Origin of the sequence: Billgrantia lactosivorans, from assembly GCF_003254665.1 — a bacterium.
GTDB classification, from domain to species: domain Bacteria; phylum Pseudomonadota; class Gammaproteobacteria; order Pseudomonadales; family Halomonadaceae; genus Halomonas; species Halomonas lactosivorans.
On the sequence record NZ_QHGY01000003.1, the window covers coordinates 389,511 to 445,422 of the forward strand.

Sequence of the window (55,912 nt, forward strand, 5' to 3'; positions counted from 1 at the left end):
TCGTTCCTGAGGGCGGGGATTCGCTGAGTCTTCCTCCACGGTGACCCTGGCACGGTCTTGGACCCGCATTATGCGGGATTCCAATGAGTCGACTCTAGGTGCCGTGAAGCGCCCAGCACTGGCCGGACTCCAACTTGCTGGGGTTGTGAATGTCCAAGTGCTTCTTGAAGATTAGTTCATGAGTCTCAGAAGAATTTGCAACCCTCATTTTGATCTCTAGTGATGTCAATTGATCATCAAAGATTTTGAGGCTATGGCGTATATTTGTAAGTGATATATTAGCTTTGTGTAAGATATTGCTTACAAGTTCTGGAGGTTTGATCGTACAAGAATTTTAGTGAATGTCTATTCGTTAATTAAAGTTTCTATGGCAAGCTTGAAAAGTTGAGAGGGTTGCAGGATTTATAAGGTTTTTTATTAGGTCTGCTGGGGTTGTTTTTTGGATGATTTATGGGAGGGGGTGTGGCTTACGTGGTCGGGAGGGAATGCGTCAATTGTAAACACACAGACTGCGTGGATGTTTGTCCTGTTGATGCATTCCGAGAGGCAAGGGAACTACTTGTTATCTGTCCGTATGTCTGTATAGATTGTGGGGTTTGCGAGCCTGAGTGTCCAGAAGATGCAATATTTTCTGAGTGTGAGGCTGGTGATCGACAAGAATACATCCAGTTAAATCGCCTCTTGGCGGAGGAGGCTCCTAAGATAACCAAAAGTATTTCCAAGGGAAGTTATGGTGCCGTTAAGGCTTCCTAGGTTTCTGAAAAATATATTTCACGAGCGTGGAGGTGATTGAGTGGCCAGGCATTGTTTGGATGTTTTAGATTGGATTGAGGAAAGTATATGTCTTTCGCCAGTTGATTGGGAGAGGTTTAACAAGGATTTTGGGCTAAGGGAAAAGCTGAATTTCAGTAGTAGGGAGTTGGTGTGTGCAGCCTTTGAAGATGGGGATAAGAAGGCGCAGGAGAAAGTTCATAAATGTCTTTCGTTGATTTATGATATTGACTTCTCGGTCGTTGCGATTGAGAAGATTGATGCAGAAATGCAGCCCATACTTAGGGATGTTGCCTCTGTTTTGGAAAAAGCTGCTCTTGACTACGAGATAGGCTTGGTTTCCGAGTCTATGCTTTCTGGGTACCCTTCTAGTGGTAAAGAGTATGTGAAATGGCTGAAGAAGCTTATTTCCAGTCATAAATCTAGTGTTCATCCTGTATACAATGACTACATATCAGAGCATGCAGATGCCAATGACCTGGCATTCTATCTGATTCAAGAGTCTAGCCTAGATCCTCGCTTCGACGACATTCTGGCGCTCATGCAGATCGGCCTGCCTGTCGATCAGAAACTCGAACTTGGTCAGAACTATTGGGACGAGATGGGGAATGGAGAGCCTGATAAAGTACACTCCCATCTGTTCCAGTCTGCTATTTATTCCTTGGGTATCAGTGCGCAGCGGATTAAAAGCGAGATGCTTCCTGAGGCTCTGGTTCAGGGAAATCTGTCGGCATGTCTCGCCTTGTCTCGGCGCCACTACTTCAAAGCAGTCGGCTATTTTGGCGTCACTGAGTACCTTGCGCCGAGGCGGTTCAAGCATGTCGTAAAAGCTTGGCGGCGTAATGAACTCCCTGAGGTCGGTATCGAATATCACGATCTGCACATTGTGATCGATGCGCAGCATGCCAATGGGTGGTTTAACCATGTTGTTGTGCCTCTCGTCGAGGAGAATCCGGCAATTGGCCGGGATATCGCCCTTGGTGCCGCCATTCGCTTGAGCACATCCTCGCGGTATCTGGATCAGCTGTTGAAGCACTTTGAGACGAATCGCGAAGCTGCATCCGTATAATAGAGTTTCGAGTTTCAGGGAGATGTGTTATGGCTCTAAATGAGAGCGGATACGCTATCATTGAGCTCCCCGAGATTGGGGAGGAGTTGATAGAAAGTTTCGACAGGCTTGTGGCGGATCCTTATATTGGGAATGGCAATCGGTATCGCCGGTTCTCTCAATATAAGATGAGTTTCTCTGGCGAGGCGTGGAAGTTCCATTTGCTGCCGCACCGTCCGTATATGACCTTTCCGAAGTACAACAAGGTGGCCGGTGGGATAAAGCGCTACTATGAGCCTCTGGAAGTGGACTTCACATCTTTTATCGACGCGGGCGCCAAGTCGATCCCACTCGATACGTCTGACGAGTGGCAGATCAACGTTCACCAGTACCGTGTGATCACGAATTCGGAGGTAGTCGGTGTCACGGTCCCCGAGGGACCCCATCAGGATGGACATGATTACGTCATGATAGCCGTCATCCGGCGGAACTGTGTGACAGGGGGCGAGATGAGCCTTCTCCCGGTGGGGGGGGAGGGGGAGGCTTTCTTCAAGACTACAGTGCTGGATGGCCAGGCAGCCCTGCTGGATGACCGGCGCATGTTCCACTATGTCTCCGAGATCGAGCCCATGGAAGAGGGTGGCCACCGAGACATTTTCGTCATTGCCTTTTCTCGCTGGGCTGATCGATGGCATGGCGATGACTTCGAGAAAAAAGTGATTGGTAAGAGTGAGCCGTCACCAGCGGCAGAAGGGCTATAACCCAAAATCAATAGGACAGGTGAACAGCAATGAACCAGTTTGATCGCAACATCCTCTTCAGCCGCATGATTGGTCTTGTGTCGCAGTCCGAGCTGGATGGCCTGGCGGGCAAGCGCGTGGCCGTTCCGGGCTGCGGGGGGACCGGCTTCACGTACGCTGAGTGTCTGGTGCGTATGGGGGTAGGGGCCATCAACATCGCGGATGCCGACACCTTCGGCCCCGAGAACATGAATCGCCAGTTCGGCTGCACCGTCGACACCATCGGCCTGAAGAAGTCGCAAGTGCTCTCTGAACGGCTGAAAGCGATCAATCCCGCGATGGATGTGCAGGTGGTCGACTTCCTCACAGAGGAAAACGTCGATGAGTACCTGGAGGGCGTCGACGTGGTATGCGATACCCTGGACTTTTTCGTCGCGGCGCCGCGCCGGCTCCTCTACAAGGCTGCACGCGCCAAGGGGATCACGGTCATCATCTGCTGTCCGGTCGCCTTCGGGGTGACGGCGCACGTCTTCGAGCCCGACGGTATCACTTTTGAGTCCTTCTTCGGGATCGATGAGTCTCAGTCCGAGACGGAGCAGCTGGTGCGGTTCGGCCAGGGCCTCACGCCGTCCAGCCTGTTCAAGGCCTACACAGAGTCTCCGAGCCTGGATTTCGAGGCCAAATCGGTCGCCTCCCTCAGCGCCTCCTGTCTGATGGCAACATCGTTTGGATCCATGCTGGCGCTTATGAAGCTCTTGAATATCGAGCCCGGGTTAAAGCCGGCGCCATACTCCTATGAATTCGATCTGCGCGCCGGCGCTTTCAAGGAAAATCTCACTGAGGCTAATGTTGGCGAGGCCGGGGCCACTGAATCATCGAAGTATGCGGCATCGGTTGGCAGTGCATGACCAGCCATTAGCAGAAGGGGCGGTAACGGTGGAAACCATAAGTATTCGTGACTGGGTGTTCCAGGAGGCTGAGGGTCGCTACGACATTGATCTGGGAGACAGCAATGCTCCCTGCTGGAGGGTCGGAGATCTCCCGGACACAAGCCAGGTCGTGCTGGATTACGGGGCCGATCAGGGTATCACTGTGCTCCGTGAGCTTGTCGCTGAGCTCTATGGCTGTAGCACGCGCGCTATCTGCATTACGCATGGAGGGCAGGAGGCCCTGTACCTCTTGTACCGGACACTGCTCAAGCCTGGCGATCATCTGATCACCTTCCGGCCTGGCTGGCAGCAGTCCTGGCTGGTGCCTGAGCGCAGTGGGTGTACCGTTACCGCTCTGCCGTATGGCGATGGCTTTCGGATTGATTTTGCCCAGCTTGTGGCGGCAATTCGCCCCACAACCCGGGCCATCGTGGTCAATACCCCATGCAACCCAACGGGGAAGGCTTTGACGGCCGCTGAGCGTGACATGCTGCTCCAACTGGCCAGGTCATGTGACCTGTACCTGATAGTGGACGAAGAGTATCTCTGCGATTTCTCGGAATCGCTGGTGCATGAAGACTCGAGGGTGATATCGGTCTCTGGGCTTTCCAAGGTCTATGGGGTGCCTGGGCTGCGCATCGGCTGGCTATGTGGCGATAAAACTGTCGTGGCTAACGCAATGGAGTACAAGCATCTGACTACGATATCCAATTCGGTACTCTGTGAGCATCTTGGATCCATGCTGCTTGCACGACGTTCCGATCTATTGGAAGGTTATAAGAAGCTCCTTAGGGAAGGGTATGTGACTCTCCAGCGCTGGGTAGCCTCAAGTGGCGGCCAGGTTTCGATTGTCGAACCGGAAGGCACTCCTTTCTGCTGGGTCAAGCTGCATGTCCCAGAGTCCTCTCTGGAGTTCTGTCGGAAGGTGCTGCATAACACGGGGGTACTGACGATGCCCGCTGAACTGTTCGGCGAGAAGCATGGCATGCGCTTGACCTTCGTGCGCCCCACGGCCGAACTCGAGGAAGGTCTTTCTAGGATCAAGTCGGTTCTCCTTGAGTCGGCAGGCCAGATAGCCTAGCTGACAGAGGTCGATTTTTCACTTTCAGGCTGTTGCGTCTCAGTGCCGGCCTGTTGTAACGCCGCGCTGGCGCTGAGGATAAGGTGACCAATATGAAGAGTGTATTTATCGATGGTGAGTCAGGGACTACGGGGCTTCAGGTTCGTGAGCGTCTGGCTCGCCACCCCCAGATCGAAGTCGTAAGTATCGATCCGGAACTCAAGCGCGATGCGAACGAAAAGCGTCGTCTGATGCGGGAAGTGGATGTCGCCGTGCTCTGCTTGCCGGATGCGGCAGCGAAAGAGGCGGCGGCGCTGGCGCAAGAGGTAGGCTGTCGCGTGCTCGACGCGAGCTCGGCTCACCGGACAGCCGAGGGGTGGGTCTTTGGATTACCGGAGCTCAACGACCAGCAGCGCGTCGCGATCGCTCGTGCGCAGTGTGTGGCCAATCCCGGGTGCTACGCCACAGGGGCTATTCTGATGCTGGCACCCTTGGTGTCTGCCGGGGTTCTGTCGGCAGATGACATCTACGCCATCAATGCCGTCTCGGGCTATTCCGGGGGGGGCAAGAAGCTCATCGAGCGCTATGAGAGCGGGGAGTCCCAGAACCCCGCTGTGGCGGCCTATGGCCTGAATTTTCAGCACAAGCATGTCCGGGAGATCCAGGTGCTCAGTGGCCTGCACCATGCCCCCATCTTCATTCCGAGTGTAGGGGACTACCGCCAAGGAATGCTGGTGAGCATCCCGCTGCAGGAGGTAAGCGGCAGACAGCTCGATCGCCTGCAGGGCACTCTCGAAACGTCTTATCGCGCGGAAGACTTCGTGAAGCTCCAGGACTTTAACAAGGTCGATCCGGATACGGCGCCGTTCCTAACGCCACATGGCTTGGATGGTAGCAACGAGGTACATATCCATCTCTTCGGATCCGAGGATGGTTCCCGGGGCCTGTTGGTGGCCAAGCTGGATAACCTCGGCAAGGGCGCTTCCGGTGCGGCAGTGCAAAACCTGAATCTGATGCTGGGGCTCGATGAGTTCCTCGGCGTCGACATTCGTTGAAGGAGCTGCCGTTGGAATTTATCAAATACGATGCCCTGGGAAATGACTACCTGGTTCTCGACCCTGCTTCTTGCGACCTTATCCTGGACCCGGCGGCCATCCGGCGTATCTGCGACCGCCACCACGGTCTTGGGAGCGACGGCATCTTGTACGGCCCCTTTCTTGATAATGGGCAGTACGGGCTGCGCATCTTCAATCCAGATGGCACAGAGTGCGAGAAGAGTGGAAACGGGCTGAGGATCTTTGCTCGGTACCTGCGCGATGCGGGCTATGTGACGGCAGAGGCTGCTCAAGTCCATCTAATGATGTCGGATACGGTGGTGGATGTGGCCTATCTGGGCGGCCAGGACGACTTGATCCAGGTGGCGATGGGGCACTATACCCTGAGGTCGAGTGAGATTCCGGTCCTGCTGGATGTTCCCGTTGTTCTGGGAGTGAAGATGCAGGTGGGGCAGCACTCGCTGACCGCCTCCTGCGTCAACTTGGGCAACCCGCACTGTGTCGTGCTGGATCTGCCTGTTACGGAGAACACGGCGCGTACGGTGGGGCCGACGCTCTGTGAATCCGATCTTTTCCCGGAAAGGGTCAATGTCCAGATCACGCGTGTCGTTGATCGCCAGACACTCGAAATCGAAATCTGGGAGCGTGGCGCAGGCTACACCCTTGCTTCTGGCAGCTCCAGCTGCGCGGCGGCCATTGCATGTCACCAGCTGGGCCTTGTCGATGCTGAGGTGGCGGTGCACATGCCGGGCGGGACTGTCAGCGTGCAGATCGATAGGGCAACTGGCGTTCACCTGACGGGCCCCGTGAAAGCGGTCTTTGCCGCCAATCTGTCGCAAGACCTGAACTCTTACCTCGCTAAGGATAAGTGAGACCTACAACATGAGCTTTACCCATCGCGAAGCAACCATTGATGACCTGCCCCGAATCGTCGAGATCTACAACCACGCCATCGAGACGCGGCAGAGTACCTGTGATGTGAAGCCTCTGACGGTTGAGTCCCGTGAGGCGTGGTTTCAAAGCCATAGCGGCAGCCGCCGGCCGATCTGGGTGGCAGAGGATTCCGCGGCGCCGGAGAAAGGGGTGATCGGGTACCTGAACTACTCCTACTTCATGAACGATCGGCCCGGGTACTTCATTACGTCCGACATGGGCCTGTACCTCCATCCGGACTATCAGGGGAAGGGGCTGGGGAGCTATATCCTGGGGCAGGCTATTGAATATGCGCCTGCCATGGGTATCGAGGTGCTGGCAACCACTATCTTCGCTTCCAATACGCCCAGTATCAGGTTGTTCGAGAAGTTCCAGTTCGAACGCTGGGGCTTCATGCCCAAGGTCGCCCGTATGGGAGATGTCGAGCATGACCTCGTGATGGTTGGGCGTCGTGTGACCCTTTAGCGAATGCCAGGGGATTAGGCATATATCCAGAGGCTTGACACAGCGAATCTCTCCTTGGGCCACCGTCAGCGCCGCCACGCTGCTCAGCATCGCCCCGCTGCTGGTCGCCTTCCTGCTGTTCCAGCGCCAGTTCGTGCAGTCGTTCCTGAGGGCGGGGATTCGCTGAAGTTCGCTCAAGCTGACGTTCGCTGCCCCACTCGATTTGACTACCCTTGGAGTGAATGCATGACCCAAGGAGAGATCTCATGGCTCAAGGACAGACGGCAGGGCAGAGCAATCATGCCCGGCTCTACCGCATGGTCATGGAGGAGCACCTGTGCCCCTTCGGTCTCAAGAGCAAGGACCTGCTGGAGCGCCAGGGCTACGAGGTCGAGGATCACCACCTGACCACGCGGGAGGAGACGGAGGCGTTCAAGCGCGAGCACGATGTCGATACGACGCCCCAGGCCTTCATCGACGGCCGGCGCATCGGCGGCTACGACGAGCTGCGCGAGTACTTCGGCAAGGACTCGCCGGGCGAGGACGAGACCACCTACCAGCCGGTGATCGCGCTGTTCGCCACGGCGCTGCTGATGGGGTTCGCCGTGAGCTGGACGGCGACCGGCTCGCTGCTGAGCGCGCGCATGCCTGAGTACTTCGTGGCCATCGCCATGACCCTGCTGGGGCTGCAGAAGCTCAAGGACGTGGAGAGCTTCAGCACCATGTTCCTCAACTACGATCTGCTGGCCCAGCGCCAGGTACGCTACGGCTACGTCTATCCCTACGCCGAGACGCTGGCGGGCATCCTGATGCTGGCCGGTGCCCTGGTGTGGCTGGCCGCGCCCGTCGCACTGTTCATCGGCACGGTGGGCGCCGTCTCGGTGTTCAAGGCGGTCTATATCGACAAGCGCGAGCTCAAGTGCGCCTGCGTGGGCGGCGACAGCCAGGTGCCGCTGGGCTTCGTCTCGCTGACCGAGAACCTGATCATGATCGGCATGGGGCTGTGGATGCCCCTGCGCATGTACCTGTTCTAGCGTTCAGCGCATGGCGTGGCAACGAGAGGACGTATCAACAGTCAGGGCAACCGTGTCACTCGCTCGGCCAACTCGAAGACGTGGGAATCCTCGGCCCCCAGGTCCTCGAGAGCGGCGGCCAGGTTGAGAAGATAGTCGCGGTTGGTGCCGCTGGGGCCTTCGGCAGTGGCGATCTGCCGTGCCATCTGGTCGAGCGGGGCGTGACCGAGGTAGGCGGCGTTGTCGGCTGACGCCAGATAGATCAAGCCTTCGGCATGGCTGCCATCTTGAAAATGCAACGTGACGCGTTCGCGCAGGTAGCCATTCTTCTCGCGCACGTCGAGTGGCGCCAGGGTATCGGCATCGATGCGGTAGGCCATGCCCTGGCAGCAAGCGCCGGAGGATTCGACCAGGGTGGCGACGCGACCCGGTGCCTCCGGCGTGCCGCGGTGATCGTGAGACCCCTGCCAGAAGCGTCGTGTCCAGCCCTCGATATGGGCGGGACGCCGCTCGTGAAAGGGGAATTCCGCCTTCCAGATCAGCGAGCCATATCCGAACAGCCAGAGCGTCTGGCCGGTATCGAAGAAGACCCTCTCGCGGTTGAGCTGGGTGGTGTCCAGTGTCATGAGAGATTGGGGCTCTTGCGTCCCAGGGGCTGGGTCAGGGTCTGGGCCATGATCACCCCGGCGAGTACCAGGGCGCCGCCGAGGAGGTGGAACGGGGCGATGCGCTCGCCGAGAAAGGCCATGGCGATCAGTGCGCTGAACAGCGGCATCAGATTGATGAAGATGCTGGCCTGGCTGGCGCCGATCTGGCGGATGGCGCGCATCCACAGGAAGGTCGTCACGATCGAGGCGGGAATGCCGGCGTAGAGGATCAGCCATGCGTTCTGGCCATCCACCGGTGTCATCGGGCCCATCAGGTACGGCGGCAACAGGAACAGCACGGCGAACACCACCTGGGCGTAGAGCACCACCCAGGGCGGCAGGCCAAGCGGCCAGCGCTTGAGCATCACGCCGTAGAGGGCGTAGCAGGTGGCGGCAATGACCATCAGCAGGTCGCCGAGGGCCACCTGCAGTTCGAGCAGCGAGAGCGGGTCGCCGCGCCCGAGCAGCACCAGCACGCCGCCCAGGGCGATCAGCCCGCCCAGGGTGCCGCCGAGGCTCGGCGCCTCACGCAGGATCAGGGCGCTGAGCAGCACCGTGAGCAGCGGCACCATGGCGGCGAGAATGCCCATGTTGGTGGCCGAGGTGGTTTCGGCGGCCACGTAGGCGAGCCCCTGCCACAGGCCCATGCCGAGCAGGCCGAGGGTGGCGAGCTTGACCCACTCGCGGCGAATCGCATGCCGATGGCGCCAGGCGGCCGGCAGCAGGAAGGGTGTGAGCACGGCCAGCGCCAGCACCCAGCGCAGGAAGGCGATGCTGCTGGGGGCGATCGTTCCCACGGTGAGCTGGTTGATGGTCATGTTGCCCGACCAGATCAGCACGGCGCCCAGGGGCGGCAGGAAGTAGAGCAGCGGCATGGCAGTCTCGTGTGCATGAAGACGCCCGCCGATAGCGGGCGAGCAAAGGCCCCATGATAGCGAGCCATGGTGGCGCTGAAAATGATGAGGAGACTAATAAATGCTACGGGACGATGCTCAGCGCAGCTGGCTGTCCTTGCTGCCGCGTCGGTTGTAGCCGCTGTAGACCGTACGCTGCCTGTCGCGCTCGCTCTGACAGGCGATGCACAGGCGTACGCCGGGCATGGCCTCGCGACGCGCCTGGGGGATCGGCTCACCGCACTCCTCGCAGTGCATCAGGCTCTCACCCCGGGGCAGCTCACTGCGCGCTCGCTGTAACGCATCCTCGACGGTGCTGTCGATCTGCTCTTGTACCGCTCCGTCTCGCGACCAGCCCCCTGCCATGCTCGACTCCTTCGGCGCTGCGCGCGCCGACTGTTTGGTCTTTCAGTTTGATGTATCCGGTGGGTCCTTGCCAAGCGGCGGGACCTTGCCATGAGAAGAGCCCCACCGCGGTGGGGCTCGTCGGGTCAGGCACTGGCGCCCGCGGACCGATCAGGGCGCCGGTTGCGGCTGTGGCTCGCTCTCTCCCTCCGAGGGGAGGTTGGGAATGGTGGCGAGGTAGCCCTGTTCGCTGGCGTGGGACAGGAAGCGCAGGTGGCGCTGGTACTCGTTGAGCACGTCGTGCACGACCTGCACGCGCGTGTAGCCGTTGAGGTCCTGGCCCAGGCCGCCTTCGGCGAGGTGGACGTCGAGACGCAAATAGTAGTCGTCGTCGGCGGGCAGGAAGCTCGGTGGCCGCATGCGCTGCGGGCGTATCGCGTAGATGAAGCTGGGGGCGCCGTCGAAGTCGACCTGCAGGGTGGGGCACAGCAGCGGGGTGCCGTCGACCTGCTGCTCGCTGACGCTGGCCTGCTGGCCGCGCTGCGCGAGTTCCTCGGCCAGTTCGACCAGCGCCGGGCGGATGGCGTGGCGCAGCGTGGCCTCGGCGCCGTTCTGGGTCGTGGCGTCGAGGGTGCGGTCGAGGCGCTCGCGCCAGTCGCTGCCGGCGGAGGTGCTGGCCACCACCTGATGGCGGGCATCGGCCTTGCCGGTCTCGACCTTCAGCGAGCGGTACATGCCGAACATGGTCAGGAAGATGATCGCCGAGAACGGCAGGGCGGTAATCACCACCGCGCTCTGCAGGGTGCGCAGCCCGCCGGCCATCAGCAGGGCGAGCGTGATCAGGCCGATGATCGCCGACCAGAAGATCCGCAGCCGGGCGGGGGCATCGTGGTTCACGTCGCGCAGCACGTAGGTGAAGTTGGACAGCACCAGCGCGCCCGAATCGGCCGAGGTGACGAAGAAGACGATGCTCAGCACCAGCACCAGGGTGGCGGTGACGCCGACCAGCGGCAGCTGTTCGAGGAAGGTGTAGATGGTGGCCGGCGGGCGGTCCACGGCCTGTTCGCCGAGCACCACCAGGCCCTGGTCGACCATGTCGATGCCGCTGTTGCCGAACACGGACATCATCACCATGACGAAGATCAGCGGGATGAACAGGGCGCCGGCGACGAATTCGCGGATGGTGCGGCCGCGGGAGATGCGCGCCAAGAACAGGCCGACAAAGGGCGCCCAGGCGATCCACCAGCCCCAGAAGAACACCGTCCAGCCGCTGAACCAGCCCTGCGCCTCGGGCGCGTAGGCATAGGTGTCGAAGCTCTTGCCGGTGAGCGCGACCAGGTAGTCGCCGGTGTTCATGACCAGCATGTTGAGCAGCCTGAGGGTATCGCCCTGGAGCAGCACGAACAGCACGAGGCCGGCGACCAGCAGCAGGTTGAGCTCGGATAGCCGACGGATGCCGCGCTTGACGCCGCTCACCACCGACAGGGTGGCCAGGGTCACCACCAGCAGGATCAGCATGATCTGGGCGGGGAGTCCCTCCGGTATGCCGAACAGGTAGGTCAGCCCGTAGTTCATCTGCATCACGCCGATCCCCAGTGCGGTGGCGATGCCGAACACGGTGGCCAGCACGGCGGCGATGTCCACGGCGTTGCCGATGGGGCCGTAGATGCGCTTGCCCAGCAGGGGATAGAGGGTCGAGCGGATCGCCAGCGGCAGCCGATGCCGGTAGCTGAAGTAGGCCAGCGCCATGCCCATCAGCACGTAGAGCCCCCAGCCCGAGATGCCCCAGTGCATGAAGGTCTGCACGATGGCGCGGCGCTGGGCGTCGGCGGTGCCGCCTTCGCCGAGCGGCGGGTTGAGGTAGTGGGTCAGCGGTTCGGAGACCACGAAGAACAGGATCGCACCGCCCAGACCGGCGGCGAACAGCATCGCCGACCACGACAGCAGCGAGAACTCGGGGCGCGAGTGATCGGGGCCCAGGCGGATCTTGCCGAAGCGCGAAAAGCCGATCATCACCACGAAGACCAGGTAGGCGACGACCGCCAGCATGTAGTACCAGCCGAAGTTGTTGCCGATCCAGTCCAGCCCGGCATTGAAGAACGCCGTGGCGTGTTCGGTGAAGGCGATGGCATAGATCAGGAAGAGCAGGATGCCGGCTACCGAGCCGTGGAAGACGGCCGGGTTGAGTCGATTGCTCGACTCGGCATCGGGGTTAGGGTTCGTCATGGGGAGCGCCTCTCGTATTGTTATGGTCATTGGCTTTTCATGGTGCCCGCATGACTGGGCACCTGGTCGTCGTCCGGCCCGGCAGGCTTTGCCGGCTCGGGGTGCCCGGCCGGGGCCAGGCACGTCCTCTTTGCTTCGCAGCGTTCAGCGCCGCCCGGCTATTCGACCGAGGCCGCGGGGAAGCGCGCGCGCCGCTCGAGATCGTCCAGGTCAATGGTGTTGCGCATGTACTGGGAACTGGCGTCGAAGAGCGGCTGGTGATCCCAGGGCGTGACCCTGCCCTGCATGAGCGCGCGCGAGACCAGCTTGCGGCGCCGCTGGCTGGCGATCACCTCGTCGTGCAGCCGCGCATAGTCCCAGCGGCTGGCGACCTCGTCGCGGAATTGCTTGCACAGGTCCAGAAAGGCGGGTCGCTGCGCCAGGTTGTCGAGCTCCAGCGGGTCGGCCTCGAGGTCGAACAGCTGGTCCGGGTCCGGCGCGCTGTGGACGAACTTGTAGCGCCCACGGCGGATCATCAGCAGCGGCGCGATGGCCCCCTCGCCGAGGTATTCGCCGATCACTTCGTCGTGGCCGCCGCTGCCGGTCAGGTGCGGCAGCAGGCTGCGGCCGTCCGGGGGCGCGGCGTATTCCGGCGCGATACCGTCGTTGGCGAGTTCGGCGAAGGTCGGCAACAGGTCCATGGTCGACACCGACTCGCGCACCCGCCCCGGGGCGAAGCGGCCCGGGGCGTGGACGATCATCGGCACCCGCGCCGAGTCCTCGAACCAGCTCATCTTGTACCAGAGCCCGCGCTCGCCGAGCATGTCGCCGTGGTCGCCGGAGAAGACGATGATGGTGTCGTCGGCCAGGCCGGTCTCCTCGAGGGTCTTCAGCACGGCGCCGATCTGGTCGTCGACGTAGCTGATCGCCCCATAGTAGGCATGCCGCGCGTTGCGGATCTGCGCGTCGCTGAGGGTCTCCTCGTCGAGCTGGTAGACGTGGCGCAGGCGCCTGGAGTGCGGGTCCATCAGCTCGCGCGCGTAGGGCACGCGAGGCAGGTCGATGGCGTCGTGGTCGTAGCGATCCCAGTACTCCTGCGGGATGGTGTAGGGGTCATGGGGGTGGGTCAGCGACACGGTCAGGCAGAAGGGGCGCTGCTCGCCGTTGCGAACGTAGTCGTAGAGAAAGCGCCTGGCGCGGAAGGTGACCTCGTCGTCGAAGTCGAGCTGGTTGGAGCGCACGCAGGGGCCTGCCTGGGTGACCGAGGACATGTTGTGGTAATAGCTCGGCCGCGCGTCGACATTCTCCCAGTCGACGAACCAGCCGAAGTCGGCCGGATAGATATCGGTGGTCAGGCGCTCCTCGAAGCCGTGTAGCTGGTCGGGGCCGCAGAAGTGCATCTTGCCCGATAGCGCGGTGAGGTAACCCGCATCACGCAGGTAGTGCGCGTAGGTAGGAATGTCGGCGGCAAAGTCGGCGGCGTTGTCGTAGGCGCCGATGCGCGACGGCAGCTGGCCGGCCATCAGGGTGAAGCGAGACGGCGCGCACAGCGGGCTGTTGCAGTAGGCCGAGTCGAACACCACGCCCTCGGCGGCCAGGCGCGACAGGTTCGGCGTCTTCACCAGCGGGTGGCCGTGGAAGGGCAGTGCCGAGGCGGCCATCTGGTCGGCCATCAGGAACAGGATATTGGGCTGCTTGTGCGTCATGGGGCCTCTCTCGTCGGTCATGGGGAGCGGTGGGCGGGCGCTCGGTGCCAGTCTTCGCTGGCCGTGCCGATAGTCTCCCTGCTAATCTCAAGGCCTGTAAACTCGCTGAATTTTTATGGGAGGCATTAGAAGAACTAATGTCGTGGATTGCCCGGGCGGCCTCGCCCAACGGCCTGCGCGTGTTCGAGGCGGCGGCCCGGCACCTGAGTTTCACCGCCGCGGCGCGCGAGCTGCGCTCGACCCAGTCGGCCGTTAGCCAGCAGGTGCGCGCGCTCGAGGAGCAGCTCGGCCTCGTGCTGTTCGAGCGCATCTATCGCGGGGTGAAGCTGACCGAGGCGGGGCATGCGCTGTTCCTCAGCGTGCAGGAGGGCTTCGCCACCATCGATCGCACCATCGAGCGCCTCCAGCACAAGCAGCGTCACCCGCACGTGAACATCCTCACCGACTTCTCGTTCGCGGCGTACTGGCTGATGCCGCGGCTGCCGCGCTTCCGCGAACGCCATCCGCACATCGACGTGCGCATCGTGACCAACCAAGGGGTGCTCGACTGGCGTTCCCAGGAGGTCGATGTGGCGATCGTGTTCTGTGACGAGAGAACTCTCGCTGGGGGCGTTCCCCTGTTGATTCGAGAAGAGGTCTTTCCGGTCTGCAACCCGGGTTTCCTGCGCCAGCATGGGCCGATCGCGAATCTCGGGGCGCTCAGCCGAGCGCCGCTGTTGACGCTGACCGCCGATCAGGGCCAGCGCTGGCTGGACTGGCCGAGCTACTTCGAGCAGCTGGGCGGCATCGCCTATCTCGAGTCGTCCGAGTTGACGTTCAACAACTACACTCTGCTGATCCAGGCGGCCATCGCCGGGCAGGGAGTCGCGATGGGCTGGCGCGGGCTGGTCGATGACCTGCTGGAGAGCGACATGCTGGTCGGCCTGCACGACCTGAGGCTCTGTTCACGGCGGGGCTATGGCTTGGTCGATGCACGGCCCGATGCCGCGGGTGAAGCCAAGCGCGTCTTCCAGGCGTGGGTGCTGGAGTGCGCGGCGCAGGGCGCCTGAGCGGGGAAAAGGGGCCGGGCGCAGCCTGGCTGCGCCCGGCAGGGGCGTCACAGGCCGAGAATCTCCTTGGCCTCGTTCAGCGCCTCCTCGGACTGGGCGTGGTCGCCGTCGTTGTGGTACTGCTCGCCCTGCTCGCGCAGCTCGCGCACCCGCTCGAGGTCCTCCTCACTGAGCTGGGAGACCTTGGCGTCGTCTGCCAGCGCCTCGTCGACCTCGGACATGAGCATGGGGCACTGGGCGGCCCAGGCCGGTGACATGAAGGCCATCAACACCAGTGCGACAAAGAGTTTCCTGATCATGGTGGGGTTCCTCCCGTGAGGCACACCCGGTCAAGGTCTTCCGGGACGGCCTGGATGATTGTTCTGTCGGGCTTCGCCATTGCCGGGCGCCGGGAAAAGTGGCTGGCGCGCAGTGCCATGGCTGGCGCTGTCAGTATAGATGGCCGTGGCGCTTCACACCGAAACGCCGGGGTCACCACGGCATGGGTCGTCCGGATGCCTGTTGGCAGGCACGGTCGGTGCCTTTAGGCTGGGCGGAAAAACAGCGAAGTCTTGAACTTATGAAGAGGAAAGGCCTCATGAAGACCCCGAACGATACGGCGTCGTCCTCCGTGGCGAGCGACATGCACACGGATTACACCGTGGGCCAGGACAACATCGAGGGGCGGCTGGGGCCTATCGGCTTCGACATACACAATCGGGTCTTCGCCGTCTCGGCGCTCGCCTCCGTCGTTTTCATCATCCTGACCCTGCTGTTCCCGGAAAGAGCGGGTGCCATCTTCCAGGCCATCGTCGGTTTCGCCACCGGCACCCTCGACTGGTACTTCATGCTGCTGGTGGATTTCTTCATCCTGTTCTGTATCGCGCTCGTCCTGCTGCCCTACGGCTCGGTGCGCCTGGGCGGGCCCGATGCCCGTCCGGATTACGGCTATCTCTCCTGGTTCGCGATGCTGTTTTCCGCCGGTATCGGGATTGGCCTGCTGTTCTTCGGCGTGCTGGAGCCGGTCTATCACGCCAACGTCTCCCTGCCGCTGGGTATCCCTTCCCCATTCGGCGCCGACGGCGAGCTCGACCCGGCGGCCATCCCTGAGGCGACAGCCCTGGGCCTGGCCGGCACCTACCTGCACTGGGGCATTCACGGCTGGGCGGTCTACGTGGTGATGGCGCTGGCCCTGGCGATATTCACCTACAACAAGGGCTTGCCGTTCTCCATCCGTTCGGCCTTCTTCCCGATCCTGGGTGAGCGCGTGTGGGGCTGGTGGGGGCATGTGATCGACATCCTGGCGGTGTTCTCCACCCTGTTCGGGCTGGCCACCTCGCTGGGGCTGGGGGCGCAGCAGGCCAATGCGGGGATGAATTTCGTCTTTGGCCTCGAGGTCGGCGCCACGGCCCAGGTGATCATCATCGTGCTGGTCACGGCGGTGGCCCTGGTGTCGGTATGGCGGGGGCTGGAGGGCGGTGTGAAGAAGCTCTCCGAGATCAACATGATCATGGCGGTGCTGTTCTTCTTCTTCGTGCTGCTGGCCGGGCCGACGCTGGTGGCCCTGAGCGGCTTCTGGACGGGGCTTGCGACCTACGTGACGGAGTTCGTGCCGCTGTCGGCTCCCTTCGGGCGCGAGGATGACGCCTATCGTCAGGACTGGACGATCTTCTACTGGGCCTGGTGGGTGAGCTGGGCGCCGTTCGTGGGCATGTTCATCGCCCGGGTGTCGCGAGGGCGCACGGTGCGTGAGTTCGTCATCTGCGTGCTGCTGATCCCCAGCCTGTTCATCTTCATCTGGATGGGGGTGTTCGGCAGCGTCGCTCTCGATCAGCTCTATGCCGCGCCGGAGATCAGCCTGGTCAAGGAGTACGTGATCGACAGCTACCGCCCCGAGCTGTCGCTGTTCGGCATGCTCAATGAGCTGCCGCTGACCGCGCTGATGTCGACCCTCGGCATCGTGCTGGCCTTGATCTTCTTCGTCACCTCGTCGGATTCCGGCTCGCTGGTGATCGACACCATCACCGCGGGGGGCAAGATCGATGCGCCCCGGCCGCAGCGCATGTTCTGGGCCACGGTGGAGGGGCTGATCGCCATCGTGCTGCTTCTGGGGGGCGGCCTGGCGGCATTGCAGGCCGGGGTGACGGCAACGGCGATTCCATTCTCCGTGGTGATGCTGCTGATGTGCTACTCGATCGTCAAGGCGCTCAACGGCGAGCTGCGCCGCAAGCGCGCCGGGTACCGCTGACCGCGCCCGCTCCAGCCCCGCGGCGCCGCAAAACGACAAACGCCCCGCTGGCGAGCCACGGGGCGCTTGTGGTTCAACGAGAAGAGATCAGCCGATGGCGGCGATGCCGGCCTTGGCGATCTGCACGTCCTGGTCGGGCTTGACGCCGGAGACGCCCACGGTGCCGGCCATCTCTCCCTCGACCATCACCGGCACGCCGCCGGAGAGCAGGCCCGAGAGCGGTGCGGAGAGAAAGGCGTTGCGCCCGCCGTTGATCATCTCCTCGAAGGCCTGGGTCTCGCGGGCGCCGAGCGCCGAGCTGCGCGCCTTCTGGGTGGCGATGTCGGGGGTCATGGCCGGGGCCCCATCGAGGCGGCGCAGGCCGAGCAGGTGGCCACCGTCGTCGGCCACCGCGATGGTCACCTTCCAGCCGTTGGCTTCGGCTTCTTTCTGGGCCGAGTCGAGGATGGCGTTGACGTCGGTCAGGGTGAGTACGGGTTTGGTCTTCATGGGGCTCTCCTTGAGTCGCAATGTTGCCGGTGATGAGCTTCCCGGCGACAAAGCCACGCGAGGGCGCTGTGAACCCGTCCCTGGGCGCTACTTTTGCCATCCATGGAAAAGACCCTCGCTTTGGCTTGTCCCCGGCGCTCATCGGATGCGGTGCTGAATGCTCTCTTATGCGCTGCCCGCCGAAGCTAGTTGTTTACGGGCGGTGGCAATGCGTCATCGACAATTTCAATCCAATGCCTGACCGGCGTGCGCCCCGCGCCGTTGAGGTGGGTCTGGCAGCCGATGTTGGCGGTCACGATGGTTTCCGGGTTGCCGGCCTCGAGGGCGTTGAGCTTGTTGTCGCGCAGCTGGGTGGCGAGCTCCGGCTGGGTGATCGAGTAGGTGCCCGCCGAGCCGCAGCAGAGGTGGGCATCGGCCACCGGCGTCAGGGTGAAGCCGAGCCTGACCAGCACGCCCTCCACCGCGCCGCCGAGCTTCTGGGCGTGCTGCAGGGTGCAGGGGCAGTGGAACGCCAGCCGGCGGCCCTGGTTGACCTCGAGGTTGGTCAGGTCCTCGTCGCGCAGCACCTCGACCAGGTCCCTGGCCAGCTCGCTCACGCGCCTGGCCTTGTCGGCGTAGGCGGGGTCGTCGGCGAGGATGTCGCGATACTCCTTGACGAAGGCGCCGCAGCCGCTGGCGGTCTGGACGATGGCTTCCGCCCCGGCCTCGATGTGCGGCCACCAGGCGTCGATGTTGGCCCGCGCGCGGGCGCGGCCGTCGTCCTGGGCATTGAGGTGGAAGTCGATGGCGCCGCAGCAGCCGGCCTCGCTCACCGGTGTGAGGCCGATGCCCAGGCGATCGAGCACCCGCGCCGTGGCGGCGTTGGTGTTGGGCGAAAGCCCCGGCTGCACGCAGCCCTCGAGGATCAGCATCTGCCGCTCATGGCGCTTGTGGTCGGGGCGCGTGCCGGCATCCACCGGCCTGGGGGGCAGCTTGTCCTTGAGCTTGCCGGGCACCAGCGGGCGGAAGGTCTGGCCCAGCTTGAGCAGCGCCTGGAAGCGCCTGGGTTCCACCAGTGCCTTGCGCAGGGCATAACGCTGGGCGCGGTCGGCGGTGCTGCGGGGCACCCGGCGCTCGATCTCGGCGCGGCCGATGTCGAGCAGCTTGTGATACTCGACGCCGGAGGGGCAGGTGGTCTCGCAGTTGCGGCAGGTCAGGCAGCGGTCCAGGTGCAGCCGGGTCTGCTCGGTGACATTGTCGCTGTCGTCGGGGTTCTCGAGCATCTGCTTCATCAGGTAGATGCGCCCGCGCGGCCCGTCGCGCTCGTCGCCCAGCAACTGGTAGGTGGGGCAGGTGGCGTTGCAGAAGCCGCAGTGCACGCAAGTGCGCAGGACGCGGTCGGCCTCCTGGATATGCGGCTGCTTGAGGGCTTCCTCGGTAAAGTGCGTCTGCATGTTTCGTGATCCTGTGCGTCTCAGAGCGCCGCATAGAGCCGGCCGGGGTTGAAGATCCCCTGGGGGTCGAGCTGCGCCTTGAGGTTGCGGTGGTACTTCAGCACCACCTCGGGCAGCGGCGTGAAGGGGTCCACGTCGGCCGGGCGCGGGCCATAGCAGGTGGCGTGGCCGCCGGCGTCGCGGCAGGCCTGGCGCACGCTGTCGGCGTCGAGCTCGGCACGCAGCCAGCGCTGGGCGCCGGCCCAGTCGTGGACCATCAGCCGCTCGTCGATGCCGGGCAGCGCGAGTGGTGGTGCGCGGTGGGGCAGCGAGAGCCGCCACAGCGGCGCCTGGCCGGCGCGGAAGAAGGGCAGGCGCTGGTCGCGCAGGGCGGCCCAGAAGCCGTTGTCGAGGTCGTCGCCGCCGATGCGCGCGCGGGTGGCGGCCACCGAGCTGGGGCCGCCCTCCAGGCGCAGGTGCAGGGCGCCGTCGAGCCAGGCGGCGGCGCTGATCGGCAGCGGCTCGCGGCCCCACTCGGCCAGGCGCCGGCGTGCCTCGTCGAGGGGCAGTTCGAGGTGCACGCTGTGGGTGGCTCCGGGGATCGGCAGCACCTTGAACGAGACCTCGGTGATCAGCCCCAGGCCGCCCTGAGCGCCGACCATCAGGCGCGACAGGTCGTAGCCGGCGACGTTCTTCATCACCTCGCCGCCGAAGCGCTGCTCGATGCCCTCGTGGTTGATCACCCGGGTGCCGAGCACGAAGTCGCGCACGCTGCCGGCCCAGGGGCGGCGCGGGCCGGAGAGGCCGGTGGCGACCATGCCGCCCACGGTGCTCGCCGCGCCGTAGCGCGGTGGCTCGAAGGGCAGCATCTGGCCGTGCTCGGCCAGCGCCGTCTCGAGCGCGGCCAGCGGCGTGCCGGCGCGTACCGAGACCACCAGCTCGACCGGATCGTAGAAGGGGATGCCGCAGTGCTCACGGGTCGACAGCTCGCTGCCTTCGACCTCGCGGCCGTAGAAGTAGCGCGTGTCGCCGCCGACGATGCGCAGCGGCGCGGCATCGGCGCCGGCCTGGCGGATGCGCTCGGCCAGGTCCGCGCTGGCGTCATGGTCAGGGAGAGGGGTCGCGTTTGCCATGGTCACTCCAGTCAGCCCTGCGTGGCGTCGGCGTTGGCCGCGCTCTTGATGGTGCGGAACTCCGAGCAGCGCGCCGGGGTGGGGATGTTCTTGCCCGGGTTGAGCAGGTCGCGCGGGTCGAAGGCGGCCTTGGCGGCGCGGAAGGTGGCCAGCTCGTCGGGGCGGAACTGGGCACACATCTGGTTGATCTTCTCGCGGCCGACGCCGTGCTCGCCGGTGATGGTGCCGCCGACCCGCACGCACAGCTCGAGGATCTCGCCACCCAGCGCCTCGGCCACGGCCAGTTCTCCCTCGCGGTTGGCATCGAACAGGATCAGCGGGTGCATGTTGCCGTCGCCGGCGTGGAAGACGTTGGCCACGCGCAGGCCGTAACGCTCGGAGAGCTCGGTGATGCCCTTGAGGACGCGGGCCAGCTCGCGCCGCGGAATGGTGCCGTCCATGCAGTAGTAGTCGGGCGACATGCGCCCCACGGCGGGGAAGGCGTTCTTGCGCCCGGCCCAGAACCGGGCACGCTCGGCGTCGTCGCGGGCCTGGCGGATGCCGGTGGCGCCGGCCTTCTCCAGCACCCGGCGCACGGTCTCGCAGTCGTCGTCGACGTCGGCCTCGACGCCGTCGAGCTCGCACAACAGGATCGCCTCGGCCTCCACCGGATAGCCGGCACCGATGAAGTCCTCGGCGGCGATGATGGCGAGCTTGTCCATCATCTCCAGCCCCCCCGGGATGATGCCGGCCTCGATGATCGCGCCCACCGCATTGCCGGCCTTCTCCACGTCGTCGAAGCTGGCCATCAGCACCTTGGCGACCTCGGGCTTTGGCAGCAGCTTGACGGTGATCTCGGTGACCACGCCGAGCATGCCCTCGGAGCCGTTGAACAGTGCCAGCAGGTCGAAGCCGGGGGGGTCCAGCGCCTCGCTGCCCAGCGTCATGCGCTCGCCTTCGATGGTCAGCACTTCGACCTTGACCACGTTGTGCACGGTGAGACCGTACTTGAGGCAGTGCACGCCGCCGGCGTTCTCGGCCACGTTGCCGCCGATCGAGCAGGCGATCTGCGACGAGGGATCCGGCGCGTAGTAGAGCCCGTAGGGCGAGGCCGCCTCGGAGATGGCCAGGTTGCGCACGCCGGGTTCGACCCGGGCGATGCGCGCCTCGGGGTCGATCTCGAGGATGCGCGCGAAGCGCGACATCACCAGCAGCACGCCGTGCCCGAGGGGCAGCGCGCCGGCGGAGAGGCCGGTGCCGGCGCCGCGGGTGACCACCGGCACGCCGAGGCGGTGGCACTCCACCAGCAGGCGCTGGACCTGGTCGAGGGAGTCGGGCAGCGCCACCAGCAGCGGCAGGGTGCGATAGACGGAGAGCCCGTCGCACTCGAAGGGACGCATGTCCTCCTCGCGGTCGAGCAGGGTCAGGCCCGGGATGGCCTGGGCGAGAGTGTCACGGATGGCCGCCCTGTCCAGCGTCGGGACCGGGCCGTCGAGTCGTTCGTCGTAGAGGATGTTCATCAAGCGCCTCATTGCCAGTCTTGGCGACAGGGTTATCCTTGTGCAGGGCCCCAATTTGCGCCCAGGCGGTCGTTCTGTCCAGCCTGCGGTCTACTGGTATGACCAGTTGTTTCCGGCTATCTTGGAAATGATTTTCATGTTACACCATGGCGCAATCGGGCGGCAGCCGCAAGCCGCTGCATCGCGCCACGGAGGAGCCCATGCTTGAGCATAGTGAATCGCTGTCACCGACGCGCACGCCGGATGCGGTGGCGGCCCGTCTCGAGCGGCTGATCCTCGACGGCGTGTTCCGCCCGGGCCAGCTGCTGCCTTCCGAGCGGCGCCTGTGCGAGCGCCTCGGCGTGTCGCGCTCTTCGCTGCGCGAGGGGCTGCGGATACTGCGCAGCAAGGGCATCATCGTCACCCGGCAGGGGCGCGGCTCGGCGGTGGCGGCGCTGGTCGCGGGGCGTGACGACAGCCCCCTGATGCACCTGTTCCGCGATCACCCGCGGACCCTGTTCGACCTGCTGGAGGTGCGCTCGCTGCTCGAGGGGGAATCGGCCAGGCTCGCCGCCGAGCGTGCCACGCCGGCTGACCGGGTGGCGATCCAGCGCCGCTACGAGGCGATGGCCGGGTACGTCGAGGACGGCGTGGCCATCGACGTCGAACAGCTGGCGCACCTGGATCATGCCTTCCACCTGGCGATCTGCCAGGCCTCGCACAATCCGGTGCTGGTGCATACGCTGCAGTCGCTCACCGATCTGCTGCTGAGTTCGGTGTTCGCCTCGGTGAAGAATCTCTATCACCGCGAGGCGCCGCGCCGCATGATCAACCGCCAGCATGCCCGGCTCTATCGCGCGGTGATGGAGGGCAAGCCGCAGGCGGCCCGGCGCGCGGCGCTGGACCACCTCGCCGGCATCGGCGCCCAGCTGCGCGAGATCGAGGCCGAGGAGCAGCGCCTGGAGCGTTCGGCGATGCGTCTGGGGGAGTGGGAGTCGTAGAGGTCTGTTGACCAAGATTATTTTTGAATTCATAATTCCAGGAAATGCTTTTATTGCGCTGTCCGATCGCCAGCAATTGCTGGTTGAATCGTGCCTCGCGTGACATCGGATGACTCCTCATGGATAAAATCAGGCAGAACACCTTGCATGGTGAGGTCGCCGAGCGGATTCGCAATATGATTGCTCAAGGGACATTGGCTCCTGGCAGTCGCGTGCCAGAGAAAACATTGTGTGAGCAGTTCGGAGTGTCCCGGACTCCCTTGAGAGAGGCTCTCAAGGTCCTAGCTCATGAAGGCTTTGTCGAGCTCTTGCCAAATCGTGGTGCACGGGTAGCCAAACTCACCAAGGAAACACTCAAGAATACTTTTGAGGTCATGCAAAGCCTCGAGGCGCTGGCTGGCGAACTGGCTGGGCAGCGAATCACCGGGGCGGAATTGACCAACATCGAGGCGCTCCATTATCAGATGCTGTCACACTACAAGAGTGGCAATATGTCGGAGTACCTGTTGGTAAATCAGCAGATCCATGAGGCTATCGTTATGGCATCTCAGAACGAGGTGCTCATAGACGTATACAAGAATCTTAACCATCGTGTGCGACGAGTGCGTTTCACCGCTGAGCTGAGCAATGACTACTGGTCCCAGGCAGTTAGTGAGCACGAATCCATGATCGAGGCGCTGCGGGCTCGCGACGGCGCTACCCTCGGGGGGATTCTCCGTCGCCACCTGCGAAACAAGGTAGAAATGTCGGCTCTGGAAGAAATGGCGGAATAATGCCCAGACCTGCCGGTCGCAACGCGATCGGCAGGTCTGCAGCGACAAGTGGGGAGCCCTGCACGTCGTTCCCCTTATACCATGGGCTCAGCCGGCTGCGGGAGATCGATGCGGTAGAAGTGTCGGGCATTGTCGTGAAATAGCTTGAGCCTTTCTGCTTCGCTGAACGACTCTGTGATGGTCATGAAACCATCGAAGATGGTAGAGAAGGAGGCGACCAAGCTATCGACCGGGAAGTTGCTGGCAAACATGCAGCGTTCCACGCCGAAACAGTCTATCGTCTCGAGCACCACGCGTCGGTTTAGTTCCACCGTCCAGGGGGAATCGGGAACGCCGATACCGGAAATTTTCACTGCCACATTGGATTGTCCGGCCACCGTCCTCATGGCCTTGCGCCATCCTTGCAACCCCGCCTCGCTACGATCCGCGGGAAGCCCGGTGTGATTGATGATGATCTGGGTGTCGGGGTGGCTCGCGGCGAGGTCTGCCGCCTCATGGAAGTGCCACCATGGGCTCTGCAGGTCGAAAGAGAGGCCATGGGCGGCAAGCCGGGCGAAACCGCGTCGCCAGGTCGGGTCACCCATGGATCCCGGAGCGCCGGTCTCCACCTCGTTGGGTGATGGCGCGGCGCGGGGCTTATGACGAATTCCTCTCACCCGTGGGTAGGCGCAGTGCGCCGCCAGAACATCTTCTACATCCGGTTGGTCGAGGCGTGCCTGGGCCACCATCACGCTGGGCAGCCCCTCCCGCTCGGCCAGTTCATGGACCCAGCGGGTTTCCTCCACTGGCGTGGCGGGGTCCCACTCGGTCTCGATGAAGACTGACCCGACCACTCTATAATCCCTTGTATCGCGCCGATAGTCCTCGGGCAAGTAGGTACGCCGGATGGCGCTGTAATCGCCGTAGCGAAACGGAATCATCGGTTCGTCACAGAGCCACGGGAGGTAGTTGCGTTCCAGGTCCCAGAAGTGCTGGTGCGCATCGATGATGGGGAGAGACGTCATGACGAGCGCTCCGGCGTGACACCTTCCAGGAGCGATACGATGGCGGCGCCATCCAGCTCTCCCTTGCCCTGGGAAACCAGCATGCTGTAGAGGGAGTTGGCGGTACCTGCCATGGGCATGGAAACATTCAAGGCATTGGCGGCGTCCTGCAACATATGCAAGTCCTTGAGTATCTGCCGAGCGTAGCCACGTGGCTCGAAGTCGTTTTCCACCATGCGGGGGAGAAGATCATTGAGCAGGTTGCTGCCGGCATAGCCTGAGGAAAGGGCATCGGGGATCTTGCTGACATCAATGCCGAATCGGTTACCGAGGTTGCAGGCTTCGGCGATCACGCAGTAGTTGGAGAGCACCAGCGCCTGGTTGATCAGCTTGGTGGCTTGCCCGGCGCCGACGTCGCCCATTCGGGTGAATTGCCCAAGGGTGGCCATCAGGGGCTGGATGGCCTCGATGGCTGCCTGGTCGCCACCGGCCATGATGGCCAGGCGTCCCTCGGCGGCAGCGCCGGGGCCACCGGATACCGGGGCGTCGATGAATTGCATGCCGCTACGCTCCCGCAGAGTCTGCGCCAGACGCTTGGTGGTCTCGAGCTCTGTCGTGGAGTGGTCGACCACGATCTTGCCCTGACCCTGGGTCACCTCGGCGATGCCACCTTCACCGAGGATCACCGCTTCCACGGCAGTCGTGGAGATCACGCACAGCTGGATGATCTCGGCACGCTCGGCGACCTTTGCAGGGGAATCGGCTATCTCTACGCCATTGTCCCTGGCGGCCTGGCAACAGGCCTCGTCGATATCATAGCCGATGACCGAATAGCCCTTTTCGACGAGGCGCGACGTGAAGCCGGCGCCCATCTTGCCGAGTCCAATGAAACCGATAGTAGGTTTGCTTGTCATTGTACTACTCCTTCCTGCCAGTGCAGTCATTGTGCTGGGCTCTGAGGCTTAGCGCAAAAAGCCCGGCAGCCACAGTACGAGATCAGTTGAGAAGGTAATGATGGCCAGCGTAATCAGTAGGGGGATGTAGAAAGGTATCAGCGCTTTCAGCAACTGACGCAGCGACACCTGGGCAATCGATGACACGAGGAACAACGACAGGCCCATGGGTGGGGTCAGTAACCCGATCATCAGGTTGAAGATGGCGACGATCCCCAGGTGCACCGGGTCGACACCTGCAAGCACCATGGGGGGCGCGACGATAGGCACGATCAACAGGGTCGCGGTGGTCGAGTCCAGAAAGATGCCGGCGATAAAGAAGATCAGGTTAGCGATGAGCAGCAGCATGAGAGGGTCTTGGGAAATCTGCAGTATGAATGCAGCAAACTGCTGGGGAATCTGCTCAACGGACAATATCCAGCCAAACATCGAGGCTGCGGCCACGATGATCAGGATCGCGCTCGTTGTCTTCAGCGTCGCCATCATCGAGGTTATCAAATGCGACCAGGTCAGTTCCCTGTAGAACAATGAGCTGACCAATAGCACATAGGCAGCAGTGACAGCTGCGGCCTCCGTTGGGGTAAACAAGCCCAACAACATGCCCGTAATCATCAAACCGGGGGCCATCAGCGCTGGCAAAGCGGGCAGGAACGACTGATACAGCTCCCTCGCGGTCGGCAGGGTCAGTGCACGCGGCATGTCGTGCTTGATCGCCAGAATAGCCGCCGTGATCATGAGCAGTGCCGTGCAGATCAGGGCCGGAACAATCCCGGCGAGGAGCAGCTGCACGATGGAGACGCTCGTGACAGAACCATAGATGATCAATGGAATGCTGGGTGGAAATATCGGACCTACAACGGCCGATGACGCCGTGACCGCCGCCGAGAAGGGCGCTCCATATCCGCGCTTCTTCATGGCCTCGATTTCTATCTTGCCAAGCCCACCCACATCCGCAAGAGAGGCGCCTGACATGCCCGAGAATATAAGGCTCGAGAAGATATTGACTTGAGCCAGCCCCCCTGGAGCACGGCCAACCAGTGTGTTGGCAAAGTGGAAAATTCTGTCCGTGATGCCGGACTGGTTCATCAAGTTGCCGACAAAGATGAAGATCGGTACGGCAACCAGTGGAAAACTATCGAGAGAATATGTGATGCGCTGACCAAGAAGCCCTACCGGTAAACCCTCGATGAGAACATAGACCACGGAAGGAATGAGGATGGCATAAACGACAGGGAATCCGAGCAAAAAGAAAGCTAAAAAAAGAGCCAGTATCATGAAGCCCATTATTTTATCCTATATACTGATGCTGTGTTTAGGGCGAGGAGAACTTAATCCCTGACGGAAATGCATGAAGGCGGCCCCAGTGAATCCTAGGAATGTAGTGCTGAAGAACACCCAGTATGGGATCTTCAAGACCGGTGTAGTCTTGTTGAGATTTGCCAGAACTGTGAAAAACGCAGCATAAGCGATGAACAGGCAGGCGATAATGGATAGTAGTGCGATGATTTTGTAGAGCGGTCTCTTCAGTTTGATGGGCAATGTTTCGCGTAGTTCAGCCATCTCGATGTTTTCACCACTCGATATGGCTAGCGGATAAGAAGAAAAAACGAGGCAGATAAGAAAGAAGCGCGTCAGCTCTCCCGCTCCAGGGATAGAGAAACCAAACACGGAGCGAGTGATAACCTGCATGATAGGTACCAATATCATCCCTGCCAGCAGGGCAAGGCAGAAAATTTCCAATAGTCTTTTTCCGGTTCTCATGCTTGCGACCCTATACAGTAGGTAGCGGCGGCAAGGGAAACTGCCCCTTGCCGCCAAATTATTACTCAATTTCCGAAATTTGCTCGATATAGGGCTCAAAATTGGGGTAATCTTCGTTGATTTGCGCAAGCACCTGCTCGCGGAAGGCGTCCAGCTCGAGGCCATCCTCCTCGGTGATGAAAGTCATGCCCTTTTCTTTCAGCTCGTCGACGAGGTCAGCCTCACGCTCTTGTGCCCACTGAAGGGACTCCTGGGCTTTCTCCTCAAGTATTCGTGTAATGGTTTCCTGATGGTCTTCGTCCAAGGACTGCCATGTATCCTCGTTGATGAACACGGCTAGTAGGGAGTGCATGTGTCCGGTCATCGAAACATGGGACTGAACTTCATAAAGGCTGTTGGACATGAGCATGGTGAGGGGGTTTTCCTGACCAACCACGAGCCCGGTCATGAGTGAAGTCGGTAGTTCCGAAACTTCAACGGGCGTCGGATCGGCGCCGAATCCCTTGACCATGGAAATCCAGATATCGAGCGGTACGGCGCGGAAGGGCTTGCCTTCCAAGTCGTCGGGTGAGTTAACGGGGAAATCAGCGGTAATATGCCGAGCACCGCGGTACATGCGTCCAATGATGCGCATATCACCCTCTTCAATGAGCTGCTCATTCATCTCGCTGATGACGGGTGACTGAGGGTCCGTGGCTTTCAATGCATGTTCCGCATCACGATAAATGAAAGGCGCATTGAAAACTGCTATGTCAGGGACAATTTCGGCGAGTGAGGCGAATTCGTGATGTGCCAGTGAAATTGATCCAAGTGATACGCCATCGACCATCTCAGCCACCCCCCCCAGCTGGCTTGATGGGAATAGCTTGAACGTGACCTCGCCCTCGGTCGCTTCCTCAATGGCTGCTGCTGCTTCTGAGGCATAGCGGGTCTGCGAATCGCCTTCCGAACCGACATGAGCATAGCGAAGTGTTTCGGCGGATACTGAGGCAGCGGTAAAGCTTACGGCTAAGGTGGCAATTGTCAGAGCGAGCTTTGTCTTGGGAAACATCTTGTACCTCTCTTTGTTGACGTGCCGTTTCGGCGATCTTGTTATCGTTCGTCTCTGAGCAATGTCATGCGCAGAGTGTGCTGCGGATAGGAGTTTGTATTTCCCATCGTCCTTGGTGATCATCCTAGTCCGACTGGAATGCTATTAGGCATCTACTATTGCACTATGTCATTATGAACACATAATTCATTTTTGTGTGTTGAACTTTCGTCTGACACCGATGGCCTAGCGAGCGGCTTGATTTCCGCCCATGCGACAGGCGATGTCGAAGGCGTGGCGCATGGCCTCGACGCTGGCTTCGCCCTGTCCGGCGATATCGAAGGCGGTGCCATGGGCCGGGGTGGTGATAGGGATCGGCAGCCCGCCCTGTACGGTGACGCCCCGCTCGAATCCCATCAGCTTCAAGGCGATCTGTCCCTGGTCGTGATACATGGTAACGATGCCATCGAACTCGCCGTCCCGGGCGCGCCGGAAGATGGTGTCGGCGGGGAAGGGGCCCCGGGCCGGGTAGCCGGCGTCGCGACATGCCTCGATGGCAGGTGCAATGATATCGATCTCTTCGCGGCCGCAGGTTCCCCCTTCGCCGGCGTGAGGGTTCAGCGCCGCTACCCCGATACGCGGCTGCTCGATGCCCGCGGCCACCAAGGCATCATGAATCAACCGGGTGGCGCTGAGGATACGTTCGAACGTCACATGGGATGCCGCCTCGGCAAGCGGGATATGCGAGGAGATGCGCGATGTCCAGAGGTTGCCCAAGGTGTTGAATTCACACACGGGGGTTTCAACCTTCAGATGGTCGACGAAGAAGTGGAGTTCGTCCTCGTGCTTCAGTCCGCCCTGTTTCATGGAGAGCTTGTTGAGCGGGGCGAAGCAGATCGCATCGACATGTCCATCACTGGCGCCCTCCATGCATAGTGCCAATACCTCGAGGACCGAGGCGCCACACAGGCCATTGACCCGGGCGTATTCGACCTCCTCCGGCTTGATGGTCGATGTCGGCAGCAGCACCGGTCCTGCCTGATGGCGTGCCTCGGCCAGGTTTGAGATTTCCGGTAATACATGGTGTACACCGGCCACTCGCTGACCCTCTTCCCACAGCCAGCGGTCGCCTACGACCACGATGCCGGCTTGATCCACCGCATCGCTCTGGGCTAATAGCCTGGCGACCAGTTCAGGGCCGATGCCGGCCGGGTCACCTAGGGTCAAGGCGATACAAGGCTGTGCTTGGTACATATGACGAACCTCTTCGGTAGCTGAGTGCATGTTTCCTGCCAGGCCTGAATGACGCTGCTCATGGACCCCTGGCGTTGTCGGGAACTCATTTACACTCTTGGCCTGTCAGGATGCTGACCAGCTCAGGCACCGTCGACTGGGCATGACCAGCGGAGTCCGCATCATCCAGGACCTGGTAAATTCCTGCGGCGGCGACTTGTGTCGCGCTGGTATCCTTGGCCATGGCCAGGTAGTAGCCGATGTCCTTGTGTGCATTGGCGATGCTGAAGCGAAAGCCACTGTCGTCCCGCGAGAGAATGTAGGGACGCAAGCGCTCCAGGACGGTCCCCGCGCCACCGCCCTGGGCCAGTACGTCGACCAGCACGTCGGCCTCGATACCGCCTTGTTCGGCACAGGCCGCCGCTTCCGCCAGCACCGTGGAAAAGCCGATCGAGACGAAGTTGTGCAGCAGCTTCATCTTATGGCCCGAGCCCACCGGCCCGGCATGGGTGATGTTCTCCGCATAACTCTGCAGCAGGGGGAACTGGGACTCGAAGAGCTCGCGGTCCCCGCCTACGATCAGGTTGAGTCGTCCCTCCGCGGCCTCCTTGGGGGTGCGGGTCATGGGAGCGTCCAGGAACTGGCCACCCGCCGCTTCCACGGCCTCGGCGATTCGCAGGGTGGAGCTGGGTATCGCCGTGGAACAGTCGATCACCACCATCCCCGCGCGAAGCCCCTCCAGGATGCCGCCATCACTGAACAAGACGTCTTCTACCTGGGGGGTGCCGGTCACGCAGAGGATGATGACGTCGGAGTGGGCGGCGAGTGCCGCCCCGTTGGAGTATGCGGTCGCGCCGTTGGCGACCAGGTCCTCGACCGGCTGATTGCCGGGATGCTCCAGAAAGTTCAAGGTCCAGCCGTGGCGCTGTAGGCTGCTGGCGATGCCATGCCCCATCAGCCCGACGCCCACCAGGCCGATCCGTTGTTGCTTGCTGCTCATATGTCATGTCCTGTGTGATTTGCCCGGCCGGAATTCAGAGGCCACCCATGCAGAGATACTTGATCTCGATATAGTCGTCGATGCCGTACTTGGAGCCTTCGCGGCCGATGCCGGACTCCTTGACCCCGCCGAAAGGCGCCAGCTCGCTGGAGATGATGCCCTCGTTGATGCCCACGATGCCGCACTCCAGGGCCTCCGCCACGCGCCAGACGCGCCCCACGTCTCGGGTATAGAAGTAGCTGGCCAATCCCAGCGTGGTGTCGTTGGCCTGGCGGATCACGTCATCCTCATCGCTGAAGCGCAAAAGCGGGGCGACCGGGCCGAAGGTTTCATCGTGCATGAGCATCGAGTCGGGGGAAACATTCGTCAGGATCGTCGGCTGGAAGAAATTCCCCTTCAACTCGTGGCGTTCACCACCCAAGTAAATGCTGGCGCCCTTGGCTTTCGCATCCTCGATATGTTGTTCCACCTTTTCGACGGCCGCCGGGTTGATCAGGGGGCCCAGCGCGACGCCCTCCTCAAGGCCATTACCAACCTTCTGCGCTCTGACGGCAGTGGCCAGGCGGTCGGCAAAGTCGTCGTAGATCTTGTCGTGAACGAAAATACGGTTCGCGCAGACACAGGTCTGGCCGGTGTTGCGAAACTTGGAAGCCATCACCCCGGCAACCGCTTGGTCGAGGTCGGCATCCTCGAAGATGATAAAGGGCGCATTGCCACCCAGCTCCATGGAGACCTTCTTGACGGTCTTGGCGCACTCGCCGAGCAGCAGCTTGCCGACCTCGGTGGAGCCGGTGAAGGAGAGCTTGCGAACGCGTGGGTTGGCGGTCAGCTCGCTACCCACGACACCTGCGCTCCCCGTCACCACGTTCAGCACGCCCCGGGGAACACCGGCCCTCTCGGCGAGTTCGGCCAACGCCAAGGCCGAGTATGGGGTGCTGGAAGCGGGTTTGACGACCACGCTGCAGCCTGCCGCCATGGCAGCGGCCGCCTTTCGAGTGATCATGGCGTTGGGGAAGTTCCAGGGAGTGATGGCCGCCACCACGCCGACCGGCTCCTTGGTGACGACGATGCGGCGGTCATTGGCGTGGGCCGGGATGACATCGCCATAGACCCGCTTTGCCTCTTCGCCGAACCATTCGATGAAGGAGGCACCGTAGGCGATCTCCCCGCGCGCCTCCTGAAGCGGCTTGCCCTGCTCCAGGGTCAGGATGTGGGCCAGATCCTCCTGGTGCTCCATGCATAGATCGAACCAGCGCCGCAGGATCGAGGCACGCTGCTTGGCCGTCTTGGCCTTCCATAAGGGAAAGGCACGATCGGCGGCATCGATGGCTGCGCTGACCTCGCCCCTGTTCAGCTTGGGTACGGTACCTAATCGGTCATTGGTGGCCGGATTGGTGATCTCGATGGTGGCCTTTCCATCGGCATCTACCCAGTGGCCATCGATATAGCAGTGTTGCTTGAAAAGGGTGGGGTCATTTAGGTTCATTTATTTCCCTAATAAATTGATTTTATGAGATTTAAAGTTGTTAGAGGATCACGCCGGGATGCGATATCAGCCGCCAGAGGTGCGTCCCTGGCACCTTGTTAAGTAACCTTTCCTGCAGCGCTGACATGGCCAAGCAGAATCGGTAATATTCTCGCGCAATATGAATTATGAATTCATTGTTATGTATTATACTTTTGTCGCAGTCACTAGGAGGGGCATCCGCCTGGAGCAAGGCAGGGGGGGTGGAAGGTTACTCGCTCAGCGGCTTCAGTTCGGCCAGGAAGCGCGTCTTGCGTGCCACATAGCTCTGGCTGCTCTCGGTCAGGCCGGCCACTTCTTCTGGGCTCAGGCTGCGGACCACCTTGGCCGGCGTTCCCATAATGAGCGAATTAGGCGGAAACTCCTTGTTCGAGGTGATCAGCGACCCAGCGCCGATCAGGCAATTCTCACCGATACGCGCGCCATTGAGGATGGTGGATTGCATGCCAATCAGGGTGCCGTTGCCGATGCTGCAGCCGTGCAGCATCACCAGATGGCCGACAGTGACGTCGGTGCCGATGCTCAACGGGAACCCCGGGTCGGTGTGCAGCACGCAATTTTCCTGAATGTTGCTGTTGTCGCCGATGCTGATGGGCTCGTTGTCGCCGCGCAGTACGGCGCCCGGCCAGATGCTGACGTCCTTGCCGATTCTGACGTCGCCGATCACGGCCGCTTCGCGTGCGATGAACACGCTGTCGTCGTGGCTGGGGCGGGTCTCTCCGAGTGCATACATCGTCATGCGCTTGCTCCTTGTTGTCGTTCGTTGGGGTGGCTGCCGGTGGGGCCGACGAGGTGTGGCTCCTGCAAGGGATGGCTCCAACTTAGGGAGCCAAGCCCGAGACGTCAATAATTCTGAATTCATAACAAAATTACCTGTCATCCGCCTGGTTGTCTTATCTAATTGTTTCTTCAGGTATATTTTTCGTCTCGACGCACGAGTGTTAGCCAAAGGTTTAACTTGATAGAATGAATTATGAGTTCATAATTACAAAAGATGTTGACGTCGACACTGGCACCGGCACAGAGGGCAGAAGAGGCCGCAATGGGCTCCTGCCAGCCGCTGAAGTAGCAGGAGGTCAAATGAAGCCGAAATCGACGGCCGAGCTGGAACTCATCAAGGATGGGCACATCGCTTGGCTGATCTTCAATCGCCCCAAGGTGCGCAATGCCATGACCTGGGGCATGTACGACGCGCTCGAGCGGCACTGCCAAGCCCTGCGCGGGGACCCGGAGGTGAGCGTGGTGGTGCTGCGCGGCAGCGGTGGGGAGGCCTTCGTTGCCGGAACCGACATCAAGCAGTTCGCCAGTTTCGAAACGGCACGGCACGCGCTGGACTACGAGCACCGTATCGACGAGGTCATCGGCGCCCTGGAGTCGCTTGGCAAGCCCACCATCGCGCTGCTAGAGGGGTTCTGCGTCGGCGGTGGCGCGGCTATCGCCATGGCCTGCGATTTCCGCTACTGCACACCCGATCTGCGCTTCGGGGTGCCTATTGCCAAGACCCTTGGCAACTGCGTCTCCATTGCCAACGTGTCGCGCCTGGTCGATCTGATCGGTGCCGCCAGGGCCAAGGAGGTGCTGATGCTGGCCAAGCTGTTCGATGCCGATGAGGCGAAGCAGGCGGGCTTGGTCACCGATGTCGTCGCCGCCGAGGAGATCGAGGCGGCGGTCAGAAAGGTGGCCGAAAGGTTGGGTGGCTTTGCTCCTTTGACGCTGCGCGCGTCCAAGGAGGGGATCAGCCGTGTGCTGGCGGCACGGCGGCCCGCCGCAGGCAGTGAAGAGGACCTGATCGCACTTTGTTACACAAGCCGGGACTTCAAGAGTGCTGTGAAGGCCTTCATCGACAAGACCTCCCACGCCTGGCGCGGTGAGTAGCGGCTGGACAGTACCTTTCTTAGACGGCAACACCCAATGACAATGAGGTAGTAAGCATGCTCCCCTTAAGGAAAATGAAGGTGCTCGACATTTCCCAGATCATGGCCGGCCCGTACTGTACCATGGTGCTCGGCGACCTTGGAGCGGACGTCATCAAGGTGGAAAAGAGCGGCGGCGACGACAGTCGTCAGATGGGGCCTTACATCAACGAGGAGTCGACCTGCTTCGCCCAGATCAACCGCAACAAGAAGAGCATTTCGCTGAACCTCAAGGAAGAGGAGGGACGTGAGATATTCTACCGCCTGGCCAAGGAGGCCGATGTCATCGTCGAGAACTACCGCACCGGCGTGGCCAAGAAGCTGAAAGTGGATTATGAAACCATCAAGGCCATGAACCCCGCTATCATCTACTGCTCAATCTCCGGCTATGGACAGTCCGGCCCCTACAGCCACAAAGGGGGCTTCGACCTGGTGGCTCAGGGCATGACGGGGTTGATGTCGATGACAGGTGAGCCGGGGCGGCGTCCGTTGAAGACCGGCATTGCCGTCTACGACATCGGCGCTGGTATTACTGCCGTCTATTCGATTCTTGCTGCCTACATCCACAAGATGAGCACCGGCGAGGGGCAGCACGTTGACGTAGCCATCGCGGAGTGCGGTCTACCCTGGTTCACCTGGGAAGCGGCGGCATTCTTCGCCGAAGGCACCGTGCCCGAACCCACCGGCTGGCGCCATCGTGTTTCGGCGCCCTATCAGGCGATCAAGGTGCACGATGGCTACATCATGCTAGGGTGCGCCAACCAGCGTACCTGGGAGCGGCTCTGCCAAGAAGTGATCGGTCGGCCTGACCTGCTGGATGATCCACGCTTCATTAGCAACTATCAGCGCGGACAGAACGTGGAGGAGCTCGAGGCGGTGCTCGAGGAGATCTTCGTAAAGGATTCTCGCGAATCGTGGCTGGCGAAGTGCGATCAGGCGGGAGTGCCGGCAGGCCCCATCAACGATTTCGCCCAGGCACTGGACGATCCGCACTACCAGGCGCGCGGTATGATACAAGAGGTAGTTCATCCGACCATTGGCAAGATGAAGACCATAGGATTCGCCAGCAAGCTCTCGGAGACTCCGCCACAGATTCGTCGACCGGCACCACTCTATGCCCAGCACACTGACGAGGTCATGGCCGAGCTGGGCATCGATGAGGCCCGCTGCGAGGAGCTGCGTCGCAAGGGGGTGATCAAGTGACAGAGGGAAGCGGAGAGGCAACGAATGAATCTAGCCGCGGTTAAATGCATTATCGAGTCGCTTTGATCTTTACATCGCCTTGGGTATCTCCAGGGAGACATAGCATCGGGCCATCATGAAGGGCTCCAGGAGGGTTATGGCAATCAACAAGGATGAGGAAGTGCTGATCTTCCAGTCGTCGATTATGGTCTGGTCGACGATCTCTTTAGGGGGATACCGGAACTTCTGAAGAAGCTGTGAAAAAGGTCGGAATCTTCTTGGTCTTGCCTTCATTATCTAGGTTTTATACTCGTGTTACGGTATGAGTATCATGCTTTGAACAGCATCGCTTCTGATCAGTAACTTGGGCTATGTCGAGCGCGGTGCACGCCACGCCCGCGAGCTCAAGCGTATCGACTGAGCAGGCCCGAAACGAACGAAGCCTCCCCGCCGTAAGGGCGGGGAGGCTTCGTCTGGGGGTGGGGGCTCAGCCGCCGACTTGCAGCAGCGGGTCCGAAACCCCGAGCACGTAGAAGGCGATCAGGCCGATCGTGCCGGTGAAGATCAGGTAGTAAATCGTCGGCAGGATGGTCTTGCGGATGGTCTCGCCCTCGCGACCCAGCAGCCCCACGGTGGCCGAGGCCGCCACCACGTTGTGGATGGCGATCATGTTGCCCGCCGCGGCGCCCACCGCCTGCAGCGCCACCATCATCGCGGTGGAGACGCCGAGCGCCTGGGCCACGTTGAACTGGAAGTCGGCCAGCATCAGGTTCGACACGGTGTTCGAGCCGGCGATGAAGGCCCCCAGGGCGCCCACGGCGGGAGCGAAGAAGGGGTAGACCCCACCCACGCTATCGGCCACGAACTGGGCCATGGTCACCGGCATCGAGGCGAGATCCGCGGCGTTGACCCCGGAGTTGATCAGGATGCGCACCATGGGCACGGTGAAGATCAGCACGAAGCCGGCGCCGAAGATGGTCTTGGTCGATTCGGAGACCGCCGCGCTCAGCTTGCGGCCGTTCATCTGGTGCAGGAAGAAGGTCACCAGCACGACCATCAGGATGATGCCGCCGGGCAGGAACAGCGGCTCGATGCTGCCGCTGATGCCCGACTCCCCGAGAATGTTCGCCCAGCCGAAGCTCACGCTGTTGAGCGCGGCGCGCAGCGGGTCGATGGTGCGCGAGGCGACCAGGAAGATTGCCAGCAGCACGTAGGGGATCCAGCCGCGCAGGGGCGACATCGGTGCCTTCTCGCTGAGTTCGTCGAGCTTGATCTGGAAGCTGCCGATCCACGAGTCGGGCCAGGAGGTCGATTCGGGGAAGTCCCAGGTGTTCTTGGGCAGCAGGAAGCCGCGGCGTGCCGCCGGTACGACGATGGCGAGGCCGACCATGGCGCCGATCATCGAAGGGAACTCCGGCCCCAGGAAGACGCCGACCAGCATGTAGGGAAGCACGAAGGCGAGGCCGGTGAAGATCGCGAACGGCGCGATGGAGAGCCCTTCGGTCCAGGAGCGGTTGGCGCCGAAGAAGCGCACCATCACGGTGACCAGGATCAGCGGCATCAGGATGCCGACGATGCCGTGGGTGATGGCCACTTCGCTGGTGATGAGCTGGAAGAAGACGTCCCAGCTGGAGCCGCCCGCCTCGAGGGTCTCGGTGATGTCGGCGCGGTTCAGGCCGCTGGTGACGCCGACCACGATGGGCGTACCCACGGCGCCGAAGGAGACCGGCGTGGACTGCAGCATCATGCCGACCACGACGGCCGCCAGGGCGGGAAAGCCCAGTGCCACCATCAGCGGCGCGGCCACCGCGGCGGGGGTGCCGAAGCCCGAGGCGCCTTCGATGAAGCAGCCGAACAGCCAGGCCACGATCAGCGCCTGCACGCGGCGGTCGGGGCTGATGCCGGAGAAGCCGTTGCGAATGGCGGTGATGCCGCCGGAGTGCTTGAGCGTGTTCAGCAGCAGGATGGCACCGAAGATGATCCACAGCAGGCCGGCGGTCTGGATCAGGCCCTGGATGGTCGAGGCGACGACGCGCGAGACGCTCATCTCCCACACGGTGAGGGCAATCAAGGCCGTCACCAGAAAGACCACCGGCATGGCGATCTTGGCGGCGACGCGGAAACCGATAAGCAGCACGCCCGCCAGTATCAGCGGCGTAAAGGCGAGTAGGGCTAGGGTCGTATCCGACATGACGTTTCCTCGGTTCTCCTTGTAGGTTTTTCAGGCCAGGCGAGCGCGAGCCACGGCTCGGCGTAATCGTCGGCAGCGCCAACGATACGGAGTGCGCTCGCAAGTTGCCATTGCTGGGTCATTGGTCTGACCAATCTCGGACGCCCGGCGCCAGCCCCGCCTGATCTGTGGAAGAGACAGAAAAACAAGAGGTTGTCACGAGATTCACGGCGCGCCATCGGCAGGGATGGGGTAACCGTTATTAGACTAATGGACAGCCGTCGGTCCCAGCGTAGCCGAGCATGAGGCCATTGGCATCCCGCTCGCTCGGCTGGCACTATCGAGGCACCAACATCGGCCAAGCCCAGGAGGCGTCATGGCAAGGGTTCTCTACGACCTGTGCGGTCGCGACGAAGCACTGCGTTTTTCTCCCTATTGCTGGCGCGTGCGCTACGCGCTGGCCCACAAGGGGCTCGACTACGAGACGCAAGCCTGGCATTTCACCGACAAGGAGGCGCTCGCCTTCGCCGACCACGACAAGGTGCCGGTGCTGGTCGACGGCGACGCGACTGTCACCGACAGCTACGAGATCCTGCGCTACCTGGACCGCACCTATCCCGACAAGCCACTGCTGGGGACCGGTGCGGCCGCCGCCAGGGCGCGCTTCTTCAAGCACTACGCCGAGCGCACCCTGCAGTCGGCGATGATGCGCACCATCGTCATGGACCTGCTCAACGCCATCGATCCCCGGGACCGCGACTACTTTCGCGAGAGCCGCGAGAAGCGCTTCGGCAGGACGCTCGAGGAGTTTCACTCGCCCGCCAAGGGGCTGTCCCAGCTGGATGCGGCACTCGAACCGCTGCGAGGGTGCTTGAAGGAGGCCGACTTCGTCGACGGTGATCAGCCTGGTGGGGCCGACTACCTGCTCTTTGGCCCCTTCATGTGGGCCAGGGTGGTCTCCACGGCCGACCTGGTATCGAACGCCGATCCGGTCCATGGCTGGATCGAGCGCATGCTCGACCTTCACGACGGGCTGGGGCGCAGGGCCATGCGGATCACCGATATCGAAGGGGCCTATCGCTGAGGAGGGGGTGCCCCGAAAGAATGTTGCATTGCACAAAACGAGCTGCTATGTTGCATTGCAACAAGGCGCGATCCTGCCTTGGCAACGCAACGTAGGAGGTGTCTCATGAGCAAGACCCAAGACAAGGCAACCCAGCAGTTCGACTCTCTGTTCTTCGCCCCGGCCCGCGCCTATGGCTCGCTGGCCCTGGAATACTACGAGAAGCTGGTGTCAGCACAGCTGGAAGCCTTCCGTAGCTACTCCGACCTGAGCCTGGCCCAGGCCCGCGCCTGGGTCGACGTCAAGGACTCCGAGGGCCTCAAGCAGGTCTTCGAGACCCAGCAGAAGGCCGTCAAGGAACTGGGCGAGCGTCTGCAGGGCGACACCAAGAAGGTGGTCGACCTGAGCCAGGAGTTCCTGCAGAAGGGTCAGCAGCTGACCGAGCAGAACGTCAAGGCAGCCAGCGCCGCGACCAAGTAAGTCGCCGCTGCTGTCGCTGACGACCAAGGCCGCCGCCCCCCGGGGCGGCGGCCTTTTTCGTGCCTGCCCGTTGCCGCCGCTCCGACGCTGTCACTCCTCGAGCAGCTCCAGCACCTCCTCCTCCTCGACCTGGCCGAAGTCGGCATAGAACTGGCCCACCGCCATGAAGCGCTGAGGGACATCGAGACAGACTACCTCGTCGGCGATCGCCTGCAGCCGGGCCACGGCGCTGGGCGGGGCCACCCCGAGCGCCGCGATGAGCCGCGCGGCGCGGCCCTGCAGGGTCTTCAGGGCCGCCTCCATGGTGGCGCCGGTGGCGCTGCCGTCGTCGACGATCACCACCACACGGCCCTCGGGCGGGATCGGCGGGCGAATCGGGCTGTAGCGCTGGCGGCGCTCCGCTAGCAGCTTGCGCTGTTGCTCGGCCTCGCGCTCCACCGCCTGCTGGGAAAACTGCGCGGCCACTGCGTCGAGCTTCATGGTGCCATCCTCGCTGATGGCGCCGATGGCGAACTCGGGGCTGCCGGGGGCGCGAATCTTGCGCACCAGCACCACGTCGAGCTCTCCCTCCAGGGCATCGGCCAGAAAACGTCCCATGGGCACTCCCCCGCGAGGAATGGCCAGCACCAGCGGGTTGGAGCCCCTCAGGTGGGCGAGGCGGTGTGCCAACTGTTCGGCCGCGTCCAGTCGATCACGGAACATGTCGGTCTCCTTCTCCTGCGCTCCCGGTTCTTCTCCCAGTGTAGCCGTGAGGGCGTGAGAGGGAGGCGGGGCCAGGCGACTGAACGGGCAGGGCGAAAGGGCTGGAAATAATTTATGTATACAATAAATTGATGTAGTGTCGCTCATTGGTGCCGCAATGAGGATACAATTCTGACCGATCGGACAGAAAATGGAGCCGTGAGCGCCGCCAGCTGGCCGTGCCCGGCGAGTCGCCGCCGCAATTCCAACAAGCGCGATGGGTGACCTCCCGGATGCGGAAACACAACAACGACTGGATGGATCCATGCGTACGATTCAGAACACTTCGATTTTCGACTTCCACGGCCGGCCTTCGCTGGCAACGGCCTTGCCCCTGTCGCTGCAGCACGTGCTGGCCATGATCGCGGGGGTCATCACGCCCCCCATCATCATCGCGGGGGTGGTGGGCGCCACGCCGGAGGAGAAGTTGCTGTTGATCCAGATCGCCGTCCTGGCCTCGGGGATCTGCACCCTGTTCCACCTCTACGGGGTGTGGAGGTTCGGTGCCAGGCTGCCGGCGATCTTCGGCGTCGGCTTCGCCTACGTGCCGACGCTGATCGCCGTGGGCGGCCAGTTCGGCATCGAGGGGATCCTTGGGGCGCAGCTGATCGGCGGCATCACCATGATGGTGGTGGGCTACTTCATCCAGTACATCCGCCACCTCTTCCCGCCGGTGGTGGCCGGCACGGTGGTGCTGGTCATCGGCCTGTCGCTCTACGACATCGCGGTGCGCTACATGGCGGGCAGCGGCGACGTCGATGCGGCGGACTTCGGCGCGCCGCTGAACTGGGGCGTGGGCCTGGTGACGCTCGCCACGGTGCTGGTCGCCTCCCAGTTCGGGCGCGGCGTGATCAAGCTCTCGGCGATCATCGTCGGCATCCTCGTCGGCTACGGGCTGTCGCTGGCGCTGGGAATGGTCAGCTTCGCGTCGGTGGCCGAGGCCGACTGGGTGGCGGTGCCGACATTCATGCCTTTCGCCATGGAGTTCCATGCCTCGGCGATCGTCGCCATGGTGGTGATCTGCGTGATCAACTCGGTGCAGACCATCGGCGACCTCTCGGCGACCACCGTGGGCGGCATGAATCGCGAGCTCAAGACCCGCGAGCTGACCGGCGGCCTGCTGGGCAACGGCCTGACCACGACGGCGAGCGCCTTCTTCGGCGCCCTGCCCACCTCCACGTTCAGCCAGAACGTCGGCATCGTCGCCATGACCCGGGTGATCAGCCGCTTCGTGCTGGCGCTGGCCGGCGGCTTCATGCTGCTGGCCGGCCTCAGCCCCAAGTTCGGCGCGCTGATGACCACCATCCCCTATCCGGTGCTCGGCGGCGCCACCATCACCGTGTTCGGCATGATCACCATGACCGGCATCAAGCTGCTGATCAAGGACGAGCTCTCCGCCCGCAACATGACCGTCGTGGGGCTGGCATTGGCGCTCAGCCTGGGCATCGCCGAGGTGCCGGCGGCCATCGAGCGCTTTCCCGAGTGGCTGCAGAACGTGATCGGCGGGGCGCCCATCGTGGTGGCTGCCATCACTGCCTTCACCCTCAATCTGCTGCTGCCCAATACCACCCTGGCCGACGAAGCCCGAGAGCGAGAGTCCATGGCGCGTGCGGATGCAAGCGAGACGGGAGCTGGCGGCACTCCTTCGTCACAGGTGGATCGCCGCCCACAGAGTGGCGAATCGAAAGCGGCGCCCAGCGCGGCTGAATGAAGGGTTCGCAAGGCAACGACCCGCAGCGCTCATCGCGCTGCGGGTCGTTGCGCCAGTCGCAGTGTGTTCAGGGCTGGACGCGATCTTCCAGGCGGAAGCGGGCGATGCGGTTGATCTGCTCGATGGCGGTGCGGCGCTCCTCCTCCGGCGAATTTTCCAGGCGGGTATCGAAGGCGGCCAGGATGGCGTGACGGTCGCTGCCCTTCACGGCCATGACGAAGGGAAAGCCGTACTTGGCCTTGTAGGCGGCGTTGAGTCGCTCGAAGCGTGCCATCTCCTCCGGCGTGCACTGGTCGAGCCCGGCGCCGGCCTGCTCGCGGGTCGAGTCGTCGGTGAGTTCCCCGGCGATGGCGGCCTTGCCGGCCAGGTCGGGGTGGGCACGGATCACCTCGAGCTGGCGTTCCGGGGTGGCGCTGCGCAGCGTCTGGCCCATCGCCTCGGCGAGGCCGGCCGGCGTGTCGTGCGCGTCCGTCAGGCCACGCTCCCAGGTCAGCTCGGCCACCCAGGGGGAGTGTTCGTAGATGTCGCCGAAGCGGGCCACGAAGGCGTCGCGGTCGAGCGTGCTGGGGCGTGGCGTCAGGGTCTTGTCGGTCATCGTGGTCTCCAAGGTCAGGGCCGCAGGGCGGCACTCGCAGCATGTTGCCCAGAAAGTGTATACAAAAAATCTTTGAAATGTACCACAGGAAGCGCTAAAACTGTCTTCATGTAGTCGCGACGGGTCATCACGCCCGTCTGGCATTGGCTTGACCCGGCATCGGCAGCGACGCTCCGCCGGTCAAACAACGGGAGTGACGAAATGGGACGCCTGACCACCCACGTACTGGATACCGCCCAGGGCCGCCCCGGCCAGGGCATCTGCATCGAGGTCTATCGCCTGTCGGGGGGACAGCGCACCGCGCTCAAGACGGTGACGACCAATGACGATGGCCGCTGCGATGCACCCATCCTGGAAGGCGACGAGTTCGCCGTCGGCGAGTACGAGCTGGTCTTCCATGCCGGCGACTACCTGCGCCAGCAGGGCATTCAGGCAGGTGAGCCGCGCTTCCTCGACGTCATCCCGCTGCGCTTCGGCGTGGCCGACGACTCGCAGCACTACCACGTGCCGCTGCTGCTGTCGCCCTATGGCTACTCCACCTACCGCGGCAGCTAGGGAAACGCGGCTCATTGGCTGCGCTCCGCGATGCGGCGTCAACAACAATTAGCTGAGACCACCTGATGCAAGCTTACCTACTGGATTTCGTCAATTTCATGCTGCGCTGGCTGCACGTCATCGCGGCCATCGCCTGGATCGGCGAATCGATCTACTTCGTGATGCTGGACAACGGCCTGCGCAAGCCCAAGGCCGCCGAGGATCGTGACAAGGGCGTGTTCGGCGAGATGTGGGCCGTGCACGGCGGCGGCTTCTACCATAACCAGAAGTACGCCACGGCGCCTGCCAAGCTGCCGGAAGACCTGCACTGGTCGTTCTGGAAGGCCTACACCACCTGGCTGTCCGGCTTCGCCCTGTTCGTGCTGCTGTACATGGCCAATCCGAGCTTCTATCTGGTCAACCCCGACAGCGACTGGGCCTGGGCCGCCGGCCTGAGCGGCTGGGAGGCCAACGTGCTGGCGCTGGCGTTCCTGCTCGGCGGCTGGGTGGTCTACAACGAGCTGTGCAAGCGCATCAGCCCCAACATGGATCGCGACGGCCTGCTGAGCCTGGCCGTGGCGGTGATGATGGTGCTGGTGGCCTACCTCAGCGTACAGCTGTTTTCGGGGCGGGCCGCCTTCCTGCTCACCGGTGCCGTGATGGCCACCGCCATGTCGGCCAACGTCTTCTTCTGGATCATTCCCGGCCAGCGCCGCATGGTGAAGGCCATGAAGGCGGGCGAGACGCCCAACCCGCTGGACGGCAAGCGCGGCAAGCAGCGCTCGGTACACAACACCTACTTCACCCTGCCGGTGGTGCTGCTGATGATCAGCAACCACTACTCCTTCGTCTACAACCACGATTACGCCTGGGTGCTGATGTCGCTGTTCATCTTCGCCGGTGCGCTGATCCGCCAGTTCTTCGTGCTGATGCACGCCGGCAAGATCCAGCCCGCCTACCCGGCCGTCGGCGTGGCGCTGATCGCCGTGGCCTTCTGGGTCGGCATGCCGGGGACGGGAGCTTCGAGCGGGGGCGAAGGCGGCCAGGGAACCGACCTGGCCGAGGTCGAGGCCATCATCGAGTCGCGCTGCGCCTCCTGCCACTCGGCCAACCCGACCCAGGAGGGCTTCGGCTCGGCGCCGGCCGGCGTGGTCTACGACACCACGTCCCAGATCGAGGGCCATCGCGAGAAGATCCAGGAAGTGGTGGCGAGCAAGTACATGCCGCTGGGCAACATGACCAACATGACCGACGAGGAGCGCGACGCGATCGCCGCCTGGTCGGAGTGACGGCTTGCTCACCCTGCCCGCGCACAGCCCGCCATCGGCGGGCTGTGCGCGTCCTGGCGGGTTCGATAGTTGGGTGGGACTATGTATACAATGGCAGTCGATGAAGGGCTCAGACCAGGAGGGAGGAACATGAACCAGCGGCAGCGCCTGGCCGAGGGCGAGGCGGGTGCGGAGAAGCCCCGACGCCTGGGCAAGAACGGTGACGGAGCGGAGCGCCACGAGGCGATCTACCGCACCATCAGCGATGCGATCATCGAGCATCGCCTGCGTCCCGGCGCTCGCCTGCGCGAGGACGCCCTGGCCGAGGTGTTCGGCATCAGCCGCACCGGCGTGCGCAAGATCCTGCAGCGCCTGGCCCTGGAGCAGCTCGTCACCCTGACCCCGCGGCGCGGCGCCAGCGTCACGCGGCCTACCGCCGACGAGGCCAAGGACGTCTTCGACGCCCGCCAGATGGTGGAGTGCGGCCTGATGCCCGAGGTCGCCCGCCGCATCACGCCCGCCGACGTGCGTGAGCTGCGCGACATGGCCCGGCGTGAGCGCGAGGCGCTCCGCTCGGGCGAACAGAGCCGCGCGATCAAGCTCTCCGCCGCCTTCCACGAGCGCCTGGCCCAGCTCTCCGGCAACGCCACCCTGGCGGCCTTCGTCGGCCAGCTCTGCTCGCGTTCGTCGCTGATCCTCGCCGTCTATGGCAGCTCGGGGCACCTGGGCTGCGAGTCCCACGACCACGACGACCTGATCGGCTTTCTCGAGGCCGGCAACGGCGAACGCGCTACCGCCTTCATGAGCCGTCACCTCAAGGCCATCGAGGCCTCGCTCTCCATCGTCGAGGAAGAGGCGGAGACGCCCGACCTGCAGCGCATCTTCGGCGCCTAGGTAGCGTATCGGCAGAACGAAGGCGCCCCCGGCCTGGCCGGGGGCGCCATTCGCTGCAAGTGCTTCCGTTCAGAGTGCCGGTGTTGCCGCCGCCGGGCGATGGCTCAGCATCAGGCCATAGTAGAACGTGCCGCCGAGCGCGGCACCGATCATCCAGCCGTAGCCGCCCAGCGCGGCGAGTGCCGGCACCAGCACCGTGGAGATGGAGAACAGCGCGGCGCCGAGGAAGGCGACCAGCGCCCGGGTGTTCCAGCCCTTGACGTAGTAGTAGGCCGTGCCGGGCTCGGAGGAGAACAGCTGCTGCATGTCGAGGTGTTGGCGTTTCACCAGGTAATAGTCCACCACGATGATGCCGTAGAAGGGCGCGACGACGGCACCGAGCGCGTTGACGAAGCCCGGTACCCCGATCTGGCTGATCACCGAGACCCACAGTGCACCGACGAAGAAGGCCACTCCAGCGGTGATCAGTCCCCCCACCTTGAAGCTGATCCTGCTGGGAAAGAGGTTGGCCAGGTCGTAGGCCGGCGGGATGAAATTGGCCACCAGGTTGATGCCGACGGTGGCGGCGAAGAAGGTCAGGGCGGCGACGATGGTCAACGGCAGCGAGTCGACCCGCTCGACGATGTCGGCCGGATTGGTCAGGGCCTCGCCGAACAGCACCAGGGTGCCGGCGGTGATGATCAGCGCGATGAACGAGAAGAACGCCACGTTGAGCGGCAGCCCCAGCAGGTTGCCGAGCTTCATCTGGCGCTCGGTCCGGACGAAGCGGGTGAAGTCGCCGAAGTTGATCACCACCGCGGCGAAGTAGGCCACCATGGTGCCGACGATCGCCAGGAAGGCCGCCACGGCGCTGCCGCTGCGCTCGGTGTCGGCGCTGAAGATGGTGGCGATGGCGGGCAGCAGCTCGTCGCCGGCCTGGACCCAGACCACGATCATCAGCACCACCATCACCAGGTAGACCAGCGGGCCCGCCCAGTTGAGGAAGTGCTTGATGCGCTCGATGCCCTGCCAGAATATCGCGATCTGGAACAGCCAGACGATCACGAACGACACCCAGGCCACGCCGGAGAGGCCGAGGAAGGTGGCACCGTCGCCGGCGCCGAACAGCGCAGTGATCAGCAGCGCCACCGCGGTGGAGGCGAAGTAGGTCTGCACCCCATACCAGAAGATGCCGATGATCGCGCGCAGCATGGCCGGCAAGTTGGCGCCGCGCACCCCCATGCTGGCGCGCACCATCACCGGGAAGGGGATGCCGTACTTGACGCTGGGCTTGCCGGTCAGGTTGACCAGGTACATGACGATCACGCCGGCGAGGATGATCGCCGCCATCACCGCCCAGCCGTTGAGCCCGTAGGTCAGGAATAGCGAGGCGGCCAGGGTGTAGCCGAACAGGCTCTGGATGTCGTTCGACCACACGTTGAAGATCTCGAAGGCGCCCCAGTTGCGGTCCCTGTGCTTGAGCGGGGCCAGGTCCTCGTTGTAGAGCGTCGGGTCGATGCGCTGGATGTCGAGCTCGTTCTCTTTCATCGTCGTCACCGTTGTTGTCATGGGGCGTCGCCCGGCCGGCAGGGCCGGAAGGGCGACGTGGAGAGGGAGCGGTTACTGGCGGAAACGCTGGCAGGGGGCCCAGTGGCGCATCAGCAGGTAGTAGGTGAGGCCGGCCGGGATCAGGCTGGCGTACCAGGACACCGCCGAGAAGGCCAGCGCCGCGGCGATGCCCACCGCCGTGGCGACCAGCGCCGCCAGGTTGACGCCCTGGTAGGGGCCGCTCTCGTCGTAGAGCTTGTCGAGATCCAGGGTGCGGCGACGTATGACGTAGTAGTCGACTACCAGGATGGCGAAGATCGGACCGAGGAAGGCGGAGTAGGTCTGCACGAAGAGCTGCAGGCCGGCCGCGGAATCGGGCTGCACCAGTTTCCAGGGGAAGGTGGCGAAGGCCAGCAGGCCGACGATCACCGTGGAAGTGGCGAACTTCAGCTTGAACACGTCCATCAGCACGTAGGTCGGCGGCACCACGTTGTTGAGCACGTTGGTGGTGACCTGGGCGAAGGCGATGAACAGCAGGGTGGTCATCAGCAGCGGCGTGTTGTCCACCGCATTGGCGAACACCTGGATGGGGTCGGCGGTGCCGGTGGCTTCGGAAACCATGTAGCCGATCAGGCCCATGAACAGCGTGCAGGGCAGGATCGACATGGCGTAGATGGTGGTGAGAATGCCCGGCCCGGTACCCTGCTTGTGCTCGCGCGAATAGTCGCTGACGTTGAGCATCATGGTGCTGTAGATGCCCAGGAACAGCATGGTGGCGCCCCAGAACGGCATGCCCCAGGAGCCTTCCATGGTCAGCAGGCTGGTCGACAGCTCATCGCCGTAGCGCTGCACCGTGGCATAGAACATGTAGACCAGCGAGGCAAGAATGAAGGCGCTGCCGATGTTCTCCAGCCACTTGATGCCCTGGAAACCCATCACCGAGAGGCCGATCTGCAGGAACTGGAAGGCGATGAAGTAGAACACCAGATTGTCGAAGCCGAACAGGGTGGCCGAGACCATGTTCAGGGCGCCGGCGCCGATCCAGCTCTGGAAGCCGTACCACACCACGGCGGGCACGGCCCGGACCAGGCCGGGCAGGCGGGTGCCGGCAAAGCCGAAGGCGCTGCGCGCCTGTACCATGAAGGGGATGCCGTACTTGTAGCCGGCGGCGCCGTTAAGGGCCAGCGCGATGCCGATCACGAAGCAGCCGATGGCGATGGCCAGGGTCGCCTGGATCAGGTTGAGGGTGCCGACCACGCTGGAACCCATGGCGAAGGTGCCGATCGACACGCAGCCGCCGAACCAGGCCAGGAAGTAGGAGGGTCGCCCCATGATGCGGGTCTTCTGCGGGGCGAGCGATTCCTCGCCCAGCGCCTTGGTGGCGCCGGGTGCCGCCGCCGCCAGGGCGGCAGGGTCGGCCGCCGTGCTGTGTGGGGGGGTGTGTTGCATGGGTCTGTCCTCGCAAGTCGTTGCTCTGTGTTGTGGTTGTGCCCGGATTCAGGCGGGCTCTGTGGCGTGACGTGCTCAAGGCGTGTTGTTGTGGGACGGCAAAGGCTCAGCGTTCGTGAGCCAGGTGGGAAAACTCCTCGAATCGTCCGTGGAAGGTCTTGGGTCGCGGAAACGCCAGGTCGCCGTGCTTGCTGGTGCCGAGCCCCAGCCCGACGAGGGCCTCGGCCAGCTTGACCGCGGCCGTGACGCCCTCGATCACCGGCAGTCCCACCTCGCGGGAGATGGTGTCGGTCAGATCGGCCATGCCGCCACAGCCCAGCACGATGGCGCCGATGCCATCCTCGTCGCGGGCGCGGTGGCACTCGTCGATGATGCGGCCGAGGGCGGCCGTGCCGTTCTCCTCCAGGTCCAGCACCGGGATCTCGGCGGCGCGTACCCGGCGGCAGTGATGGCGAAAGCCGTACTGCTCGAGCAGGTGCTCGGCGATGATGGCGGTGCGCGTGAGGGTGGTCACGACCGAGAAGCGCGTGCTGACCAGGCTGGCCATATGAAACCCCGCCTCGGCGATGCCGATCACCGGGGCGCGGGTCAGTTCGCGTGCTCCCCACAGGCCCGGGTCGCCGAAGCAGGCGATCACATAGGCATCGGTGGCCTCCTTCTCGCCTGCCAGTACCTCCTCCATCACGCCCACGGCGCTGATGGCTTCGTCGAAGTGGCTCTCGATGGATACCGGGCCGCTGGCCGGCTGGGTCGCCACGACGGTCGTGCCGGCAGCCGCCACGCGCTGTGCCGCTTCGCCGATCTTGCGGGTCATGGCCACGGTGGTGTTGGGATTGATGATGCGAAGGCGCATGCGAACTCCAAACTTTTCTTGTGAACAATAAAAAATATCTTTGTACACAAAATAGGCGCTGCAACCCGCGTGCGCAAGCCCTTCGTCGTGCCTGCTCATTCTCGGATAAAATTCCTATCTATCAGCATATTGCCTGCTTTTTGCCATGGTGTGAGGCGACGCCCATCGACTAGACTTAGGTCTTAGGCACTGAAAAAGATCCCATATTGGCGACTTTTAGGCTAAGCAACTGTATACAGTTTTGCGGTTGTGCCTGTTGCGCACATTCTCGGCTCGTTCGCAAAGGGGCAGGCATATCGAGCGACTCGAGCAGCATGGTTGCAAATCAGCCCTTTTTTTGTATACAAAGACCTCGAGACAGCACCGCTTCATCCATGCATTCCCGCCAAGAGGAAGGCGGCGTCAGGTGAGCGGCCCCAGCGCCCATGGGCCAACAGGCCGCGGAGGAACGGGTTGCAGCCTTGTTGGATACAGTCTATTTTGTCTATTGTATACAGTTATTGTTGCGCCAAGCCGGCGAGTCCGGTGAAGCCCAGTGTGCAGTGGCGGTACAGAACAAGAGGAAGAGTCCATGAGCGAGACGCCTGTCTATCCCCGCGACCTGATCGGCTACGGCCGCAACCCGCCCCAGGCCAACTGGCCCGGGCGAGCGAAGATCGCCGTACAGTTCGTGCTCAACTACGAGGAGGGGGGCGAGAACTGCGTGCTGCATGGCGATGCCGGCTCCGAGCAGTTCCTCTCCGAGATCATCGGCGCGGCCTCCTACCCCGACCGCCACCTCAGCATGGAGTCGATCTACGAGTACGGCTCGCGGGCGGGGGTGTGGCGCATCCTGCGCGAGTTCGAGCGACGCGGCCTGCCGCTGACGGTGTTCGGCGTGGCCATGGCCCTGGAGCGCCATCCCGAGCTCGCCCACGCTTTCAAGGAACTGGGCCACGAGATCGCCTGCCACGGCTACCGCTGGATTCATTACCAGGAGGTGCCCGAGCACGTCGAGCGCGAGCACCTGCAGCGCGCCATGGAGATCTTCCAGCGCCTCTACGGCGAGAAGCCGCAGGGCTGGTACACCGGCCGCGACAGCCCCAACACCCGCCGCCTGGTGCTCGACGAAGGCGGCTTCCTCTACGACAGCGACTATTATGGAGACGATCTGCCTTTCTGGACCCGCACGGCCGACAGCCAGGGCAACGAGCACGACCACCTGATCGTGCCCTATACCCTGGACAGCAACGACATGCGCTTCGCCGCGCCCCAGGGCTTCAACACCGCCGAACACTTCTTCAGCTACCTGCGCGACGCCTTCGACGTTCTGTACGCGGAAGGGGAAGAGTCGCCCAAGATGCTCTCGGTGGGCATGCACTGCCGGCTGCTCGGTCGTCCCGGCCGCTTCCGTGCCTTGCAGCGCTTCCTTGACCACATCGAAGCGCACGACCGGGTGTGGGTGACGCGGCGCATCGACATCGCGCGGCACTGGATCGAGCACCACCCGGCGCCGGCGCGCTGAAATAACGACTTGAGAACTATCATGAGCCAACGCACCTACTACGCCCCCCATGGCGGACACCCGCCCCAGACCCAACTGCTCTCCGACCGGGCGGTGTTCACCGAGGCCTACGCCTTCATTCCCAAGGGCGTGATGCGCGATATCGTCACCAGCAATCTGCCGTTCTGGGAGGAGACCCGGCTGTGGGTGCTGGCGCGCCCGCTCTCCGGCTTCGCCGAGACCTTCTCGCAGTACATCATGGAAGTGAGTCCGGGCGGCGGCAGCGAGCGCCCCGAGCTCGATCCCGCCGCCGAGGGTGTGCTGTTCGTGGTCGAGGGCGAGATGACCCTGACCATCGCCGGCGAGCGCCACGAGATGACGCCGGGCGGCTACGCTTTCCTGCCGCCGGGCTGCCACTGGCAGCTGCGCAATGAATCCCGTGCGCCGGTGCGCTTCCACTGGGTGCGCAAGGCCTACGAGTTCGTCGAGGGCATCGAGGTGCCCGAGGCGTTCGTCACCAACGAGAACGACATCGCGCCCAGCGAGATGCCGGACACCGAGGGGCGCTGGGCCACCACCCGCTTCGTCGACCCCGGCGATGTGCGCCACGACATGCACGTCAACATCGTCACCTTCCAGCCCGGGGGAGTGATTCCCTTCGACGAGACCCACGTCATGGAGCACGGCCTCTACGTGCTCGAGGGCAAGGCGGTCTACCACCTCAATCAGGAATGGGTGGAAGTCGAGGCCGGCGACTTCATGTGGCTGCGCGCCTTCTGCCCGCAGGCGTGCTATGCCGGCGGCCCGGGGCCGTTCCGCTATTTGCTCTATAAAGACGTAAACCGCCACGCGGCGCTGCGGCTTGGTACTCGCTAAGGCGTGGCGGACTTGCATTAGTATCACCGAGTTTTCCGAAGCTCAGCGACGTTAGGGGCGCCGGGGGCAGGCCGAAGAGGAGGTCTTTTGCCAGGGGTGAGGAGCACTGCTCCGAACGGGCTGGCCATGGATGGCCAGCACCGGCCCTGCAAGCGGAGCAGGATGCGAGAGCGCCGCAGGGCAAAAGTAGCGCCCAGGGATGGGTTCACAGCGCCTCCTCGCAGGCCTGCCGCCGGAACAGCCCCGGCGATATGGGCGACTGCCGAAAAAACGAGAGGCTGACATGCTGGAACTCAAAGCCGAGCCGTTGACGCCTGAGGCCTTCGTGCCCTTCGGCGACGTCATCGATACTCGCACGGCCGACTACTTTCACATCAATGGCGGGCGCACCCGGCGCTACCACGACCTGGCCAGGGTCGAGACCCTGGGCGAGCAGGCGAGGACGCTGATCAGCATCTTCGTCAGCCAGCCGGTCTCGATCCCGCTGGAGCTCGACTTTCTCGAACGCCATCCCCAGGGCAGCCAGGCCTTCATGCCGTTGCACGAGGAGCGCTTCGTGATCGTGGTGGCACCGCCGGGCGACAGCATCGACCCCGCCGATGTGCGCGCCTTCGTCACCGATGGCCGTCAGGGCGTCAACTACCGCGCCGGCACCTGGCATGCCATCCAGTCGGTGCTCGAGCGCGAAGGGGAGTTCCTGGTGGTGGATCGCGGCGGCGAGGGCAACAACTGCGACGAGCACCCGCTGGCGCTGCGCATTACGCTCTGAACCTTCCGGATCGAGAGAGCTCAGGCATTTGTTTTTCCTGGGCTTTTTTGTGCCTAAGAATTTTTATGAAAATATTTTCCAACCCTTGTTGACGACACGGGCGCGGGGTTCTAATCTCGAAATACAGAAATATTTTCCAAAAACAATCTGGTCGCCACTCACGGGAGGATCCGTCATGGCTCGTATGACCGCAGCAGAAGCCGCCGTTCACGTGCTCCGCAAGGAGGGCATCGATGTCGCCTTTGGCGTGCCCGGCGCCGCCATCAACCCCTTCTACGCCGCCCTGCGCAAGATCGGCGGCATCGACCACGTGCTGGCGCGCCACGTCGAGGGCGCCTCGCACATGGCCGAGGGTTATACCCGTACCCAGGCCGGCAATATCGGCGTCTGCATCGGCACGTCCGGCCCCGCCGGTACCGACATGATCACCGGGCTCTATTCGGCCAGCGCGGATTCCATCCCGATCCTGTGCATCACCGGCCAGGCGCCACGCGCCAAGCTGCACAAGGAGGACTTCCAGGCGGTCGACATCCAGGCCATCGCCGGGCCGGTGACCAAGTGGGCAGTCACCGTGCTGGAGCCAGCCCAGGTGCCGCGCGCCTTCCAGCAGGCCTTCCAACTGATGCGCTCTTCGCGCCCGGGGCCGGTGCTGATCGACCTGCCCATCGACGTGCAGTTGAGCGAGATCGAGTTCGACCCCGACACCTACGAGCCGCTGCCGGCTTACAAGCCCAGCGCCTCACGCGCCCAGGCCGAGAAGGCCATGGCCATGCTCGACGAGGCCGAGCGCCCCTTGCTGGTTGCCGGCGGCGGCATCATCAATGCCGATGCCAGCGAGCTGCTGGTCGAGTTCGCCGAACTCACCGGCGTGCCGGTCATTCCCACGCTAATGGGCTGGGGCAGCATCGCCGACGACCATCCGCTGATGGCCGGCATGGTGGGGCTGCAGACCTCGCACCGCTACGGTAACGCCACGATGCTCGAATCCGACTTCGTGATGGGCATCGGCAATCGCTGGGCCAATCGCCACACGGGCAACCTCGAGACCTATACCAAAGGGCGCAAGTTCGTCCACGTCGACATCGAGCCGACCCAGATCGGGCGCATCTTTGGCCCCGACTACGGCATCGTCTCCGACGCCAAGGCGGCGCTCGAGCTGTTCGTCGAACTCGCTCGCGAGCGGAAGGCAGCGGGCACGCTCAAGGATCGCAGCGCCTGGGCCGAGTCGTGTCAGGAGCGCAAGCGTACCCTGCTGCGCAAGACCCACTTCGACGAGGTGCCGGTGAAACCGCAGCGGGTCTACGAGGAGATGAACAAGGTCTTCGGCAGGAACACCCGCTACGTCAGTACCATTGGCCTGTCGCAGATCGCCGGCGCCCAGTTCCTGCATGTGTATAAGCCGCGCCACTGGATCAACTGCGGCCAGGCGGGCCCGCTGGGCTGGACCATTCCTGCTGCGCTGGGCGTGTGCAAGGCCGACCCTGAGGCCGAGGTGGTGGCGCTCTCCGGCGACTACGACTTCCAGTTCATGGTCGAAGAGCTCGCCGCCGGTGCCCAGTTCCAGCTGCCCTACATCCACGTGCTGGTGAACAACTCCTACCTGGGGCTGATCCGCCAGGCCCAGCGCGGCTTCGACATGGACTACTGCGTGCAGCTCTCGTTCGAGAACGTCAACTGCCCCGAGATCAACGACTACGGCGTCGATCACGTCTCGGTGGTGGAAGGGCTCGGCTGCAAGGCGCTGCGCGTGACCCAGCCGGACCAAATCGCGCCGGCCTTGGAAGAAGCGAAAGCTCTGATGCGCGAATATCGCGTGCCGGTGGTGGTGGAAATCATCCTCGAGCGAGTGACCAACATCGCCATGGGCACCGATCTCGACGGCATCAACGAGTTCGAGGCCCTGGCCGAGAACAACGCGGATGCGCCGACTTCGATCGCTGCCCTTACCTGATAGATACACAGGACGCGACGAGGGGCGCCGGGGACAGGTCGTAGAGGAGGTCCGGTTCCAGGGAAGGAATCGGTAGCGTACAGGGATGTATTCACAGCGCCTCCTCGTAGCCCTGTCGCCGGATTAGCCCACAGACAAGACTAACGACCCAGAGGAGAACGATATGCCCAAGTTCGCCGCTAACCTCAGCATGCTGTTCACCGAGGAGGATTTCCTCGACCGCTTCAAGGCCGCCGCCGAGGCCGGCTTCAAGGGCGTCGAGTACCTCTTTCCTTATGATTATTCCGCCGTCGACATCAAGGCGCGGCTCGACGAGTACGGCCTGACGCAGGTGCTGCACAACCTGCCGGCCGGCGACTGGGGAGCCGGCGAGCGTGGCATCGCCTGCCACCCGGATCGCGTCGAGGAGTTCCGCGCCGGCGTCGAGAAGGCCATCGACTACGCCACCGCGCTCGGTTGCAAGCAGGTCAACTGCCTGGCCGGCATCCAGCCCCAGGGCGTGAGCCTGGAACAGGCGCGCCGCACCCTGGTGGAGAACTTGCGCTACGCTGCGGATAAGCTCGAGGCCGCCGGCATCCTGCTGCTCGCCGAGCCGATCAACACCCGCGACATTCCCGGCTTCTTCCTCCATCGCACCGAGCAGGCGCTGGCGCTCTTCGACGAGGTGGGCAGCCAGAACCTCAAGCTGCAGTACGACATCTACCACATGCAGATCATGGAGGGCGACCTGGCGCCGACCATCGAGAAGCACCTGGGCCGCATCGCCCACGTGCAGCTGGCCGACAACCCGGGGCGCCACGAGCCGGGCAGCGGCGAGATCAATTACCCGTTCCTGTTCGCCCACCTCGACCGGCTGGGCTACGACGGCTGGATCGGCTGCGAGTACAAGCCGGCCACGACAACTCGAGAAGGTCTGGGCTGGCTCGATCGGTGAAACGCTGTTGCGCTCGGCATCTCGGCCGCCGGAGGTGCTCGCAATCCTCATTGAGCACCCAGTCAACTCCGGTTACTGCGCGCCGGCGGCGGCCGACCTGCCTTCGCTCACGACGCGTTTCAGAACGTTTGCCTACGATCACCATAAAGACAAGCTGAAAGGAGAAGCATCATGAGCAAGATCGGTTTCATTGGCCTTGGCATCATGGGCCGTCCCATGGCGGGGCATCTGCTGGATGCCGGCCACGAACTCGTCACCGTCAAGCGCGGCACGCTGGACGCCACCCTGGCCGAGAAGGGCATGCGCGAGCTCGACAGCCCCCGCGCCGTGGCCGAGCAGTCCGAGGTCGTCATCACCATGGTGCCGGATACCCCCGATGTCGAGCAGGTGCTGTTCGGCGAGGGCGGCGTCATCGAAGGGCTCAAGCCCGGGACCCTGGTGATCGACATGAGTTCGATTGCCCCCATCGCCACCCAGGGCTTCGCCAAGCGCGTCCATGAGGCCGGCGGCGAGTACGTCGACGCCCCGGTGTCCGGCGGCGAGGGTGGCGCCATCAACGCGGCCCTGACCATCATGGTCGGCGCCACCGAGGAGGGCTTCTCGCGTGCCAGGCCGATTCTCGAGGTGATGGGCAAGACCATCACGCATATCGGCGGTCACGGTGCCGGCCAGACCTGCAAGGTGGCCAACCAGATCGTCGTCGCGCTGACTATCGAAGCGGTGGCCGAGGGCCTGCTGTTCGCCTCCAGGGCGGGCGCCGACGTGGCCAAGGTGCGCGAATCGCTGCTCGGCGGCCTGGCCCAATCGAAGATCCTCGACGTGCACGGCGAGCGCATGATCCAGCGCACCTTCGATCCGGGCTTCAAGATCAAGCTGCACCAGAAAGACCTCAACCTGGCGCTGGAAGGCGCACGTAGCCTCAATTTGGCGCTGCCCGGCACCGCCAACGCCCAGCAGCTGTTCCAGGCCTGCGCCGCCCACGGCGGCGGGGAGTGGGATCACGCCGGTATCCTGCGCGCACTGGAGGCGCTGGCCGACCACGAAGTGGGCAACTGAACCATCGCATCCGAGGAGGCGGTAAACAGCCTGCCGGTCGCGCGGCATCGACGCTGTCGCTTCCCTCCTGGTGGGCGCCGGGCCGGCGCCCGCCAACCGGCCGCACTCCGTGCGGCTGTTCCCGGCGGCGGGATCCCCGGCTGGACCCCGCCCGCCGCCGGGCTTTTTTCTTGCGTACCCTGCTGCTACCGTCGTTGTTGTCTTTCGTTCGAGGTGTGCCCATGTCTCATCAACTCCCTTCCCTGGACCCCACGGTAGACGTGGCGGACTGGCTGCACCGCCTCGCCGAGATCGCCGTCACCGCCGTGCACCCCGATACGCTGGTGGCGAACCTGCTGCCCGACCCGCCACCGGGTCGCACCGTCGTGGTCGGCGCCGGCAAGGCGGCCGCTTCCATGGCGGCCGCGCTGGAGCGGGCCTGGCAGGCACGCTGCCCCGGCGCGCCGCTCTCGGGGCTGGTGGTCACCCGCTACGGGCACGGTGAAAAATGCGAGGTGATCGAGGTGCTCGAGGCCTCCCACCCGATGCCCGACGACCTGGGCGAGAAGGCGGCCCGGCGCATGCTCGAAGCCGTCGAGCCACTAGGCGAGGACGACCGCGTGATCGCGCTGATCTCCGGCGGCGGCT

Annotated in this window: 54 protein-coding genes and 1 pseudogene (2 of these 55 only partly in view); 30 read left to right on the forward strand and 25 right to left on the reverse strand. The window is 63.2% G+C overall.

Annotated features, from left to right (window positions below):
- The 11 genes and pseudogenes from DIS04_RS10240 to DIS04_RS10290 form a co-directional block, all read left to right on the forward strand.
- Positions 1–27: the 3' portion of a carbohydrate ABC transporter permease gene (locus tag DIS04_RS10240; protein ID WP_111413656.1), read on the forward strand. It extends 816 nt beyond the left edge of the window; 27 of the gene's 843 nt are visible here — the last part of the coding sequence; its start codon lies beyond the left edge, outside the window; its stop codon occupies positions 25–27.
- 423 nt (positions 28–450) lie between these two features.
- Positions 451–753 (forward strand): indolepyruvate ferredoxin oxidoreductase subunit alpha, encoded by a 303-nt coding sequence (locus DIS04_RS10245; RefSeq protein ID WP_245904537.1) that lies wholly within the window; start codon positions 451–453, stop codon positions 751–753.
- A gap of 40 nt (positions 754–793) precedes the next feature.
- Entirely contained in the window at positions 794–1,840 is a 1,047-nt protein-coding gene (locus DIS04_RS10250; RefSeq protein ID WP_111413657.1) for an iron-containing redox enzyme family protein, read from the forward strand.
- A gap of 29 nt (positions 1,841–1,869) precedes the next feature.
- Positions 1,870–2,580, forward strand: a complete 711-nt coding sequence (locus DIS04_RS10255) for a 2OG-Fe dioxygenase family protein (RefSeq protein ID WP_111413658.1) — start codon at positions 1,870–1,872, stop codon at positions 2,578–2,580.
- Between the two features lie 29 nt (positions 2,581–2,609).
- Positions 2,610–3,467, forward strand: coding sequence for a ThiF family adenylyltransferase (locus DIS04_RS10260; RefSeq protein ID WP_179951248.1), 858 nt, complete (start codon positions 2,610–2,612; stop codon positions 3,465–3,467).
- Positions 3,442–4,569, forward strand: a complete 1,128-nt coding sequence (locus DIS04_RS10265) for a pyridoxal phosphate-dependent aminotransferase (RefSeq protein WP_111413659.1) — start codon at positions 3,442–3,444, stop codon at positions 4,567–4,569. The genes DIS04_RS10260 and DIS04_RS10265 overlap by 26 nt, the downstream gene beginning before the upstream one ends.
- Positions 4,570–4,661: 92 nt before the next feature.
- The gene (argC, locus tag DIS04_RS10270; protein WP_111413660.1) at positions 4,662–5,603 is read left to right on the forward strand and encodes an N-acetyl-gamma-glutamyl-phosphate reductase; all 942 of its coding nucleotides are present in this window, start codon (positions 4,662–4,664) and stop codon (positions 5,601–5,603) included.
- A gap of 11 nt (positions 5,604–5,614) precedes the next feature.
- Positions 5,615–6,475: a diaminopimelate epimerase gene (gene dapF, locus DIS04_RS10275; protein WP_218938154.1), complete on the forward strand. Its 861-nt coding sequence runs from the start codon at positions 5,615–5,617 to the stop codon at positions 6,473–6,475.
- Between the two features lie 10 nt (positions 6,476–6,485).
- Positions 6,486–7,001 carry a GNAT family N-acetyltransferase gene (locus tag DIS04_RS10280; protein ID WP_111413661.1) on the forward strand — a complete coding sequence of 172 codons (516 nt, stop codon included), beginning with the start codon at positions 6,486–6,488 and terminating at the stop codon, positions 6,999–7,001.
- A 55-nt stretch (positions 7,002–7,056) separates the two neighbouring features.
- Positions 7,057–7,167, forward strand: a pseudogene (locus DIS04_RS10285) (carbohydrate ABC transporter permease); the annotation flags it as partial.
- Positions 7,168–7,246: 79 nt separating this feature from the next.
- Positions 7,247–8,014: a glutaredoxin family protein gene (locus tag DIS04_RS10290; RefSeq protein ID WP_111413662.1), complete on the forward strand. Its 768-nt coding sequence runs from the start codon at positions 7,247–7,249 to the stop codon at positions 8,012–8,014.
- 41 nt (positions 8,015–8,055) lie between these two features.
- Here the strand turns inward: DIS04_RS10290 and DIS04_RS10295 are convergent, their stop codons facing one another.
- The 5 genes from DIS04_RS10295 to betC all read right to left on the reverse strand — a co-directional run bounded on the left by DIS04_RS10295 (position 8,056) and on the right by betC (position 13,789).
- On the reverse strand, positions 8,056–8,619 hold the full coding sequence (locus tag DIS04_RS10295) for a gamma-glutamylcyclotransferase (RefSeq protein ID WP_111413663.1): 564 nt from the start codon (positions 8,617–8,619) through the stop codon (positions 8,056–8,058).
- The gene (locus tag DIS04_RS10300; RefSeq protein WP_111413664.1) at positions 8,616–9,515 is read right to left on the reverse strand and encodes a DMT family transporter; all 900 of its coding nucleotides are present in this window, start codon (positions 9,513–9,515) and stop codon (positions 8,616–8,618) included. Before DIS04_RS10300 ends, DIS04_RS10295 begins: the two co-directional genes overlap by 4 nt.
- Before the next feature lie 117 nt (positions 9,516–9,632).
- On the reverse strand, positions 9,633–9,899 hold the full coding sequence (locus tag DIS04_RS10305) for a DksA/TraR family C4-type zinc finger protein (protein WP_111413665.1): 267 nt from the start codon (positions 9,897–9,899) through the stop codon (positions 9,633–9,635).
- A 150-nt stretch (positions 9,900–10,049) separates the two neighbouring features.
- Positions 10,050–12,104: a choline BCCT transporter BetT gene (betT, locus tag DIS04_RS10310; protein ID WP_111413666.1), complete on the reverse strand. Its 2,055-nt coding sequence runs from the start codon at positions 12,102–12,104 to the stop codon at positions 10,050–10,052.
- Between the two features lie 158 nt (positions 12,105–12,262).
- On the reverse strand, positions 12,263–13,789 hold the full coding sequence (betC, locus tag DIS04_RS10315; RefSeq protein WP_111413667.1) for a choline-sulfatase: 1,527 nt from the start codon (positions 13,787–13,789) through the stop codon (positions 12,263–12,265).
- A gap of 137 nt (positions 13,790–13,926) precedes the next feature.
- On the opposite strand from betC, the gene DIS04_RS10320 reads away from it, so the two are divergent.
- A complete protein-coding gene (locus DIS04_RS10320; protein WP_111413668.1) occupies positions 13,927–14,838 on the forward strand; it encodes a choline sulfate utilization transcriptional regulator in 912 nt (303 codons plus the stop codon).
- Between the two features lie 47 nt (positions 14,839–14,885).
- Here the strand turns inward: DIS04_RS10320 and DIS04_RS10325 are convergent, their stop codons facing one another.
- Complete coding sequence (locus DIS04_RS10325) at positions 14,886–15,137, reverse strand: hypothetical protein (protein WP_111413669.1); 252 nt, start codon at positions 15,135–15,137, stop codon at positions 14,886–14,888.
- A gap of 278 nt (positions 15,138–15,415) precedes the next feature.
- Between DIS04_RS10325 and DIS04_RS10330 the strand changes: the two genes are divergently transcribed.
- Positions 15,416–17,065 (forward strand): BCCT family transporter, encoded by a 1,650-nt coding sequence (locus DIS04_RS10330; RefSeq protein WP_111413670.1) that lies wholly within the window; start codon positions 15,416–15,418, stop codon positions 17,063–17,065.
- Positions 17,066–17,152: 87 nt separating this feature from the next.
- Here DIS04_RS10330 and DIS04_RS10335 read toward each other — a convergent pair whose 3' ends face one another.
- The 4 genes from DIS04_RS10335 to glcD form a co-directional block, all read right to left on the reverse strand.
- Positions 17,153–17,554 (reverse strand): GlcG/HbpS family heme-binding protein, encoded by a 402-nt coding sequence (locus DIS04_RS10335; protein ID WP_111413671.1) that lies wholly within the window; start codon positions 17,552–17,554, stop codon positions 17,153–17,155.
- 185 nt (positions 17,555–17,739) lie between these two features.
- Positions 17,740–18,987, reverse strand: coding sequence for a glycolate oxidase subunit GlcF (glcF, locus tag DIS04_RS10340; RefSeq protein WP_111413672.1), 1,248 nt, complete (start codon positions 18,985–18,987; stop codon positions 17,740–17,742).
- Positions 18,988–19,007: 20 nt separating this feature from the next.
- Positions 19,008–20,099: a glycolate oxidase subunit GlcE gene (gene glcE, locus DIS04_RS10345; protein ID WP_111413673.1), complete on the reverse strand. Its 1,092-nt coding sequence runs from the start codon at positions 20,097–20,099 to the stop codon at positions 19,008–19,010.
- An 11-nt stretch (positions 20,100–20,110) separates the two neighbouring features.
- On the reverse strand, positions 20,111–21,598 hold the full coding sequence (glcD, locus tag DIS04_RS10350; RefSeq protein ID WP_111413674.1) for a glycolate oxidase subunit GlcD: 1,488 nt from the start codon (positions 21,596–21,598) through the stop codon (positions 20,111–20,113).
- A 200-nt stretch (positions 21,599–21,798) separates the two neighbouring features.
- Here glcD and glcC point away from each other — a divergent pair, with 200 nt between their 5' ends.
- Positions 21,799–22,578, forward strand: coding sequence for a transcriptional regulator GlcC (glcC, locus tag DIS04_RS10355; RefSeq protein WP_111413729.1), 780 nt, complete (start codon positions 21,799–21,801; stop codon positions 22,576–22,578).
- A gap of 119 nt (positions 22,579–22,697) precedes the next feature.
- Positions 22,698–23,351: a GntR family transcriptional regulator gene (locus DIS04_RS10360; protein ID WP_111413675.1), complete on the forward strand. Its 654-nt coding sequence runs from the start codon at positions 22,698–22,700 to the stop codon at positions 23,349–23,351.
- Between the two features lie 74 nt (positions 23,352–23,425).
- Here the strand turns inward: DIS04_RS10360 and DIS04_RS10365 are convergent, their stop codons facing one another.
- The 9 genes from DIS04_RS10365 to DIS04_RS10405 all read right to left on the reverse strand — a co-directional run bounded on the left by DIS04_RS10365 (position 23,426) and on the right by DIS04_RS10405 (position 32,575).
- The gene (locus tag DIS04_RS10365) at positions 23,426–24,355 is read right to left on the reverse strand and encodes an amidohydrolase family protein (protein ID WP_111413676.1); all 930 of its coding nucleotides are present in this window, start codon (positions 24,353–24,355) and stop codon (positions 23,426–23,428) included.
- Entirely contained in the window at positions 24,352–25,278 is a 927-nt protein-coding gene (locus tag DIS04_RS10370) for an NAD(P)-dependent oxidoreductase (protein WP_340148169.1), read from the reverse strand. Before DIS04_RS10370 ends, DIS04_RS10365 begins: the two co-directional genes overlap by 4 nt.
- An 18-nt stretch (positions 25,279–25,296) precedes the next feature.
- The gene (locus DIS04_RS10375; RefSeq protein ID WP_111413678.1) at positions 25,297–26,571 is read right to left on the reverse strand and encodes a TRAP transporter large permease; all 1,275 of its coding nucleotides are present in this window, start codon (positions 26,569–26,571) and stop codon (positions 25,297–25,299) included.
- A gap of 9 nt (positions 26,572–26,580) precedes the next feature.
- Positions 26,581–27,048 carry a TRAP transporter small permease gene (locus DIS04_RS10380; protein WP_111413730.1) on the reverse strand — a complete coding sequence of 156 codons (468 nt, stop codon included), beginning with the start codon at positions 27,046–27,048 and terminating at the stop codon, positions 26,581–26,583.
- Between the two features lie 61 nt (positions 27,049–27,109).
- Positions 27,110–28,099, reverse strand: a complete 990-nt coding sequence (locus DIS04_RS10385) for a TRAP transporter substrate-binding protein (RefSeq protein ID WP_111413679.1) — start codon at positions 28,097–28,099, stop codon at positions 27,110–27,112.
- 225 nt (positions 28,100–28,324) lie between these two features.
- Positions 28,325–29,332 carry a 4-hydroxythreonine-4-phosphate dehydrogenase PdxA gene (locus tag DIS04_RS10390; RefSeq protein ID WP_111413680.1) on the reverse strand — a complete coding sequence of 336 codons (1,008 nt, stop codon included), beginning with the start codon at positions 29,330–29,332 and terminating at the stop codon, positions 28,325–28,327.
- A gap of 85 nt (positions 29,333–29,417) precedes the next feature.
- Positions 29,418–30,311, reverse strand: coding sequence for an NAD(P)-dependent oxidoreductase (locus DIS04_RS10395; RefSeq protein WP_111413681.1), 894 nt, complete (start codon positions 30,309–30,311; stop codon positions 29,418–29,420).
- Positions 30,312–30,345: 34 nt separating this feature from the next.
- The gene (locus DIS04_RS10400) at positions 30,346–31,797 is read right to left on the reverse strand and encodes an NAD-dependent succinate-semialdehyde dehydrogenase (RefSeq protein ID WP_111413682.1); all 1,452 of its coding nucleotides are present in this window, start codon (positions 31,795–31,797) and stop codon (positions 30,346–30,348) included.
- A gap of 250 nt (positions 31,798–32,047) precedes the next feature.
- A complete protein-coding gene (locus DIS04_RS10405; protein WP_111413683.1) occupies positions 32,048–32,575 on the reverse strand; it encodes a gamma carbonic anhydrase family protein in 528 nt (175 codons plus the stop codon).
- Positions 32,576–32,916: 341 nt separating this feature from the next.
- On the opposite strand from DIS04_RS10405, the gene DIS04_RS10410 reads away from it, so the two are divergent.
- Together DIS04_RS10410 and DIS04_RS10415 are read left to right on the forward strand one after the other, a co-directional pair.
- Entirely contained in the window at positions 32,917–33,711 is a 795-nt protein-coding gene (locus DIS04_RS10410) for an enoyl-CoA hydratase/isomerase family protein (RefSeq protein ID WP_111413684.1), read from the forward strand.
- Positions 33,712–33,767: 56 nt separating this feature from the next.
- Entirely contained in the window at positions 33,768–34,952 is a 1,185-nt protein-coding gene (locus DIS04_RS10415; RefSeq protein ID WP_111413685.1) for a CoA transferase, read from the forward strand.
- A gap of 466 nt (positions 34,953–35,418) precedes the next feature.
- Here the strand turns inward: DIS04_RS10415 and DIS04_RS10420 are convergent, their stop codons facing one another.
- Positions 35,419–37,122, reverse strand: a complete 1,704-nt coding sequence (locus tag DIS04_RS10420) for an L-lactate permease (RefSeq protein ID WP_111413686.1) — start codon at positions 37,120–37,122, stop codon at positions 35,419–35,421.
- A 355-nt stretch (positions 37,123–37,477) separates the two neighbouring features.
- On the opposite strand from DIS04_RS10420, the gene DIS04_RS10425 reads away from it, so the two are divergent.
- The gene (locus DIS04_RS10425) at positions 37,478–38,185 is read left to right on the forward strand and encodes a glutathione S-transferase N-terminal domain-containing protein (RefSeq protein WP_111413687.1); all 708 of its coding nucleotides are present in this window, start codon (positions 37,478–37,480) and stop codon (positions 38,183–38,185) included.
- 105 nt (positions 38,186–38,290) lie between these two features.
- Positions 38,291–38,644 (forward strand): phasin family protein, encoded by a 354-nt coding sequence (locus DIS04_RS10430; protein ID WP_111413688.1) that lies wholly within the window; start codon positions 38,291–38,293, stop codon positions 38,642–38,644.
- Between the two features lie 90 nt (positions 38,645–38,734).
- Here DIS04_RS10430 and DIS04_RS10435 read toward each other — a convergent pair whose 3' ends face one another.
- On the reverse strand, positions 38,735–39,346 hold the full coding sequence (locus DIS04_RS10435) for a phosphoribosyltransferase (protein WP_111413689.1): 612 nt from the start codon (positions 39,344–39,346) through the stop codon (positions 38,735–38,737).
- Positions 39,347–39,650: 304 nt separating this feature from the next.
- Here DIS04_RS10435 and DIS04_RS10440 point away from each other — a divergent pair, with 304 nt between their 5' ends.
- The gene (locus DIS04_RS10440) at positions 39,651–41,096 is read left to right on the forward strand and encodes a uracil-xanthine permease family protein (protein ID WP_179951249.1); all 1,446 of its coding nucleotides are present in this window, start codon (positions 39,651–39,653) and stop codon (positions 41,094–41,096) included.
- Positions 41,097–41,163: 67 nt separating this feature from the next.
- Here the strand turns inward: DIS04_RS10440 and uraD are convergent, their stop codons facing one another.
- Positions 41,164–41,691, reverse strand: coding sequence for a 2-oxo-4-hydroxy-4-carboxy-5-ureidoimidazoline decarboxylase (gene uraD, locus DIS04_RS10445; protein ID WP_111413691.1), 528 nt, complete (start codon positions 41,689–41,691; stop codon positions 41,164–41,166).
- Between the two features lie 201 nt (positions 41,692–41,892).
- Here uraD and uraH point away from each other — a divergent pair, with 201 nt between their 5' ends.
- The 3 genes from uraH (at position 41,893) to DIS04_RS10460 (ending at position 44,387) form a co-directional block, all read left to right on the forward strand.
- A complete protein-coding gene (gene uraH / locus DIS04_RS10450) occupies positions 41,893–42,246 on the forward strand; it encodes a hydroxyisourate hydrolase (protein WP_111413692.1) in 354 nt (117 codons plus the stop codon).
- A 65-nt stretch (positions 42,247–42,311) separates the two neighbouring features.
- Positions 42,312–43,514: a urate hydroxylase PuuD gene (locus DIS04_RS10455; RefSeq protein WP_111413693.1), complete on the forward strand. Its 1,203-nt coding sequence runs from the start codon at positions 42,312–42,314 to the stop codon at positions 43,512–43,514.
- Positions 43,515–43,643: 129 nt separating this feature from the next.
- Positions 43,644–44,387 (forward strand): GntR family transcriptional regulator, encoded by a 744-nt coding sequence (locus DIS04_RS10460; RefSeq protein WP_179951250.1) that lies wholly within the window; start codon positions 43,644–43,646, stop codon positions 44,385–44,387.
- Positions 44,388–44,456: 69 nt separating this feature from the next.
- Here DIS04_RS10460 and DIS04_RS10465 read toward each other — a convergent pair whose 3' ends face one another.
- The 3 genes from DIS04_RS10465 to DIS04_RS10475 form a co-directional block, all read right to left on the reverse strand.
- Positions 44,457–45,914, reverse strand: coding sequence for an NCS1 family nucleobase:cation symporter-1 (locus tag DIS04_RS10465; protein ID WP_111413694.1), 1,458 nt, complete (start codon positions 45,912–45,914; stop codon positions 44,457–44,459).
- Positions 45,915–45,986: 72 nt separating this feature from the next.
- Positions 45,987–47,363 carry an NCS1 family transporter gene (locus DIS04_RS10470; RefSeq protein ID WP_245904540.1) on the reverse strand — a complete coding sequence of 459 codons (1,377 nt, stop codon included), beginning with the start codon at positions 47,361–47,363 and terminating at the stop codon, positions 45,987–45,989.
- Between the two features lie 106 nt (positions 47,364–47,469).
- Positions 47,470–48,216: an aspartate/glutamate racemase family protein gene (locus tag DIS04_RS10475; protein WP_111413695.1), complete on the reverse strand. Its 747-nt coding sequence runs from the start codon at positions 48,214–48,216 to the stop codon at positions 47,470–47,472.
- 571 nt (positions 48,217–48,787) lie between these two features.
- Here DIS04_RS10475 and puuE point away from each other — a divergent pair.
- The 7 genes from puuE to DIS04_RS10510 all read left to right on the forward strand — a co-directional run.
- Positions 48,788–49,720, forward strand: a complete 933-nt coding sequence (puuE, locus tag DIS04_RS10480; protein WP_111413696.1) for an allantoinase PuuE — start codon at positions 48,788–48,790, stop codon at positions 49,718–49,720.
- A 21-nt stretch (positions 49,721–49,741) separates the two neighbouring features.
- The gene (locus DIS04_RS10485) at positions 49,742–50,575 is read left to right on the forward strand and encodes a bifunctional allantoicase/(S)-ureidoglycine aminohydrolase (RefSeq protein WP_111413697.1); all 834 of its coding nucleotides are present in this window, start codon (positions 49,742–49,744) and stop codon (positions 50,573–50,575) included.
- A gap of 283 nt (positions 50,576–50,858) precedes the next feature.
- On the forward strand, positions 50,859–51,344 hold the full coding sequence (locus DIS04_RS10490; protein ID WP_111413698.1) for an ureidoglycolate lyase: 486 nt from the start codon (positions 50,859–50,861) through the stop codon (positions 51,342–51,344).
- A gap of 175 nt (positions 51,345–51,519) precedes the next feature.
- Positions 51,520–53,295 (forward strand): glyoxylate carboligase, encoded by a 1,776-nt coding sequence (gene gcl / locus DIS04_RS10495; RefSeq protein WP_111413699.1) that lies wholly within the window; start codon positions 51,520–51,522, stop codon positions 53,293–53,295.
- A gap of 163 nt (positions 53,296–53,458) precedes the next feature.
- Positions 53,459–54,229 (forward strand): hydroxypyruvate isomerase, encoded by a 771-nt coding sequence (gene hyi / locus DIS04_RS10500; RefSeq protein WP_111413700.1) that lies wholly within the window; start codon positions 53,459–53,461, stop codon positions 54,227–54,229.
- A 171-nt stretch (positions 54,230–54,400) separates the two neighbouring features.
- Positions 54,401–55,285 carry a 2-hydroxy-3-oxopropionate reductase gene (locus DIS04_RS10505; RefSeq protein ID WP_111413701.1) on the forward strand — a complete coding sequence of 295 codons (885 nt, stop codon included), beginning with the start codon at positions 54,401–54,403 and terminating at the stop codon, positions 55,283–55,285.
- 221 nt (positions 55,286–55,506) lie between these two features.
- Positions 55,507–55,912: the 5' portion of a glycerate kinase type-2 family protein gene (locus DIS04_RS10510; protein ID WP_111413702.1), read on the forward strand. Its footprint extends 899 nt past the window's final position; only the first 406 of its 1,305 coding nucleotides appear in the window; its start codon is at positions 55,507–55,509; its stop codon lies beyond the right edge, outside the window.

Bases quoted from the DNA above. Each gene is read 5' to 3' on its own strand.
- betC (WP_111413667.1), bottom strand. From the start codon at position 13,789: ATGACGCACAAGCAGCCCAATATCCTGTTCCTGATGGCCGACCAGATG.
- DIS04_RS10295 (WP_111413663.1), bottom strand. From the start codon at position 8,619: ATGACACTGGACACCACCCAGCTCAACCGCGAGAGGGTCTTCTTCGAT.
- DIS04_RS10420 (WP_111413686.1), bottom strand. From the start codon at position 37,122: ATGTCGGATACGACCCTAGCCCTACTCGCCTTTACGCCGCTGATACTG.
- DIS04_RS10440 (WP_179951249.1), top strand. From the start codon at position 39,651: ATGCGTACGATTCAGAACACTTCGATTTTCGACTTCCACGGCCGGCCT.
- DIS04_RS10470 (WP_245904540.1), bottom strand. From the start codon at position 47,363: ATGCAACACACCCCCCCACACAGCACGGCGGCCGACCCTGCCGCCCTG.
- DIS04_RS10260 (WP_179951248.1), top strand. From the start codon at position 2,610: ATGAACCAGTTTGATCGCAACATCCTCTTCAGCCGCATGATTGGTCTT.
- glcF (WP_111413672.1), bottom strand. From the start codon at position 18,987: ATGCAGACGCACTTTACCGAGGAAGCCCTCAAGCAGCCGCATATCCAG.
- DIS04_RS10485 (WP_111413697.1), top strand. From the start codon at position 49,742: ATGAGCCAACGCACCTACTACGCCCCCCATGGCGGACACCCGCCCCAG.
- DIS04_RS10380 (WP_111413730.1), bottom strand. From the start codon at position 27,048: ATGAGAACCGGAAAAAGACTATTGGAAATTTTCTGCCTTGCCCTGCTG.
- DIS04_RS10415 (WP_111413685.1), top strand. From the start codon at position 33,768: ATGCTCCCCTTAAGGAAAATGAAGGTGCTCGACATTTCCCAGATCATG.
- DIS04_RS10490 (WP_111413698.1), top strand. From the start codon at position 50,859: ATGCTGGAACTCAAAGCCGAGCCGTTGACGCCTGAGGCCTTCGTGCCC.
- DIS04_RS10325 (WP_111413669.1), bottom strand. From the start codon at position 15,137: ATGATCAGGAAACTCTTTGTCGCACTGGTGTTGATGGCCTTCATGTCA.
- DIS04_RS10460 (WP_179951250.1), top strand. From the start codon at position 43,644: ATGAACCAGCGGCAGCGCCTGGCCGAGGGCGAGGCGGGTGCGGAGAAG.
- DIS04_RS10335 (WP_111413671.1), bottom strand. From the start codon at position 17,554: ATGAAGACCAAACCCGTACTCACCCTGACCGACGTCAACGCCATCCTC.
- DIS04_RS10320 (WP_111413668.1), top strand. From the start codon at position 13,927: ATGTCGTGGATTGCCCGGGCGGCCTCGCCCAACGGCCTGCGCGTGTTC.
- DIS04_RS10330 (WP_111413670.1), top strand. From the start codon at position 15,416: ATGAAGACCCCGAACGATACGGCGTCGTCCTCCGTGGCGAGCGACATG.
- DIS04_RS10405 (WP_111413683.1), bottom strand. From the start codon at position 32,575: ATGACGATGTATGCACTCGGAGAGACCCGCCCCAGCCACGACGACAGC.
- DIS04_RS10475 (WP_111413695.1), bottom strand. From the start codon at position 48,216: ATGCGCCTTCGCATCATCAATCCCAACACCACCGTGGCCATGACCCGC.
- DIS04_RS10435 (WP_111413689.1), bottom strand. From the start codon at position 39,346: ATGTTCCGTGATCGACTGGACGCGGCCGAACAGTTGGCACACCGCCTC.
- DIS04_RS10390 (WP_111413680.1), bottom strand. From the start codon at position 29,332: ATGTACCAAGCACAGCCTTGTATCGCCTTGACCCTAGGTGACCCGGCC.
- DIS04_RS10305 (WP_111413665.1), bottom strand. From the start codon at position 9,899: ATGGCAGGGGGCTGGTCGCGAGACGGAGCGGTACAAGAGCAGATCGAC.
- DIS04_RS10290 (WP_111413662.1), top strand. From the start codon at position 7,247: ATGGCTCAAGGACAGACGGCAGGGCAGAGCAATCATGCCCGGCTCTAC.
- uraD (WP_111413691.1), bottom strand. From the start codon at position 41,691: ATGACCGACAAGACCCTGACGCCACGCCCCAGCACGCTCGACCGCGAC.
- DIS04_RS10360 (WP_111413675.1), top strand. From the start codon at position 22,698: ATGGATAAAATCAGGCAGAACACCTTGCATGGTGAGGTCGCCGAGCGG.
- DIS04_RS10395 (WP_111413681.1), bottom strand. From the start codon at position 30,311: ATGAGCAGCAAGCAACAACGGATCGGCCTGGTGGGCGTCGGGCTGATG.
- glcC (WP_111413729.1), top strand. From the start codon at position 21,799: ATGCTTGAGCATAGTGAATCGCTGTCACCGACGCGCACGCCGGATGCG.
- DIS04_RS10300 (WP_111413664.1), bottom strand. From the start codon at position 9,515: ATGCCGCTGCTCTACTTCCTGCCGCCCCTGGGCGCCGTGCTGATCTGG.
- glcE (WP_111413673.1), bottom strand. From the start codon at position 20,099: ATGGCAAACGCGACCCCTCTCCCTGACCATGACGCCAGCGCGGACCTG.
- glcD (WP_111413674.1), bottom strand. From the start codon at position 21,598: ATGAACATCCTCTACGACGAACGACTCGACGGCCCGGTCCCGACGCTG.
- DIS04_RS10505 (WP_111413701.1), top strand. From the start codon at position 54,401: ATGAGCAAGATCGGTTTCATTGGCCTTGGCATCATGGGCCGTCCCATG.
- DIS04_RS10265 (WP_111413659.1), top strand. From the start codon at position 3,442: ATGCGGCATCGGTTGGCAGTGCATGACCAGCCATTAGCAGAAGGGGCG.
- hyi (WP_111413700.1), top strand. From the start codon at position 53,459: ATGCCCAAGTTCGCCGCTAACCTCAGCATGCTGTTCACCGAGGAGGAT.
- puuE (WP_111413696.1), top strand. From the start codon at position 48,788: ATGAGCGAGACGCCTGTCTATCCCCGCGACCTGATCGGCTACGGCCGC.
- DIS04_RS10255 (WP_111413658.1), top strand. From the start codon at position 1,870: ATGGCTCTAAATGAGAGCGGATACGCTATCATTGAGCTCCCCGAGATT.
- DIS04_RS10455 (WP_111413693.1), top strand. From the start codon at position 42,312: ATGCAAGCTTACCTACTGGATTTCGTCAATTTCATGCTGCGCTGGCTG.
- argC (WP_111413660.1), top strand. From the start codon at position 4,662: ATGAAGAGTGTATTTATCGATGGTGAGTCAGGGACTACGGGGCTTCAG.
- DIS04_RS10385 (WP_111413679.1), bottom strand. From the start codon at position 28,099: ATGTTTCCCAAGACAAAGCTCGCTCTGACAATTGCCACCTTAGCCGTA.
- DIS04_RS10280 (WP_111413661.1), top strand. From the start codon at position 6,486: ATGAGCTTTACCCATCGCGAAGCAACCATTGATGACCTGCCCCGAATC.
- DIS04_RS10465 (WP_111413694.1), bottom strand. From the start codon at position 45,914: ATGAAAGAGAACGAGCTCGACATCCAGCGCATCGACCCGACGCTCTAC.
- DIS04_RS10430 (WP_111413688.1), top strand. From the start codon at position 38,291: ATGAGCAAGACCCAAGACAAGGCAACCCAGCAGTTCGACTCTCTGTTC.
- gcl (WP_111413699.1), top strand. From the start codon at position 51,520: ATGGCTCGTATGACCGCAGCAGAAGCCGCCGTTCACGTGCTCCGCAAG.
- DIS04_RS10425 (WP_111413687.1), top strand. From the start codon at position 37,478: ATGGCAAGGGTTCTCTACGACCTGTGCGGTCGCGACGAAGCACTGCGT.
- DIS04_RS10400 (WP_111413682.1), bottom strand. From the start codon at position 31,797: ATGAACCTAAATGACCCCACCCTTTTCAAGCAACACTGCTATATCGAT.
- DIS04_RS10365 (WP_111413676.1), bottom strand. From the start codon at position 24,355: ATGACGTCTCTCCCCATCATCGATGCGCACCAGCACTTCTGGGACCTG.
- betT (WP_111413666.1), bottom strand. From the start codon at position 12,104: ATGACGAACCCTAACCCCGATGCCGAGTCGAGCAATCGACTCAACCCG.
- DIS04_RS10410 (WP_111413684.1), top strand. From the start codon at position 32,917: ATGAAGCCGAAATCGACGGCCGAGCTGGAACTCATCAAGGATGGGCAC.
- DIS04_RS10370 (WP_340148169.1), bottom strand. From the start codon at position 25,278: ATGACTGCACTGGCAGGAAGGAGTAGTACAATGACAAGCAAACCTACT.
- DIS04_RS10375 (WP_111413678.1), bottom strand. From the start codon at position 26,571: ATGGGCTTCATGATACTGGCTCTTTTTTTAGCTTTCTTTTTGCTCGGA.
- uraH (WP_111413692.1), top strand. From the start codon at position 41,893: ATGGGACGCCTGACCACCCACGTACTGGATACCGCCCAGGGCCGCCCC.
- DIS04_RS10245 (WP_245904537.1), top strand. From the start codon at position 451: ATGGGAGGGGGTGTGGCTTACGTGGTCGGGAGGGAATGCGTCAATTGT.